The following is a 57,671-nucleotide window of genomic DNA, read 5'->3' as shown; positions in this document are numbered from 1 at the left end:
TAACTGAATTAATGATCCTTCCTGAATTATTTGACCTTTGGCAAGAAACCCTAGAATGGCAACCCGATGGGGCCCAACAAGCGCGATTTCAACAACTTTATGAGTTGATTTTAGAGGGTAATCAACGTTTTAATCTCACCCGAATTACCCAACCAGAGGAGTTTTGGGAAAAACATCTTTGGGATTCTTTATCGGGTTTAGCTTGGTTACAAAAATCCCAGCCAGATCTATTGACAAAATCCCTATCAGTTATTGATTTGGGGACTGGGGCCGGGTTTCCGGGGGTGCCAATTGCGATCGCCTATACCCATTGGTCGGTGACTCTCTTGGATTCCACCCAAAAAAAGATTAATTTTCTTGAAGAAGTTATTGACAAATTAGAGTTAAATAACACGAAAACTCGTTTAGGTCGGGCGGAAATCGTCGGGAAAAACCCTAAACATAACTGTGCTTACGATATCGTCTGTTTGCGTGCGGTAGCTAATGTGGATATCTGTGTTAACTATGCTTTGCCTTTCCTGAAAAAGACCGGAATCGCTATTCTCTATCGTGGTCAGTGGTCCGCGCAGGATAGTTTAAGTTTAGAGGAGAATCTAGGGAAAGCTGGCGGTAAAATCCTCGAAATTGCCAGTTTTACCACTCCCTTAAGCGAAAGCGTCCGTCATTGTCTATATATCTGCAAGGGATAACTCTAAGCGGTGAGAGGATGGAAAAAGAAAGCCAAGGCCAGGATAGTATATGTAGCTAATAGTAACATTCCTTCCAACCAATTCGATCGCCCATCACTACTAATCGAATTAGCTAACCACACCGCTACAGCCACTGCCACTAACTCAAAGGGATTAAAATTTAGATCCATGGGCTGACCGATAATATAACCCATGATAACCAAAACCGGAGCCACAAACAGGGCGATCTGCATACTGGAACCGACGGCCACAGATACCGATAGATCCATTTTATTCTTAAGGGCGACGGTGACGGCCGTAGCGTGTTCGGCTGCATTACCGATAATAGGCAAAAGAATCACCCCGGTAAACAGCGCCGTTAAACCTAGCTGTTCCGTAGCCTCCTCTAGGGATGCCACCAATAACTCCGATTCTACGGCCACGGCGATAGTAACGATCAATAAAATCAAAGACCAAAACCAGACTTTCGGCCTTGCGGGGTTTTCTCCGGTACTTTCCTCCTCGATACCGGCAACCCCGACATCGTAGAGATAGGTGTGGGTTTTCATGGAAAATAAGAGACTTAAACCATAGACGAAAATTAACACCGCTGCCACGGCCACGGATAGACGTTGCAGGACTGCTTCCCCGACTCCCGTGGAGGTAAATTCCACGGCAGTGGGTAAAAGAATCGCCACCACCGCCAAATTCATGGCTGAGGCATTTAAACGGGCAGTTATCGGTTGAAATTCCTGTTCTTTGAAGCGTAAACCGCCTAAAAACATCGATAATCCCATAACTAAGAGTAAATTACCGATAATTGAGCCAGTAATCGTCGCTTTTACCACATCGATGAACCCTTCCCGCAAAGCGACATAGGCAAGAATTAATTCTGTGGCATTGCCAAAAGTAGCATTCATCAAACCGCCAATATTTGGCCCAACCACCACCGCAATCGCTTCGGTGGCTTCCCCCATGTAGGCTGCTAGGGGGATAATAGCTAGACAAGCGGTGATAAAAACTACCGTTCCGCCCCAGTGTAACAGGGAACCGGCGATCGATAGCGGCACAAAAATCAATAAGATGGCGAAAATGGTATTTTTGCTTAACATAAAGTGGGTAATTTTGTCAAGATAATTTTATTTTGATCGGAGATGGGAACTAGAATCGGATTCTAGCCAAAATTCCCCAGTAGAACCGGTTATTATCCATAATATTGCCCTAAAACCGTCTCTGAGCGACTTTTCTAGGGGTTCGGGGTGTGATTGGGAGGGAACAGTCACCGGTTTAATCACGATTCCACGACTACCAAAAACAATTTCTCCCACTAATCGCGCCCTTCTCATGTGATTATCGGAAGTGACTAGATAGACACTATCAATACCTTGGGCTTTCAGTTGATCGGCTAGGCTAGTAAAGTTAGTGACAGTATCTCGCGCATTGTAATCGAGATGGAGACGTTCTGGGGGAATTCCCGCTTTTTTAAAAATCTTTCTCACATATCGTCGCGGACTACCGGAAGACACCCAAATCGGTAGATCGGGATATTCCTTAGCCAATTTTGCCGCAAAACGTTCTCGATCGGCATGACCTCCCAAAACAAAAATCGCTTCCGGTTTTACCCACCGGTAACGTAAATCGTGGTATAACCAGCCTAAAATCGCCAAAATTAGCGGAATAGCCAGCCATTTTAACCTAGATTTGCCTAACTTCGCTTTCAGAGAAACTCGCTTTTTTCCCCGAGAATTAGCCTTGAGAACCATATATCAGTGATCGGTGATCAGTTGTCAGCCTTCAGCTTTGTGGATTAAAGTGATCGAGGATGAGGGTCATCGAACTCACATTGACGTAGGAGATAGGGATTTTATTCCCCAACTGACCGATAATTTTCCTGGAACTCGGGTTGATTGATGCGGTCGCTTACATCCCCCACCAACGGGCCACCGCTTCGGGAAGGGGTAGCAAAATACTTAATAACAAAGCCAGGGAAAATAGGCCTAATAAATCTCGTTTATTATCCAATTCGGTGACATCATTTAAAGCAGGTTGATCGCTGACTGGCATTAATAAGAGGATAATCGCCCAGAGTAAAAAATCTGGTTGCACTAGGGCTAAAATAAACATGAATAATCGAGTTAATTGACCGATAATTATGGCGGTTTTCTGCCCATACATGGCGTGAACAATATGACCACCATCCAATTGACCCACGGGCATTAAATTTAGGGCTGTAACGATAATTCCCACATAACCAGCTACCGCTAAAGGATGTAAATGGATGGCTTTTCCCGCGATTAAATTACTGCCGAGAGCTAGTTTAGCTACGATAGACAAGAAAAAAGAAAACTGCGGATTTAAGGCCTGAAAATTTAATAAACTGCTTTGATCAGTTAAGGGAACTATTTCCGAGAGGGACAACCCCCAAAACAGTAGAGGAATAGCGATAATTATACCCCCCAACGGACCAGCCACTGCCACATCAAATAAAGCTTTGCGGGTGGGTACAGGCGATCGCATTTGAATGAAAGCCCCGAAGGTGCCGAGGAAGAAAGGAATGGGGATAAAATAGGGCAAAGTAGTTTTAATTTTATATTTAACTGCTGTCAAATAATGACTGAATTCGTGCAGTCCTAAAATAGCAATTAAGCCTAAACTGTACGGTAAACCTTGCAATAATAAACTAGAATTATTTTCTAATTGTTGGGTCGTAATGCCACTTAATCCCGCACCGATGACCGTGGTGGTTAAGATAGTTAATAACAATAAACCCAGGGCAAGAAAGGGGCGAGTAACTTTTTCAGTTTCTATGGTTTCTGTTTTTTGCTGCCAGGGATTAGCCACAAGAGCGAAAAAAGGTTGTCCCTGAAAACTTTCTTGGAAAAGCAATAAAAAGCGATCACCAAAAACCTTCTCCACATTGTTTTTAATCACTTGATAAGCTTCTTCGGGAACCGCTCGCAATTTGCCCCGACAGAGAATTGCTTGGGGACGATAATCGATATTTTGCAGATAATAAATCCCCCAAGGAAAACAATCTCGTAGGGATTTTTCCTCTTCGGCAGTGATCGGTTTTAAATCATTTTTAGGGGCGGGATTATCGATATTTTCTAGGACTAAATTCGCTGTTTCCGGTGATGATGGGGGGCTTTCTTGGGGAGTAACCCGACCCTTATGTACTAGCCACCAATACAAAAAAGGGCAGATCACAAAAGGGCCGATCAGCAAAAATGCCGGCATGGGGGTATCCTCTCCATAGATTAACGTCCAGCCGGTCCAAATAAGAGCCGGAGTCATCAGGACTAACCAAATTAACCATATTGGTGTTGTCGTGATTTTGGCCACGCTACGCTTGACGATAAAATAGGTGAAACCGCCCAGAATCCCTAATAACAACCACATTTCCATATCGGCTCTTTTCTCTTGAGTAAAAGGCGGCTAATTTCAGCCCGCCCGGTCATCGATCGTGCTAGATTGTAAACCGCATTGATTGTGATTTGGATAGGCAAACCATGCGATCGGAAACCGAATCGTCTCCTTTAGAGGTTAGCAAAACCACAAAACCCCCTCGATTAATTCTAGAAGGTTTATACGCTTTCTCGCCTAATCGGGAAACCCTAGGGGGAACCTCTTATCTTATTGTAGAAAATACCGGCAATATTCTGGTGGATTGTCCTAGCTGCGACGAGAGCGAGCGGGATTTTCTCCGAGAAAAGGGAGTCCGTTACTTATTTTTTACCCATCGCGGGGGTCAGGGTAAACAGAGCGATTCTTTGCAAAGTTTACTTGATTGTGAGATTATTCTACAGGAACAGGAAGCCTATCTGCTTCCTCACCGTCAAATTACCGTTTTTCAGCAGCAAATCCAGTTATCTCCCACTTGTAGCGGTTTTTGGACTCCTGGCCATTCTCCCGGCTCCTCCTGTCTCTACTGGCAGCGTCACGGGGGGGTTTTATTTACCGGTCGCCATCTTCTCCCCGACACCAAGGGTCAACCGCAACCCCTACAGACCGCGAAAACTTTCCACTGGCTGCGGCAATTGCGATCGCAAGAGGCCATTTTAGACCGTTTTAGCCCAGAAACCCTCTCTTATCTTTGTCCGGGAGCTAATATCGGCTTTCTGCGCGGTCGGGGAATTATCGATCGCGCCTACGAAAAAATCAGCGCCAATCCTCTTAACTAAAGACTTTTTAGAAGCTGCATCGTTCAATTCCCAGAAATTATGAATTTAACCGTTAAAGATTTGGGTGAACAGGGATTGCTACCGATTCTGCAAAAATATTGTCCTGCGGAGATTATCGGTGATGATGGGGCGATTTTATCGATCAAAGAGGGTTACTCTCTCGTCGTCACCACTGATGTTTTAGTTAATAACGTCCACTTTAGCGATCTTACCACCTCTCCCGAAGATGTGGGCTGGCGAGCGGCGGCGGCTAATTTATCCGATTTAGCGGCTATGGGGGCAGAACCCCTGGGAATTACGGTAGGATTGGCTTTAACTCCCGATCTAGCCATCGATTGGCTAGAAGGACTCTATCGGGGTCTTAGCTCTTGTCTGCAAGTATATCAGACGGCGATCGTTGGTGGCGATGTCTGTCGGGCCACGGAGATTAACATCAGCATCACCGCCCTGGGACAAGTGGCAAAAAATGAAGAAACTAGACGTTTTAACGCAAAAGTTGGCGATAGTATCGTTATTACCGGTTATCACGGTTTATCGCGGGCTGGATTAGAGTTACTCTTTCACCCTGAAACCGGCAGGAATTTAAATTCCGCCCAAAAAAAGCGATTAATCCAAGCCCATCAACGGCCGCGACCGAGACTTGATTGCATACCACATTTACAAAAAATTGTCAAGCAATTTCCCATCGCCGGCATGGATAGCAGTGACGGGTTAGCAGATGCCATCATGCAAATTTGTCGCTGTAGTGGGGTTGGTGCCGAAATCGAGAGGATTCCCCTGCATCCAACCCTGAAAGAATATGTAGGAGCCGAAAAAGCTCTAGAATGGGCTTTATACGGCGGTGAAGACTTTGAGTTAGTTTTGTGTTTGCCCCCGGACAGTGCCAGAGAATTGCTGGAGAAAGTGGGGGAAGAGGGGGCGATAATCGGTCAAATTGTCCCGGGGAAAGAGATAAAATTAGCCGACGGTAGAAACCTCAGTTTAAGCTCCGGATTTCAACATTTTTAGCCTCTATAAATCGCCAAAACCTTTCTTTTTCTTGATTTTCTTCGGTTTTTTCGGGCTGCCACCTTGACCGCGGAACCCCGGTTGATTGCCACCCCCAAACATTCCGCCACCCATCCCGGGCATCCCAGGCATAGCGGGCATTTGTCCCCGTCCCATCTGTTGCATCATCGATCGCATTCTGGTGAAATTAGTAATTAGTTTGTTAACTTCTGTTTCTGGATGTCCCGAACCTTTGGCAATGCGACGACGACGATTAGGAGACTTAGCCAATAAATCGGGGTTAGCGCGTTCCTCCGTGGTCATGGAATTAATCATCGCTTCCGTGCGTTTTAACTCTTTTTCGCCCTTTTCGATGTCTGTCCCGCTCAGTTTGCCCAGACCGGGGATTAACTTCAAGACTCCCCCCAGGGAACCCATATTTTTTAACAGCCGCATCTGTTTGAGGAAGTCATTAAAATCAAACTTAGCCTCTAAAATCTTGGCCTGCATTTTGGCCGCGTCTTCTAGGTCTAACTGTTCCTGAGCTTTTTCCACTAGCGTCAGGACATCACCCATATTGAGGATGCGACTGGCAAGGCGATCGGGATAAAATGGCTCTAAAGCCTCGACTTTTTCGCCAACCCCAACAAATTTAATCGGTTGTCCCGATATTTGCCGCACTGATAGGGCTGCCCCACCGCGAGTATCGCCATCAAGTTTAGTAAGAATTGCCCCCGTGATGCCGATTTGTTGGTGAAAAGTGTTGGTAAGACTGGCCGCTTCCTGACCGGTCATGGCATCCACCACTAATAAAGTGTCGTCGGGCTTGACAATTTTCTTGATTTGTGCTAGTTCGCCCATCATCTGGGTGTCTATCTGCAAACGACCGGCGGTGTCGATGATAACGGTATCTACGCCCAATTCTTTGGCTTTTTCCACACCTTGACGGGCGATATCGACGGGATTAGCCTGAGAACCCATCTCGAAGACGGGAACATTTATCTGTTTACCGAGGGTGATTAATTGGTCAATGGCCGCCGGACGGTAAACATCGGTAGCCACCATCAGGCAGCTTTTGGACTGTTTGCGGAGATATAGGGCTAATTTGGCGGTGGCGGTGGTTTTTCCTGTCCCTTGCAACCCAGCCATTAAAATTACGGTGGGGGGTTTATCGGCCTGAGCTAGGGGAACGTTGCTTTCCCCCATAATTTTGACTAATTCATCATAGACAATTTTGATAAATTGCTGGCCGGGATTGACTCCGGAAATCACTTCAGCGCCGAGGGCTTGTTTTTCGACCTCAGCAATAAATCCCTTGACTACCTGTAGGTTAACATCTGCTTCTAATAAAGCCCGCCGGACTTCTTTGAGGGTTTCTTGTATATTGGCCGAGGAGATTTTATCTTGACCTCGTAATTTTTTCCATGCGTCTTCTAAGCGGTCGGCCAGTGCGTCGAACATAGTTTCGGAATTAAATTTTTAACTAGATCGATTTTATCTCAAATGTCGGGGGAAGACCCCCGTTCTTACCCTGTCATTAGTCTCGGACTTGCATGGTGCGGCCACTCTCCCGGTGTGGGAGAGTGAGCAGCGGGGAGAAACAATCGATAATTGGGTTTTTAAAGTGCGATTTACCTACTAGCCACTCCTAAATCCCGCACTTCTAACTTTTGATTGCTCAAAAATAGTCGTAATTTTAATAAACTGAGAGTTTGACCGAGATTGAGGGGAAGGAGAGAAATGCCTTCTAAACGCGATTGTAACCAACCATCGCCCCAATACCATTCGTGATAGCCATCGATACCTTGACTCAAAAGCAAGCGTAAACACTGGTCATTGGCCAATAAAACCTGATGTTGTACGGGAATTAAACCTAACCAAGAGGTAAAAGTCAAGCCTTCCTCTAATTTATCGGGTAGATTGGGCGAGAGCATTTGCGGCCACAGCCATTGACGGAGATGAGCAGTTTTGAGCAAACTATCCCGGATAGCCTGTTCACTGGCCGAGATTTCGATACGCAGCTGACTTTGTTGAAAATTGCCGAACATATTGTTGTCTGATAATTTTTGTTAAGTTAGTTAAAGAATAACTAAAAATCGGGACAGCGTTTTCCAAGGATAACAGTAAGTAGTATGGCAGATAAATTAATCCGCGCCACGGCCGCCGATGGGGGAATTAGAGTAGTAGGAGTGATTACCACTCGTTTAACCGAAGAAGCCCGCCAAAGACATAAATTATCTAACGTAGCCACCGCCGCTCTCGGTCGCACGATGGCATCGGCTTTACTCTTGGCTTCCAGTTTAAAAAAACCCGGTTCTAGGGTCAATATTCGCATTAAAGGCGACGGCCCCCTGGGGGGTGTTTTAGTTGATGCCGGACTCGATGGCACGGTGCGGGGTTATGTGGACTATCCCCAGGTGGAATTACTCCCCAATGCTCAGGGTAAATTAGATGTGGGTCGCGCGGTGGGTAACAAGGGTTATGTGCGAGTCCTACGGGAAGAAAAAGGCGAGGAGAGAAATGAACTTCAAGAAAGCATCGTCGAGATAGTTTCTGGGGAAGTGGGGGAAGATATCGCCTACTACCTAGACCAATCGGAACAAATTCCCTCCGCTTTGCAAGTGGGGGTTTTTGTCGGTACGACCACAGGAGTAACGGCAGCCGGGGGAATTTTATTACAAGTTCTCTCTAAAGAAGCGTCCCGGGATGAGGTCTTGGTGGCTCGTTTAGAGTCGAGATTGCGAAAATTAACGGGATTTACGCCCCTTTTACGGGCAGGAAAAGGACTAGAAGATATTTTTCAGGAACTTCTCGGAGATATGGGTCTAGAAATTTTTCCGGCTGTGCAGATGCTGCGTTTTGATTGTGATTGTTCTTTTGAACGGGCCCTAGGGGCTTTAAAATTCCTCGGGGTCGATGAATTAAAAGACATTATCGAAAAAGATAAACAAGCGGAAGCCATCTGTGAGTTTTGTCGGGAAGTGTATAATGCCAACGAGACACAATTAATCGAATTAGTCGAGTCTCTACAAGCTGAATCTTGCTGAGAAGTCGGGCAATGAGCGCCATTAAGGTAAAATCTATCTAAAATATCTGTCAGGGAGTCGTGAATGTTTAAAGGAAAAGAATTAACCAAAAATCTAGTCAAACGAGAATCGATTGACTCCCTGACTCGTTGGCCAGAGAAAACTAAATCTTTTCTTTTTCTCTTTTGGTACCGATACCAGCATCGTTTCACTTGGAAAGTTTGGGCGGCTTTATTTGTCGTGGTCTTTGGCGGTGTTGGCTTTCTCGCCACTTGGCAGTTATTAAATATGCAGAAGTCGCCCAATTGCCCAAAAATCTTCTGGCCTATCGCTTCTGCCTCCCTGCGTCTCTACTGCGCTCAACTTTCCGCCGATAGTCGCACCGTGGCAGGTTTACTCGCAGCAATTGCCCTAGTGGAAGCTTTGCCCGATGACCATCCCTTGCGAGCGCAAGTTAATCAACAGGTGGAAGAATGGGCGCGAGATATCCTGAATTTGGCTGAAAAAGACTATCAAGCGGGAAATTTACAGCAAGCGATCGCTAAAGCTCGTCAAATCCCCAATAATATGGCAGTAGCGGCAATTATTGAAGAAAGAATCGCTAAGTGGCAAGGAACTTGGACGGAAGGCAACGAGATATTAAGCAAACTAGAGGAAAATCTCCGCGCTTCCAACTGGAATCAATCTTTCCGTCTAGCGGTGGATTTATTGAACTTAAATAACGAATATTGGGCAACGGTTAAATATAATGAAGCGCTCGCTAAAATTACCGTCGCCCGGGAAGATAGCAGTAAATTAGATAATGCCTTTAATCTCTTTGGCCGGGGCGGTCTCGACAATTGGTTCAAAGTCATCGAAGAAGCTAGAAAAATTCAAGCCAGCAGTTATGCCTATCAGGAGGCAGAAAAATTAATCGGGAAAACCGAGGATAAACTGCAAGAATACGCCGAAAGATTAATTGAGCGGAAGCAATGGCAAGCTCTCCGGGATTTGGCTAACCAAACCCCCAAAGACCTCAAAATTAAAGAAGATGTCACCGATTGGTCTCTCTTGTCCGCAGCGGCCTTAGATGCGGAAGCCGGCACGGTGGAGGGATTGGAAGCTGGCATACTGGGACTAGAACAAATCGACGCTTCTCGACCTCTCCATCAAACGGCCCTAGCTATGAGGGAGCGCTGGCAGTTACAGGTACAGGATCTAAGAATACTGTCCGAGGCTAGAGATTTAGCACAAGCAGGTACGATCGAGCAGTATAGCGCCGCTATCGGGAAAGCGGGCGAGGTTCCCCGTAATAATCCCCTCTGGTCGCAAGCACAGCAGGAAATTGGCTCTTGGAATCGTCAAATACAAGTCATAGAAGACCGGCCGATTTTAGAACGCGCGCGGGAAATTGCTCTCCCCGGCGATATTAATTCCCTCGGTAACGCTATTATTCAGGCGCGGGCAATCGCTAAGAATCGGGCCTTATACCGAGATGCCCAACGGGAAATTGGCGACTGGCAAGTGCGGATTGAACGCATGGAGGATCAACCCATTTTAGATCAGGCTCAAGCTTTGGCCAATCTCAAAGACTATAGCACAGCGATCGAAACTGCCAATCAAATTCCCCCCGGTCGCACTCTTTCCTCGGAAGCTTCCCAAAATATCCGTCGTTGGCGCCGAGAGTTGCGAGCCCGTCAAAATCTCCAGCAGGCTAATCAATTAGCGGCGACGGGAACCGCAGAAGGTTTAACCCGGGCGATTGCTTTAGTTACCAATATTTCCACTAAAACCGATGCGGGTGTGCAACGGACTGAATTGCTGGAACGTTGGAGTTATCAGCTTTTGTCTTTAGCCACGGACCAAGCTAATAATGGTCGTTATCTGGAAGCTATTCGCCTTGCTGAATCCGTATCCCGGGAAAGTACCGCTTACAGTTCGGCTCGCTCCCAAATGCAAGGCTGGCGCAATATTCTCCAACCTCCGGCCCCACCGCCAATAGTTGAATCGACTCCCCTTTCCCCAGAGTCCCCGATAGAAACACCAAGTCCGGGTCAATAATCAGTTTTAGGGGCTGTTTTTGCGGTGGATTGCCCCTAAAAAAGTCCCTCATCCCTATTGGTCTGTCCAGTTAAATCTGTATTATACTAAATCCTGTTTACAAGGTATAGGAGGGCGGGGGAGCGGGGAGAAACAATCCATAACTTGGGAGTTCATCCCACTATTAAAAACCGATTTAGTATAAATTGCCAAAAAATAACCAAAGCTAATTTTAAAAAGATAATAGGTAGGTAGGCGTTAAAAATTATCAGATACCCCCCTTATCAAGGGTGGATTAAGGGTAGGGTTGATTCATGAATCAACCCTACTATGAATTAACCCTAGGGATGAAGGGGGGATAAAGGGGGGATAAATCTTCAATTTAATTATAACCACTTACTTAGGTGTTATGAATTAAATCAATCAATCAAGCAAAAAACAGATGCCCGTAATTTCCATGAAAGCAAGTGAGGTACTGGATTTATATGCCAAAGGGAAACGCAATTTTACCGGAGTAAAATTAAAAGGACAGTGTTTTCACGGAAAGAATTTATCGGGGGCGAATTTTAGTAAAGCGGATCTCCGTGGTACTAATTTTCAAGGGGCTATTTTAGAGGGAACTAAATTTACAGAGGTCAGGGCAGGATTACTAAAGCGCGGTCGGCTACAATTAATCTTAATTTCTTGGTTAATAGCGGCTGTCTGCGGCTTTGTGTGGGGATTAGCTGGTTATTATCTAGCTTTAATGCTGGTGACAGATGTAACCAAATTTAAAATTATTGGTGCGGGTATAATCACGATTTTATCTCTAATTTACGGAATATTTTATCGTCAGCGAGTTGGGGGATTGCCCTTAGTTTTATCCTTGATTGCTGGTCAAGCAATAAGTTTTACCCTAGCAATTTTTATCGGCTTAACTTTAACTTTATTGACGGTAATTATATTGGCTTTTCAAGGAGCATTAGCCGGAATAGCTGCGGTGAATGTAACTTTTTCTATAGCTTTGATGGTTGGGGTTTGTGGTACTTTATTCACCGCTTATCTGGCTTGGTTATCCCTAGAAGAATCGAGAGAAACGATCACGAAATCGATGGCAATTGCTTTTTTAGCCAGTAAAGGTACAAATTTTTTTGGGGCAAATCTGCAAGAAGCTGATTTCACGGGAGCGCAGTTAAAAGCCACTGATTTAAGGGCAAAAGATTTAACTAGAACTCGATTTTATCTGGTATCGGGCATCGAGGGAGCGCGTTGGGAAAAGACAATTCTGGACGAAGTTGCGATGAGAAATCTTCTGGTTACTGGTCAAGGGGAAAATAAAGCTTATATTGGCTATAATTTTCGCGCACTAAATCTTTCCGGGGTTAACTTCAAAAATGCCAATCTGACTAGGGCAAATTTCAGCGAGGCAAATTTAGCCTACGCCAATCTAGAAGGGGCAAATTTAGCCCATAGTAACGTGATGAGAGCCAATTTACAGGGAGCCACCCTGACGGGTGCTTGTATCGAAGCTTGGAAAATCGCCGAAAATACCAATTTAGAAGGGGTTGATTGTGATTATATCTATTTAGTCGAGTGCGAGCGAGAGCGCCGTCCCAGGGAGGGAGAATTTGGGGAGGGGGAATTCCGGCAATTGGCCCTGGAGCAGCGAAAATTGTATATTGACGAATAAGATAACTGCTAGACAAAGCTAAAATTGCGGCGCCGAGGCGGGCAATTAGAGGGATAATAAGACCAACCCCGATCGAGCGGGTGTCAGAGGCGGCGGAGTTACATCCCTCCCGATGCCAAATAAGGTTATTTGCCCTTTTCCCTAACCCCTATCCCCCGACTGGTAACTGATCACTGATAAGCGATGGTGAATATTTCTAATCAAGTTATACCCAATCGGGGACTAGCGCCCCAGGCAAAAGCCTCCGATGTCCAAATCCTAGCGGCGATCGATATTGGTACGAATTCGGTTCACATGGTAGTAGTGGCAATTGAACCGTCTTTACCTGCTTTTACGATTATTGCCAGAGAAAAGGATACAGTCCGTCTGGGCGATCGAGATAGGAAAACCGGTAAATTAACCCTAGCGGCCATGGAAAGAGCGATCGCCGCTTTAAAACGCTGTCACGATCTGGCTATTAGTCTCCAGGCGGATCAGATTATTGCCGTTGCCACTAGCGCCACCCGGGAAGCGACCAACGGCGACGAATTTTTGGCTTTAATCGAGAAAGAAGTCGGTATTTCTGTAAATCTCATCTCCGGACAGGAGGAAGCGCGCCGGATTTATCTCGGTGTCGTCTCGGGAATGGATTTCCAAAATCAAGCCCATATTATTATCGATATCGGTGGTGGTTCCACAGAATTAATCTTAGCTGATAGTCAAGAAATTCGCTTTCTTAGTAGTACCAAAATCGGGGCTGTGCGTTTGACCCAAGATTTGATCACCACCGATCCCATTACTCCCACAGAATTAGCCTATTTAAGAGCATACACCCGCGGAATGTTAGAGCGAGCAGTAGAGGAAATTAAACATCATTTACAGGTGGGAGAAGTGCCGCGTTTAGTGGGAACTTCTGGGACGATCGAAACTTTGATGACTATCCATGCTTTGGAGAAATTGGGGGAAATTCCCAATCCTTTAAATGGCTATCAATTAACCCGCAAAGATGTCAAAGAATTAGTCAAACGTTTCGCCACTTTGGACTATCATCAAAGACTGGCAATTCTGGGGATGTCCGATAAACGGGCTGAGATAATTCTAGCCGGTTCGATCGTGCTTTTGGAAGCGATGACCATGTTAGATGTTGATAAGTTAGTTCTCTGTGAAAGGGCCTTGCGAGAAGGGGTAATCGTCGATTGGATGCTGACGCACGGTTTAATTGATAATCGGTTACTTTATCAGAGTGAAATCCGTCAGCGCAGTGTCTTGAAAATAGCGAAAAAGTATCAAGTTAATTTAGAATCTGCTGAGAGAATAGCGGCATTTTCCCTGTCTTTGTTCGAGCAAACTCAAGCACAATTACATTCTTGGAATCAGGAGGCTAAAGATTTATTATGGGCGGCGGCTATACTGCATAATAGTGGTTTATATGTTAGTCATGCTGCCCATCATAAACATTCCTATTATTTAATTCGTAATGGTGAACTGTTGGGCTATACGGAAATAGAGTTAGAAGTTATCGCTAATATCGCTCGTTATCATCGCAAAAGTAAGCCGAAGAAAAGGCACGATGATTTTATGAAATTAACTGAATACTATCAGTATATGGTCAGACATTTAAGTGCTATAATGCGCTTGGCTGTGGCTTTAGATCGGCGACAAATAGGAGCGATTAAAAAGATTGAATGTAAGTACGATCCTGAATATAGAACCCTACATCTGCATCTTTTTCCCAATAATGCTGAAGATGATTGTGCTTTAGAATTGTGGAGTTTAGACTATAAAAAACCTGTTTTTGAGGAAGAATTTGGGGTGAAAGTAGTGGCAACTTTGGCATTTTTACCCTGAAACAACAAGCGGTGAGCGGTTATCATTGAATACCACTGGTATTAGGTAGCTTGAAATCGGCAAGATTGGAATTTTCGAGACTTGTTACCCGTTATTCTAGGTCAAGATTATCGACCGTGGCAAATTGATAATTTTTGTTGATAGTCAAGTAAGAAAACGGTTAAAAACTGAAAGGTTACTGTTATAATCCAGAGGGAATAGGATCGCAGAAAGAAAAGGAGCCGAAAAACTTGTTGCAATTAGCTAAAATTGGTCGCTTGATCGCTCTTGGTTGCTTGGGAACGATACTGACTAGCTTTCCTGTCCTCTCGGCCGAGAGAATCACTTTTATCTTAGCGCCCTTTAGTCGTACCCTAGAAATTAGTTCCCTAGAAAAGTTTGCCAAAACTGGCAGAATTGACGCTAATCTAAGACAATATTTAGGTAATACCACCGCCGAACAACAAAAAGAATTTCGCCAAGCTTTAACCACAAGTAAAGAAGTTAATCCCGTCCTGATCTCGCGCTTTTTTAACTCCACAATGGGGAAAGATATCCTCAACCTTTTAGGGGAACTGATCACCATTCAAGGGGGTATTAATGGTAAATTTGCCCTGCGTTCTGCCCTAGTTAAATCAGCCTTTGAACCGGGAGGGGTAACTATTCTTAACCTGCTGCGTAATCTGCCCACTAATATGCAGATTGATGTGACAAAAGTGCAAAGATTAGCTCGGGCGATCGATATCGTCCTGAAAGCCACCACAGTATTCACGGAAAAGGTGGCGCAATTATCCTTAGAAGAAGCTAAAAAGGCCGGTGAAATTAATTTCACCGCCATGACCGACCCCCGACAACCGGGACCCCAACAAGTGGAACAAATGCGGCTGGATTTAACCGATAGCCGTCGTCAGAGGGAACTTTATCTAATTATTGTCAAACCCAAGGGGCAATTAACCCAGAAAACCCCTGTTATCGTCTTTTCCCACGGTTTAGCTTCCCGTCCTGAAGATTTTGTCCGACAAGCGGAACATTGGGCTAGTTACGGTTATCTCGTTGCCATACCCCAACACTCTGGCAGCGATACCCTACAGGTGCAGAATCTGCTGGCCGGGTTATCGCGGATGGTTTTTTATACCAACGAATTTGTCGATCGTCCATTGGACATATCTTTTGTGATCGATGAATTGCAAAGACGCAACGCGGGGGAATTTCAGGGGCAATTAGATTTAGATAATGTGGGAGTTGGTGGACATTCCTTCGGCGGTTATACAGCCTTAGCCGTGGGTGGAGCGACGATCGATTTCGAGAATTTACAACGGGACTGCCAAAGAAGATTAGCTTTTCTCAATGTCTCCCTCTTGCTGCAGTGTCGTGCTTTGGATTTACCCCGAGAAGAATACAACTTTCGCGATCCGAGAATAAAAGCGATTTTTGCGGTTAATCCGTTTAATTGGAGTATTTTTGGGGCTAAAGGACTGGCTAAGATCGAAATTCCCACTTTTGTAGCGGCAGGAACCTACGATCCCGCTACCCCCGCTATTTTTGAACAGGTGCGCTCTTTTCCCCTGCTCAATACCGAAAATAAATATTTAGCTCTGATTGAAGGTCAAGCTCACGTCGATTTTTCGGTACTAGACGCGGGAATTAACGAAGCGATCGAATCCATAGCCGATCTTACCCTGCCCGCACCATATCTGATCGATAGTTACGCCCATTCCCTATCTTTGGCCTTTTTTGAGGTGTATATTCGCAAAAACCCCGGCTATAAACCTTTTTTACAGGCGGCCTATTCCCAATATCTCAGTCAAGGCCAGGAGTTTAGATGTTTTCTGATTACCCGCGCCTCCTCGGCCGCTTTAGAGCAACTCATCGAAGATTTTATCGCTCAAAATGTCCGTTAATCAGTTATCAGTTATCAGTTATCAGTGATCAGTTATCAGTTATCAGTTCACTGTTTACTGTTTACTGATCACTGAAAAGCTCCCCACTTTCCCACTTCCCCACTTCCAATTCATAATTCATAATTTATCAAAAATGTCGGGGTAAAGACCATCGCTTTTAGCGACGGGATGAAACCCCGACCAAAATAGAACCGCAAAGCACGATTAAATCCTTGACAATTTAGCCTTGCATAGTTTACCATAGTAAATATAGTCTGGTAAACAAGATGTTAAAAGCGTTTAAGTACAGAATCTATCCGACCAGTGAGCAATCAGTTTTGCTCGCCAAGTCGTTTGGCTGTGCTAGATGGTTTTACAATTACGCTCTCAACTTAACATCCGAAACTTACAAGCAAACTGGAAAAGGATTAAGCAGAGACGAAATAATTAAGCTGCTGCCTTCCTTAAAAAAAGAGCATGAGTGGTTAAGCGAAGTACCATCGCAGGTATTACAACAAGCCGCTTTAAATCTTTCTAGTGCTTTCCTTAACTTTTTTGAAGGTCGAGCTAAATATCCTAACTTCAAGAAAAAGCAAAATAGGCAGTCAATTAGATTCCCTCAACACTGTAAGTTAAAAAATGATGTTTTGGTATTACCTAAAATTGGTGAAGTCTATTGCCAAGTTTCACGGCAACCAGAGGGAAATTTAAAGTCTGTTACGGTTTCAGTTAATCCATCAGGAGAATATTTCGCATCTTGTCTCTATGATGATGGTCAGGATTTACCCCAAAAATCATCAGAAGGAAAAGCTATCGGGATAGATGTTGGACTAACCCATTTTGCTATTACATCAGATGGGACTAAACACGGGAATCCTCAATACTATCGTAAGTACGAACAGAGATTAGCGAGGAGACAAAAGAAACTAAGCCGCAAGCAAAAAGGCTCTAACAACCGAAATAAAGCTAGAGTTAAAGTTGCTAAAGTTAACTCTAAAATTGTTCGTTGTCGTGAAGATTTTCTGCACAAACTAAGTCGTAAATTAGTTGACGAAAACCAAGTCATAGTGGTAGAAAATCTGGCAGTCAGAAACATGGTCAAAAACCCTAAACTAGCCAAATCAATTAGTGATGCTGGTTGGGGTCAATTCTGTACCATGTTAAAATACAAGGCTGAATGGGAAGGAAAAATCTATATAGAAGTAGATAGATTCTTTCCTAGCTCTAAGACTTGTAGTAACTGCTTAAATCCTGTTGATAGTTTGAGTTTAGATATTCGTAGTTGGCAATGTCCTAAGTGTGGAGAAACCCACGATAGAGACATCAATGCCGCTAAGAATATTCGGGATGAAGGTTTACGAATTTTGGCGGTAGGGCATACCGCTACTGCTTCTGGAGGGAGAGTAAGACCAAGTAAAGGCACTGCTTTTGCAAGGCATCTCCCTGTGAATGAAGAATCCCTCGCATGAGTGCGATGGGAGTGTCAAATTTGTTGAGGGCGTTTAAGTAGTAATTGGATAGCCAAAAGAATTAAACCAATGGTGACAAAAGCAAAAATAAAGGTTCCTAGAGAAGCTAAACCAAAAACTAAAGTGCGGACAGCACTGCCAATTCTCAAGGCGATCGGACTGTGAGCAACCATTGGTTTTGAGTAAAAAGAATGACCGATCGCTGCTGTGAGATAATAGAGAATTGTCCCCAATGCTGCCGAAATTGCCGCACCAACCAAACAGCGAGTAGGAGTAACTTTTTTGGTTTCTAATTCTGTGGTCATTCCTTTTTAGTCCTCAAATATTGCCCAGGTTAAATTTTAATTCTTTTCCCCAGCATTTTACCCGACTAGGACCAAGGATCGAGGACGGAAGGAAAAGAAGTATCGACTTGCGAGGAGGCGATCAGGTCTTGATTCTGGTCTAGTTGCCGTTTTAACTGTTCCCAATCGCCGGGGTCGGTTAACTCCTCATAAACAGGGGCAGCGGAAAAGATCGTTTCTTTGTCCGATGACCAGTTTCGGGAAGGAAGGACTGGATTAGTCAAATCAGGCAACTCCTGGTCGAGAATAGTCGGATTTGCGCTCTCAGGGGAAGCTGTGGGCGAATTTAGGCTAATTTCCCGCTTTAGTGACTGTAATTCACGGTTGAGAGCCTGTAATAACTGCTCGATCGCCTCGATTCTCCCGAAAACATCCGAGGGAATCTCAGGATTATTGGCAGCAGAGAGGGAGGGTAAAGTTAATTCATCAGCCATGACGCGCTCGATTTCCTCTAGGGTAGTATAACCCGATTGCACTAACTTTTGGGCAAAGGAAGGCAGCTTGGTCTGAAGTTTCTTGTTTGCTAATGACATGGAATAGAGCCAGTAAAGACTGTACAACCCACTACATCCCTTAGTATTCCCATTTTTTCACCGCAGCTAACAGGTAAAAGAAAATTTATCCCACTTTCCGCACTTCTTAACCTTCAATTGATAATTTTTACTAATATTTTGCTTAAAACCCATTGCTAAGTAGTCGTGCAAAATTAATTTCCTAGTCGAGACAGGAGACTCCGAGACAGGAGACTCCGAGACAGGAGACGGGATACAGCTATTAGGGATCGGATTTGAGTTTTCAGTTCACTGTTTCCTCACATCAGAAGTCTGACGGAGTAGTGGCTTAGATGTGTAATTAATTGTGCTTAGATACTTAGTAGGGACTATAGCTACAATGATTGATTTTGCTCAAGGTGAAGAATTGTAATTTTTTTTCTCAGAAAAAATCAATTATTGAAAATGTTCTCAATAGTAGTTTCTACAATGAGGCTTTTTCGTCAAAACATCTTGGGGAATGTAAAAATATATAAAAGTATATGAAGATGTGCGGAATGTCGGATTTATCGTCGGCTACTTATGGCGTTTCTCATCAAGACGAAGTGTAAACTGATTTGGTATCGACTGCTGACGACCGACTCCCCAAAAGGAAAACTTCCTACCTCATCATTTAGGATAACTGCTATAAAAAGAGCAGAAGAGGTCATGGTTTCTAGGTTATGCTTGTTAAAGGTATCTTTCTTATCCTACACTTGTAATACCAATCTGTTTAGTATTTGGGAGAAAAAAATTATGCGGACAGGGGAGATGGGGAGATAGGGGAGTGGGGAGACCACTTCGTGCGCGTTGCGGGGGGAAGTGGCGAGAAAGATTCGAGCATTTATACTAAAATCTAAGATAGCCGGTTTAATATCGTCTCAGGGATCAAAACAAAAGCTTAGAATAGATAAAATATGTGGACTTTTATTGATTTATTTGCCGGTATAGGAGGATTTAGAATCGCCCTAGAAAATCTCGGTTGTCAATGCGTTTTTTCCTCGGAAATCGATCCTCACTCCCAAAAGGTTTACTTGGCTAACTATGGTCATTTACCCGATAATCAAGACATCAGAAAATTAGAGGCAAAAACTGTACCCGATCATGATATAATGTGCGGCGGGTTTCCCTGTCAAGCGTTTAGTATCGCCGGCAGAAAACACGGTTTTGAAGATGCACGCGGAACCTTATTTTTTGAAGTTGCCCGGATCCTACACGAAAAGAAACCGAAAGCTTTTATCTTAGAAAATGTCCAGGGGTTAGTTCACCACGATCGAGGTAAAACTTTAAAAACTATTTTAGATATATTAGAAAAGGATTTGCATTATTTTGTCCCTAGTCCCCAGATTTTAAATGCCAGATATTTTGGGGCTCCTCAAAACCGTCCCCGAATTTTTATCGTCGGTTTTCGAGAAGATTTAAATATTTACCATTTTTCCTATCCTCAACCAACCCATCAAGAAACTTGTCTCAAAGATATTCTAGAAGAAAAGGAAGTCAGCGTTAAATATTATCTCTCTAATCAGTATTTAGAAACTTTGTTTAAACACAAGGCCAGACACCAAAATAAAGGTAATGGGTTCGGTTATGAGATTATTTCTCCCGATGGTATCGCTAATGCTATTGTGGTGGGAGGTATGGGAAAAGAAAGAAATTTAGTTATCGATCAAAGACTGACTAATTTTACTCCCGTTACTCGCATTAAGGGAGAGGTAAATAAATTATTCGTCCGCAGAATGACCCCCAGAGAATGGGCAAGATTACAGGGATTTCCCGATAGTTTTCAGATTGTTGTCAGCGATGTCCAAGCTTATAAACAGTTCGGTAATTCTGTGGCCATTCCCGTGGTAGAAGCAGTGGCAAAAGAGGTGATTAAAGCTTTAGATTTATCCAGAAATTCTCAAGAAAATATCAGGGTTAAAGACCTACAGGGGAGACAATTAGAACTATTGTCAATCTGAGGAACAATAACAATTTTTTCTAGGGTTTTGGGTATATTAAGAATAGTTATTATTTGATCAATATGATCGCTGTTTATGCTCGACTCTCACTGGATTAACAGTGGACTTGTTACATAATTAATTTTCGAGGGTTCAAAAATGGGAAAAATAGGCATGAGGTAAAAATAAAAAGAGCAGAAGAGGTGATGGTTTCTGGGTTGTGCTTGTTAAAGGTATCTCTCTTATACTACACTTGTAACACCAATAGGTTTTAGTATTCGGGAGAAAAAAAATTATGCGGACAATCACACGCACCACCACTACTGATATGGAAGTCACCAGCATTCGTCTGGAAAGAGTCCTCAAAGACAAGCTGAAAGAGATTTCCGGCAATCAAGGTTATCAAGCACTCATTCGCGATGTCTTATGGAATTTCGTTCAGCAGAAATCAGGAGATTATCGACCTCAGTTTTGTGCTGGTGATATAAGGGCAGTATTTAACGCTACAGCTAGAAAAAATGAGATTTGCGCTCTTACAGGCAAGTTAATCCCCGCTAATGAAACAATGTTGTTAGGTTTGACGATCTATGGCGATCTAGTTCCGTTGAGTATGGATAGTTATGCCAATTTAAAATAAGTTTGACTAGGGTGAGGCAGAATCCAGTATAGTTAGTCCTCACCCATAAAGATAAGGTAACAGGCAATGGGGAAGTGGGAATTATAAATTATAAATTATGAATTATGAATTGAGAGGTGGGGAGTTTTTTGCTGTAAACAGTGAACTGATAACTGATGACTGATAACTGATGACTGATAACTGATAACTGATGACTGAACCGATTTTACGAGTGGTTTTAATTAATCCGCAAATTCCGCCAAATACGGGGAATATTGCCCGTACTTGCGCCGCAACGAGGACAGAATTGCATTTAGTCGGTCCTTTGGGTTTTGAAATTAGCGATCGCTATCTGAAGCGCGCCGGCTTAGATTATTGGCCCTATGTAAAACTTATGTACCACTTGACAATTGATGAATTCTGTGATTATCAACAAAAGAGCGGGGGACGGGCGATCGGGTTTACTGTGCGCGGCAGCAGCAGCTATGTGGAATACAGCTATCAAAGCGGAGATTGGCTACTTTTTGGCAGTGAAACCGACGGTATTCCGGCAGATTTATTAAATCAATGTGATCATACAGTGTATATTCCCATGGCTGAACCGGGGGTGAGAAGTTTAAATCTTTCCGTTAGTGTGGCAATCGGATTATTTGAGGCCAGACGACAACTGGGATTTATTCGTTAGCGTGACATTTGGCTATATAAACAGGGCAAATAAACTGAATTGACCAAAAAATTAGAAAATTGCTTTTATTTAGCTGATTTTTGCCCATATCAGAAAAAATAGCGATCGCAGTCAATCTTGTCCGTAATAACAGCAAGAAATTATGTGGATTATCCTAGCGCAAGTTAATTGTTGCTCCTTTGTAATTACATAATTTATTGAAAATAAAAAGGCAAGATGAGGCTCATGAATATCTTAGACCTTTCTCCCAATACTTTTCGCAATTTACAGCTTTTTAATCGGCAAAAATGCACCTCTGGCTTAACTCAAGTCGAGATGTTAGTTACCCTAATTTTATTAGCAATTCTCTTAACCATTGCCCTTTCTGTTTATCATCGTTTAATGGCTTGGATTCGCTTAAATATCGCCACCTTTGAAATATCACAACAGTGGAAAAATACCCGTTATCAAGCCACAGGAGAAGGTTCTCACCCCCTATCTTTGTGCATGGCAGAAAATGAAACCCAACAGATTAAAGTGGCAAAAGTGCAGGGGGACGAATGTGAAAATGTCACCGATTGGACTCCCATAACTCGCGGTGTTAGCATCGATACTGATAATTCTACCCTACGCCGAGTTAGTGGGCCGGCGGGTAATCAAGGTACAATTTACCGCGCTAGTTGGGCCGATACAAGGGGGGGGTTAGGGGGTTCTTGGGGACAGTTAGGCAGAATTACTTTAGTTGCTTCCGGTACACCCGATAAACGCTGTTTATTTTTATTCCGTGTTGATGGTAGTTGGGATATTCGTCAAGATGATAGATGTGTGGGTTAAAGCTGATTTAAAACTAGGGAATCAGGCGCTCGATTTGTTGAGCTAAATCAAAATCTAAGTTACTTAAACCTCCCACGTCATGGGTAGTGAGGGAAAGAGTAACGCGATTGTAATTGATGGTAATATCAGGATGATGACCTAGGAATTCAGCTGGAGTAACTAAGCGATTAACAAAAGCGATCGATTCGATAAAATTGTTAAATTTAAAAGTTTTTTCAATCCGTTGATCTCGTAACTGCCAGCCCGGGATAGTCTGTAATTGTTGAGAGATTTCTCGAGCGGATAAACGAGTAGCGGGTAAAGAGAGGACTAATTGACCAGTTAACCCAATCATGAAAGCGATCGCTATTGCTAAGAATTGGTTCAACATTGAAGACGCTGCCGTACTTTTGGTGAGCGGAAAAAGTTAATAAGCCCAAAATCTAACATTAAGAAACACTTTACACCATAATGTCGAGAGAGCCACGCTCAAAAATCTACAATCCTGACTGATAGCTTTTCTGGGGGGAAACTTAGACGGTTTTCAGTCCGTCTGGGAGTACACTAGAAAATACCCATTTATTCCATCGAGCCGTTCATGATTATTTCCGTCGTAGCACTGAAGGGAGGGGTCGGGAAAACCACCACATCGATTCATCTGGCCGCCTATTTTCAGGAAAAAGCGCCCACCTTATTGATCGATGCGGATAAAAATCGTTCGGCTCTCCATTGGTCCCGGGAAGACACCCTTCCTTTTATGGTAGCGTCCCAAGCTGGAGCGACGGGACTGGTGAAACAATACACTCATATTATCGTCGATACCCAGGCCCGGCCGGAGCCAGACGAGTTAAAAGATTTAGCTCAGGGCAGCGATTTATTAATCCTACCCACCACTCCCAATCATCTCGATATCGATGTCACCATTAAAGCGGTAGAATTGCTGTCCAAGATGACCGATAATTATCGAGTTCTTTTAACCCAAGTAGATTCACGGACAAAAACAGGACGAGAAGCTCGGAAAGCTCTAGAAGAAGCAAAATTACCCGTATTTAAGCGAGAAATTCCCCGTTTAGTTGCTTTTGAACGAGCGGCCGAAAAGGGAGTCGTCGTCAAAGATTATCCCGACCCCCGGTCGAATTTCGGTTGGCTTTGTTACCAAGCGGTCGGTAAAGAAATTTTGGCCCTAATGACATAAATTGTTAAAAAAGTTAATATTAATATTTGTGTCATTTTTCCCCGAAAAGATACTTAATCTGCATGGGGACTTTTTGTAATCTTCCGTTAAGCGTTCACTCCTAAATCCGTAAAGTCTGAGACAATCAAAAAAGTCTGACTGTAGGAGAACCCTCTATGAAATTGGCCTATTGGATGTATGCGGGTCCCGCTCATATTGGCACTTTAAGGATCGCCAGTTCCTTTAAAAATGTTCATGCTATCATGCACGCTCCTCTGGGAGACGATTATTTTAACGTCATGCGCTCGATGTTGGAAAGGGAGCGTAATTTTACCCCCGTCACTGCTAGTATTGTCGATCGTAATGTTTTAGCCCGGGGTTCCCAAGAAAAAGTCGTCGATAATATTGTTCGCAAAGATCGCGAAGAAAGTCCCGATTTAATCGTTTTAACCCCCACCTGTACCTCCAGCATTCTCCAAGAGGATTTACAAAACTTTGTCGAAAGAGCGCGACAGGATGCCGAGGGGGATGTGCTGCTGGCCGATGTCAACCACTATCGCTATAATGAACTACAAGCGGCCGATAAAACCCTCTATCAAATTATCAAATATTATCTCGATAAGGCCCAGAGAAAAGGGGAAATTATCTCGCAGAAAACCCCTAAACCTTCGGTTAATATTATCGGTATTACCACCCTCGGTTTCCATAACCAACATGATCGCACGGAATTAAAGCGGTTAATGGCAGATTTGGACATTGAAGTTAACGAAATTATTCCCGAAGCTGCCTCGGTGGACAACTTAAAAAATCTGCCCCGCGCTTGGTTTAATCTGGTTCCCTATCGAGAAGTGGGATTAATGACAGCCAAATATCTCGAAAGTGAATTCGCTATGCCCTACGTTGATATTACCCCCATGGGAGTAGTGGAAACAGCCCGCTGTATTCGCCAAATCCAAGAGGTAATTAATGGCCAAGGTGCGGCAGTAGATTACGAAGATTTTATCAATGAACAAACTCTGCATATCTCCCAAGCTGCTTGGTTTTCTCGTTCCATTGACTGTCAGAATTTAACGGGCAAAAAAGCGGTGGTTTTTGGTGATAATACCCACGCAGCCGCTATGACAAAAATTCTCGCCAGAGAGATGGGAATCCATGTGGTTTTAGCGGGTACTTATTGCAAGTATGACGCGGATTGGTTCCGGGAACAAGTGAGTGAATATTGCGATGAAGTGTTAATTAGCGATGATAATGGGGCGATAGGAGATGCTATTGCTCGGTTGGAACCTGCGGCGATATTTGGTACTCAAATGGAACGTCATGTGGGCAAACGTTTAGATATTCCCTGTGGAGTAATTGCCGCACCTATTCATATCCAAAATTTCCCCCTCGGTTATAAACCTTTCTTAGGTTACGAAGGCACTAATCAGATCGCCGATTTGGTCTATAATTCCTTTACTTTGGGTATGGAAGATCACCTATTAGAGATATTCGGTGGTCATGATACAAAAGAGGTAATTACTAAAGGTATCTCGGCAGATTCTGACCTAAATTGGAATAAGGAAGCGACGGCAGAATTACAGAAAATACCCGGTTTTGTGCGGGGGAAAGTCAAACGAAATACCGAAAAATTTGCCCGGGAGCGAGGTATTGGTGAAATAACTTTAGAGGTAATGTATGCTGCTAAAGAATCCGTAGGAGCTTAATTATTTCTTGGGGCTGAAAGTTAACAGCATTCAGCCCTTTTTTTTAGTTATTTACTTAATCCCTGAAGTATTCTTTCTTCTACTCCTTTCCCCTGAATTAACACTCCAAATCCTCCTAAACCAGTGGGATTGATTAATTGATGTAAGGCATCTCGACGCTGAAATATAGTTAATATATCGATTTTTCCTTGAGAAAGTTGATTTAATCTATCTCCCAATCCCAAAGCCATTAAAAATAATCCTTGCTGAGTAAAACCGAGATTTTTTAAGCCTAATTTCTCCCCTTGACGTTGTAAAGCGGTAAAATCCACATGAGTGGTAATATCTTGTTCTCCCACCCACAAATAAGGATGATCATGACGCTGATGTTGTCGATAACATTGTAGGGTTCCTTGACTTCTTTGGGGATGATAATATTTTTCGGCAGTGTAACCGTAATCTATGGTTAAGATATAACCTCGATCGAGTTTCCGATTAACGGTTTCTAACCAGTCTAAAGCTAATAAGTTTACCTCAGTTTGATAGCCCTCCGGATAAAGTGGTGAAGGAATATTTATCCCCACTAAATCAAAATAGTCTTTGATTCTGTCGGTGGATAAATCTGCGATAATCTCCTGAAAAGATTCCCCCAATCCCAGATAAATTTCTCGCAATTCCCCCGACTCGATCACAACTCGATGGACAGGAAAAGCATCGATTAACTCATTACTAAACACACAACCCACAAGGGAATTATCGGCTAAATCCGGCCAACTTTGCCAAGATACCGGGGAATATCCCGCTAAAGTTGCCCGTTGTCTTTCCCTGAGTTTCTGAGATTGTTCGATAATTATATAACTGAGATTTTGATAAAAATCAGCATAGCTATCACTTAAATAATCAAGGATATCTTTCGCTAAAATTCCCGAACCTGCTCCCACTTCCACTAAAGTAAATCCAGGCGAATTGCCTAAAAATTCCGCCATCTCGACAAATTGCTCTGCCAACAATTGGCCAAAATCTGCCCCTAGAGACGAGGAAGTAAAAAAATCTCCTTTTGAGCCAATTTCTACTTTTCCAGCGGTGTAATAGCCATAATCGGGGTGATAAAGAGCTAAATCCATCCAGCGCTCGAAGCTAATTCGACCCGCCGCTGATTGTTTAATTTCCTCGCCGATGATTGCTTCTAAATTCATTTTGATCAGGGAATTATGAATTATGAATTATGAATTATGAAATGGGAATTATACTAAATCCAGTTACTAAAGACTGATTATCTATTCCTTCTTTTGCCTGAGTGCCTCTTGCCTTTTGCCCATCCTTATAAGTAGGTAGGCACAATTATTTGTAGGATGGGTTAGCGGTAGCGTAACATGAGCGGGCGTTGGGTTTCATGCTTCAACCCAACCTACGTTCATTTTATATTTAATTCCACCCACCTACTTAAGTAGCCTATACTCAACGGATTTAGTATTAGTAAACAGTAATCATTGATCAGTAAACAGGTATAAAGATAAAGATAAAGATAACTAACTAATTAACTTAAAACTTACATCTGATAACTGATAACTGATAACTGATAACTGATAACTGATTTAATCTCCCGCATGATAGGAACTGCGGACTAGGGGGCCGGATCTAACCTGGGAAAAACCCATTTTTTGGGCAATTTCTCCCAACTCGCTAAATTCTGCGGGAGTCCAATATTTCTGTACGAGCAAATGTTCCAGAGAAGGACGCATATATTGACCAATAGTAACTCGATCGCAGTTGATCGCCCGTAAATCTGCCAAAGTCTCGATAATTTCCTCTTTTGTCTCACCGTGACCGACCATTAAGCCGGATTTCGTCGGAATTGACCGATCGATTTCCTTAACATAACGCAAAACCGCCAAAGAGCGATCGTATTTAGCCCCGCGTCTAACTGGCCCTTGCAAACGGCGCACCGTCTCGATATTGTGATTGTAACAGGCAGGTTTTGCCCCCACCACCGTCGCCACCCGTTCCTGTTGACTTCCCTTACCTCCAGCAAAATCCGGGGTTAACACTTCAATTAAAGTATGGGGATTGCGTTCGCGAATGGCTGTCATCGTCCGCACAAACCAACTGGCTCCGCCGTCTTCCAGATCATCTCTGGCTACAGAAGTCAAGACAACGTAACTTAAATTTAACAATTGCACCGCTTCCGCCACTTTTTGCGGTTCCTCGACATCGAGAGGCATGGGTGCATGACCCTTATCCACTTGACAAAAAGCACAGGACCGGGTACAGGTGGGACCCATCAACAAAAAAGTCGCCGTACCTTCGGCATAACATTCGCCGCGATTGGGACAGCGACCCTCCTCGCAGATAGTATGAATGTTCCTTTGTTTGATAATGCGCTGAACCGTGGAGATTTCGCTAGATTTGCCGAGCGAACGCCGTAACCAAGGAGGTAAAGAGGTTATTTCCTCGCGCCACTGTGGGGAAATATTGGACATGAGAAGTTAAGTAAGGTGTTGGGGATTTCAGTTATCAGTAATCAGTTATCAGTGAGGGGTTGGGGTTGGGGAGAGGGTAGAAGGGAGAAGGGAGAAGAGAGAAGGGAGAATAAATAAAAGCTGACGGCTGATAGCTAAAAAGCTGATAACCGACTCCCCAAAACGAAAACTTCCTATCTCACCATTAAGATAACTGCTATAAGCTGAGAAAGCGGGTAAAGATCATTGTTAATCAAAAAGGAAACTTAGGCAATGGGACGACGGCAACGGAGAAAAATTTTCAATCTGGTCATTCAAGGATTGGCGGGTTGCCTCTTGGTTAGTATATTTGTTCTTAATTCCCTGCCATCCCTAGCCCAAAATTTTCTAGTTCCATTTGCATCTCCCACGGGAACAAGGATTTTTGTAGCTGGGGATATAGAATATGCTTCCGTGCATCTAGATGGATTGGCCTTATTTCAGATTGCCTCCCAAGATTTTACCGCTTCTGAGGCCCGGGAACTCTCCCCGGTAGAAAGACGGGCTAGCCGCATTGAAAGAGGTTTAAATAATATTATCAATCGGGGTTTCGATCCGACAACCCTGCAAGTAAGTACGGCGACTCTCAATAATTTAACCGTGATTGTGGCCAAGGATAACCAGAATTTACCGCAACAGGTAATTCTGACAGTGACAGAAGTTGATGCCCTGATCGATTCTTCTTCTGTTGCCGATTTAGCGGACAGATGGGTTAAAATCATCCAAACAGCTTTGATCCAAGCTTGGCAAGAACGTCAGCCCGCCCCTCGTCGGCAACAGGTAATGACTGCCACTATAATTATTTTGGGGCTAACTTTCTTAAGCTGGGTATCAATTTGGTGGCAGAAACACCTAAGAAATCGCTTCAATCTCCTCAAAAAACAGGCTAAAAGTCAATCCGATCGAAATTTACCTATAAATTCCCCTCCCAGAAAAGATCGCTCCCAAGAACCGATTTTAGCCTCTCTAGAAGATTCCTCTAATTTCCGTCAACAGGCTGATATTCAGCGACAACTGACGTTAAATATTCTCTGGAAAAGACTGGCTCTTATTGGACTGATACTGCTTTGGTTTGGCGGAATAGCGGCGATTTTGTATGTATTTCCTGAAACTAGGCTAGAAGGACGCGGAATAATTCGTATTCCTTTACGGATTTTTATTATCTGGTTGCTGCTGACATCAGTGAGCAATATGATTAATCTCTACGTTAATTCTCGGCTACGGGAGTGGGTAGAGGAAGGAGCGGTTTTTTCCGAAAATTTGGAAAGGAGGATTCTGCGCGCTCCAACTTTATTAGAAGTTTGGCGAGAAATTATCACATTTATCGCTATTTTTCTGGGAATTTTGATTTTTTTGAGTTGGATGGGCCTTTCTTTCGCCTTTTTACTCACGGGAGCCGGTTTAGTGGGAGCATTGCTCACCTTTGCCTTTCAGGATCTTTTAAAAGATTGGATGAACGGTTTTCTGATTGTCTTTGAAGATCAGTACACTGTCGGTGATATAATCCAGTTTCAGGAGTTTATTGGTTTGGTGGAAAATATGAGTTTGCGAGCGACTCAATTGCGGGCCGACGATGGACGTTTAATCACTATTGCCCATAACCAAATTATTATCGCACACAACCTCAGTAAAGATTGGGGGCGGGTCGATTTTACCATCGAAGTCGCCTATCAGACCGAGCCAGATGTGGCGATCTCTTTAATGGCAGCCATCGCTGAAAATATGGCTGTAGATCCACAATGGCAAGAAGATATCATCAATCCCGTGCAGGTTGCTGGTGTTAGTCGGGTTTCTCACACGGGGATGGAAATTATGCTCAGAATTGTCGTCAAAAGATTACGACAATGGGACATAGAAAGAGAGTATCGTCGTCGTCTAAAAATTGCTTTTGAGGAGAAGGGAATTCACATCGGTATCCCCCAACAAAGTGTCCTCGTAGCAAAAGATAGAGAGGAATTCAAGGGACAGTTTTAAAGGGGAGTGATACTAAATCCTGTTTAAAAGGTATAGGAGAGTGGGGTGTAGGGTGTAGGGAGAAGGGAGAAACAATTCATAACTTGAGAGTTAATCACACTATTAAAAACGGATTTGTTATCAGTGCAGTTATCACTCCGCGTCCTGTAGGGGCGAAGCATTCGGATAGAAAATCTACGGTTTCACCGATAGGTTATTGCCCGAATGCTTCGCCCCTACTTTTTGCCGCAAACCCTAAGTAAAAAATTGCCGTCTTTTCACTGATTACTGATCACTGATCACTGTTTGGTAGATTTAAACTAGGTTAGGTTAGATATCCTAACCTAGAAAATTTTTAGGAAGCTAAGGCTACCTCGACTATTTGTTGTAGTTCCCCATTTTGATAGAGTTCGATCATAATGTCGGAACCACCAATAAACTGACCGTTGATATAGACTTGGGGAATAGTCGGCCAATTGGAATACTCCTTAACTCCTTGTCTTAACTCCTGATCTTGGAGAATATCGACAGTTTCGTAGGAAACCCCCAGAATATTGAGAATTTGTATGACGTTATTCGAGAAACCACACTGAGGCATTAATTTATTGCCCTTCATGAACACAAGAACTTTATTATTCTGGACTAATTGATCGATTCTGGCCTTAGTTTCGGGTGTCATAGGTCTAGTAGCTAGAATTTGAGCAAGAATAGCCAATCCTGAGACGTGGCATATCCTATTAGTTTAGCACAAGCCGTTGGGATAGCTTTAAAAAGGAAGGTCTTCGTCCTCCTCCAAACTCTCTAAAATTTCGTTAACATCAGGTCTCCCGCGCACGATAGTCATATTTTCCAGAGACTTATTAACTTTAGTTTCTGCGTCCGAATTTTCTGGCAGTGAATAACCCATATTGACCACTTCACCATCAAAAGATTTCGCTAACTTTTGAGCGGCCGCCAAAATTTCACTAACATCGACATCTTGATCTAATGTCTCTAAAGATGAATCAAAACTTAAGATTTTTTGGGGCAGTTCTGTGCTAGGAGTTTTTGGGGTTCCCGATGCAGTGATCTTTGCTTCTTTTTTCTCGATAATTGCTTCTTTGACCGGGGGAATATCCACCACGGTCATAACTTTATTTTCGGGAGTTATTGGTGGGGTTGGTGCGGTTTCTGGTGGTGGTTGTATCCTGGCCGCTGGGGATTGGGAAACTTCCGCAGCCATGGCAGCAGTGGCGGAACCTACCTGTAAATGAACTTTAATCCGGCGCTGAAAAACTGCCTCGAAAGCTGACTCAATATTAGTCAAGCGTAGCCGGGCCATTTTTAATAATTGTTCCGAAGATATGCTTAAATAAGCGCTCGATTCTTCCATACTAAAAAGACTGCCGTGCTGACGTAGGAGAGTGCGAGTAGTGGGAGGTTCCATTACTTCTAAAACCTGCTGCCAAATTTGTTCATGATTGTCATCACTGGCAACAGTTTTAACCTCAGTTTTCGGCACTGCGACGCTAGTTATCGGGGTGATAACCGCCGGTTTGATCGGTTGATTAACCGGCGCTGGTGCTGTGATCACTTCCGGGGGCCTCTCGGCGCTGGTTTGGGGACGGGAAGGCGCTACCGTGGCAACTAGAGGAATCACCTGTGCTTGCGGTAACAGTCCTAAGAGAGTGACTTCTAACCAGAGACGGGGTTGAGTGGTGTTTTTTAGTTGCGTTTCGCTGTCTTTAAGAAGTTGTTGACCGCGGAGAATTTCCTCTAAAGACCAAGTACGCGCTTCCGTACACAAATCCTGCCAAGTGGGAGCAGTGACAGCCACCATTTCTGGACGATTAGGGGCGGTTTTGGCTAAAAGTAGGTTTAAATAGAACCCTGCTAGATTTTGCAAGACGATTAAAGGTTCCTTACCGCGATTCATCAGATGGCGACATTGTTCGATAACTTGATCGGGAATATTGCTATGAATGACTTTAAGTAGGGTTAAAAGGTCTCTTTCGGGGACTGCACCGACCAAATCCCAGACTCGCTCGGCCGTAATCGTTCCTGCGAGTAAACTTAATTGATCGAGGAGACTTTCCGCATCCCGTAAACCACCGTTAGCGATCTGAGCCACAAGGGTTAATGCTTCTAGGTTAATATCGATCGCTTCTATTTGGGCGATTTTTTGCAGGTGTGCCACCATCGCATCGAGAGCAATACGGCGATAATCAAAGCGTTGACAACGGGAGATGATGGTAGGCAAGACACGCTGAGGATCGGTGGTAGCAAGCACAAAAATCACTCGATCCGGCGGTTCTTCCAGAGTTTTCAGCAAAGCATTAAAGGCCGCCGTACTGAGCATATGGCAGTTATGAACTAATAACCCATTGGCAACAAAATTATGATTGTCCTCCACTTCTAGGTCATAGACGCTTTCTGTGTCACCTTCTTGAATCCCTATCACTTCCTCGAAATTTGTCAGCCATTGAGGGGATTTTATGATACTAGGCCTGTATTGCACCGCAGCCACATTCACAGGGGATAAGATCTGATCGCCGATTTTGAGATTTTTTGCTTGTATCCATGCTTTTTCTGTTCTAATCAAATGATTACCAGTGCAATTAATCGTCCGATTTCTGGTTTGAATGGTTAAAGTTGCTTTTACGCCTCGGTTTAGCCATCGCAGGACTTTTTTATATTCCCACTCTCCGCTGCTCTCGTTGTAACTGAGAACTCGTTTTCCGAGAATCTCAGGATGATTAATGGGGATTAATCCCGTTTCGGTGAAAACAAGGCTATCCCCAGTCAGGCACTCATCGATGACATAGACTTTATAACGACATTGGACGGGGGCAAATTGCGATCGCTCGATAATTTCCCGAATGTTATCCACACCGGTATTACTAGCGGCATCAATTTCGATCACGTCTAAAGCGGAACCATTGGCGATCGCTTGACAGACGGAACACTTACCGCAGGGAATCGGCGTCGGATGGTCACTAGACAGACAGTTGAGGGATTTGGCTAAAATTCGCGCCGAGGAGGTTTTCCCCGTGCCTCTGGGTCCAGTAAATAGGTATGCAGGGGCGATTCGCTCACTGATTAAGGCATTACTCAAGGTAGTGGCGATCGCTGATTGTCCCACCAAATCGGCAAAGGTTTGGGGACGATACTTATGATGTAGAGGTTCGTAGGTCATGACTGGCTGAAAACTTTTTCCCCACCCTAGAGACTACTATTATCCTATCCCGATTCTTTTTCAACACGAGAACAAGTGTATGCTTTTTAAGCTGTTAAGTATTGAAATTGCTTGTTGAGATCAGGCAACAGGCAACAGGTAACATAAAACCCCACACCCCACACCCCACACCCCACACCCCACACCCTACACCCCACACCCCACACCCATCAGCAAATTTTATCTAGCCAGGTTTAATGCGCGATTTGCATCACGAAAATGGCAATTTAGCTAAGGCTTGTAATAAATTGTATTAATAACTACAATTTGGCCGAGAAAATCTGCCGACTATCTTAAGTATGCCTAAAGACAGCGCCACTAATCAGACCAACTGCTTATGACTGAATCTACAAAAACCCAATGTCCTTACTGTGGAGTAGGTTGTGGTTTGACAGTCACCTCCCCCGCGTCGGCCGGACAAGCATGGAAAGTCTTCGGGGACAAGTCCCACCCCTCCAGTCAAGGTATGGTCTGTGTTAAAGGGGCCACCGTAGCGGAATCGATCGATAAAAATCGCCTCAAAACCCCGATGATCCGCGATTCTCTCCAAGAGCAATTTCGTCTTTGTACTTGGGAAGAGGCCCTCGATCGCATCGTTAACCAGATGCAAACTCTAATCGCTCAGGGGGAAAAGGAAAGTATCTGTCTATACGGTTCGGGACAATTTCACACCGAAGATTACTACATCGCCCAAAAACTGGTCAAGGGCTGTCTGGGAGTCAATAACTTTGATGCTAATTCCCGTCTCTGTATGTCTTCGGCCGTGGCCGCTTATCTGGACAGTTTCGGGTCCGACGGTCCCCCCTGCTGTTACGATGACTTGGAATTAACCGATTGTGCCTTTTTGGTGGGGACAAATACGGCCGAATGTCACCCCATCATCTTTAACCGTCTGCACAAGTATCTCAAAGGCAACCAACAAGCGAAATTAATCGTCGTTGATCCCCGCAGCACCAAGACTGCCGAGGCCGCTAATCTCCACCTCGCCATTAACCCCGGGACTGATATTGACCTATTTAACGGTATTGCTCACCTGTTACTGAATTGGGGGGCGATCGATACCTATTTTATCGATAAATGCACCAGGGATTTCCCCAAATACGCCGAAATTATCCGCCATTATCCCCCCGAAATAGTCGCCCCTAAATGCGGTATCCCCATCGACGATTTAGAACAGGCTGCCCGCTACTGGGCCGAATCAAAAAGAGTGCTTTCTCTCTGGTCGATGGGTATCAATCAATCTAGCGAAGGCACGGCCAAAGCCCGCACTTTAATCAATTTACACCTAATGACGGCTAATATCGGTAAACCGGGGGCTGGTCCTTTTTCCCTAACCGGACAACCCAACGCCATGGGAGGACGGGAAGCCGGCGGCCTCTGCCATCTTCTGCCCGGTTATCGTTCCGTCAAAAATCCCCAACACCGGGCCGAAGTGGAACAAGCTTGGGGTTTACCCGCCGGTCGGATTTCTCCCGTCCCCGGTCGCGATGCTTGGAGTATGATTACCGGTTTGGAGACGGGAGATGTCAAACTTCTCTGGATTGCCGCCACTAATCCGGCTGTTAGTATGCCTGATCTAGAACGCACCAAGGCCGCCCTGTTAAAATCACCTTTTACTATCTATCAGGATGCCTACTATCCCACGGAAACCAGCGCCTACGCCCATTTATTACTGCCAGCGGCCCAATGGGGCGAAAAAACGGGAACAATGACCAATTCTGAGCGCGTGGTGACGTTAAATAAAGCTTTTCGCTCTCCCGTCGGTCAAGCTCAGGCCGATTGGCAAATTTTTGCCGAAGTTGGTCGCCGTTTGGGGTTTCAGGCACAATTTAATTTTAAGGATTCCGCCGAGGTACATTCCGAGTTTATTCGCTTGACATATAAACGTCCTTGTGATATGACGGCGATTAATTATGATCGCCTGGCCGAGACTCCCCGACCGTGGCCCGATTCCATCGATGAAATTTCCGCTCCTAAAACCGCTAATTCCGGGGAATTACTGGGTAATTTAGTTAAAGATGACGATAAAAGCGAAAAAACAGCCGCAAAACGCCTTTATACCGATGGTAAATTTAATACTGCCGATGGTCGTGCTGTTTTCGCCGCCTACCACAGTAAAGGTTTAGCGGAACCCCCGGACGAGGAATATCCCCTAGTGTTGACCGTAGGGCGTTTGTACGGTCACTGGCACACCCAAACTCGCACCGGCCGCATCGAGAAAATTGTCAAAATGCACCCCGCACCTTTTCTGGAAATTCATCCCCAAGATGCGGCAAAATTGGGCATAGAAGCTGGAGAATGGGTGGAGGTGCGTTCTCGTCGAGGTTTTGCCCGTTTTCCCGCTTTAATTACCAAAGCAATTGCTCCTAATTGTGTCTTTGTGCCGATGCACTGGGGGGCTTTATGGGCAGAAAATGCTGAGGCTAATAGTCTCACCCATCCGGCCGCTTGTCCGATTTCCCTGCAACCGGAATTAAAAGCTTGTGCCGTCAAATTAATCCCGATCAAGTCTTTAGTTAGGGTTAGCTGAAAAAATTTTTCCTGGGGACAGGGTGTGGGGTGTAGGGTGTAGGGTGTAGGGTTTTACCCATTTTCAGGGGGTCAATTACCTAATTTTCAGGGAAAAAGTGCCTAAATTTTCCCCCCCCGATCACCCCAATGTCTGGCACTTTTTGATGGCAAAAAAGTCTAAAAGTCTTACCCAACAAGGTTTTTAGATTTATTGAGCAAACCCTAACTAGGTCATTGGGGACAATCGGCAATTTTATCCTTAGTTTCTTTGAGTTCCTCTCGAACAGCTTTACATAATTCAGGACTAAATTGAGCGTCTTTGAGACTTTTAACAGTTTCAAGTTGTGTGACTGTTAATCCGAGCACTTCTTTTAGCTTTGCACCAGTAAAATCTGCACCGGTTAAATCGGCACCTTTAAAGTCTGCACCGGTTAAATCGGCATCTTTTAAAATAGCATCTTGTAATTGTGTGCCTATTAAATGCGCTCTTGGCAATTCTGCCTTTTCTAAAACAGCATCTCGTAAATCTAAGCCATCTAAAACCTGATCGGATAAGTCAGCTTCAGACAAATTTGACTTGGGTGCAATTTTATAAGCTCGCTTAAATAAGCTTTGATATTTTAGATCTACCGTGCTAATTGTTCTCTGATCGTAAATAGCTTTATCTAATTTCGCTCCCTCCAAACTAACACCTCTTAAATTAACTCCAATTAAATTAGCTTTTTCTAGAATAGTATTTTTCAATCCTTTCTTACTAATCTTGGTTAAATCTACACAGGATAAGTTGATTTTATTTAAATATCGATCGGATAAGTCGATGCCGATCAAGTTGATTTTTGCTTGACAATTCTCAAGATTCTTTGGTAAATCAATTAATCCTTTATAATTGTTCGATGTCGGAAACCAACTTAGGTTTTCTATTTCTGCATCCCATGGAACTCTAACAATTGAAGAAGATACAAAAGGTAAAGAAGACTGGCGATGTCGAGTAATAAAATAAACTACTTTTAAAAATTCTTCATATTTTTTGGCAACTTCATTAAAGTTACTGTTGGTTATCTCAAAATCTAACTTGGTTTCTTCATTAATTAATGCTCCCTTAAAATTAGTTCTGCTATCAACTTTAACCTTAATTAAATTTGCTCCTCTTAAGTCAGCATTTTCTAAGTTAGCACCGCTTAAATCGGCTTCCGTAAGATCGGCAGCTCTCAAGTCAGCGTGTTCTAGGTTAGCCTGTCTTAAATCCGCTTGTTTTAGGTTAGCTCCTGGGAGATTTGCCATCATTAAGTTAGCATTAATTAACACTGCGTCTTTTAAATCTGCTGATTCTAAAATTGCCTTAATTAAAACTGCATCCTGTAGATTTGTTTTAGCATCCAGATAGCTTTTTAAACGAGCATTTTTAAGATTAGCTCCGATCAGGTCAGCTTTTTTTAGATCAGCACCACTTAAGTTAGCACCTTCAAGGTTGGCAAAGTTCAGGTAAGACTGACTAAGATTACTACGGGATAAATCGGCCTTTACCAGTGTAGCAGAACTTAAATTAGCCCCCTGCAAATCAGCACTAATCAGGTTGACTTTCTCCAATTTAGCCCCAGTAAGGTTGACTTCTCGTAAAGCAGTTTTTTCCAAATCTCGATTAGATAAATCTATTCCCGCTAAATCTCCAGGATTGTAGGGATTTTTATTTTCAATATAATAAGCTTTAGCAGCCATTAATTTTTGACGATCATCATCATCTAGTTTCGTTTCTATATCATAAAGAACACCCTTTAATTTAGCATTATCTAATTTAGCCCCCTCTAAATTCGCCCCTCTTAAATCAGCACCCTCCAGATTTGCACCTGTTAAATCCACTCCTCTTAAATCAGCTTTTCGGAGATCTGCGCGTGTTAGATCGGCATCTTTTAAGTCCTTCTGTGGTGGCTGCAAGTCTCTTTTTAGGGGATTAAAAGAGCTAATTTTGTAAAACTTTGCCTGATTTAAAAAGATGCTTTTATCGAGTTTAGTACGATCATCATAGATCGCATGATCGATCTTAACACCTTTCAAGACAGCACTGGTAAAATCAGCCCCTCGGATATCTGCGTAGGTTAAATCAGCGTCCCTCAAATCAGCATTAATTAACTTGGTATTTCTGAGATTAGCGTGACCTAGATTCGCTTTTTGTAAATAGGTGTTGCTCAGATCTACTTCCTGTAAATCTGCTTGGTTTAATTGGAGAGACTTACATTCATCTTTAATATCTTTTTCACTATCACAGATTAGATGAGTGTTTTCTTTTGATTTAAACCAACTAAAAGGTTGAGTCTTAAAGTTATATATTGCGTCTTTAACACATATATCGCCTAAAGAAGTAGAAGTATTCAGCAGAGTAGCATTTCTCAAATCTGCATTACATAAATTAGCTCCATCCAGATTAGCATTGGTGATATTTGCTCCATTTAAAATGGCATTGGACAGGTTAACATCCTGTAAATTTGCCCCTCTTAAATCGGCTCCCGTTAAGTCAGCTTTTCTGAGACTCGCTCCAGTTAAATCGGCCACCTCTAGATCGGCATCCTTTAGGTTTGCTCCGTCAAGATTGGCATTCTGTAATTGTGCCTTGGACAGATCATTATTTGCCATATCAACTCCGGGTAAATTAGCTGATTTGAGATTTACCCCCACCAATTTGACACAATCCTCTTGCAGCCCAACTTTTGTTAATAGCCAAGTAAATATATTTTCTGGCATTTTACAACCACTACTGAGAGACTCCAAGGCATCAATTCTTCCGTTACTAGCAGGATCTTCTTTCGCTGAACGGAGAACAGTCCAAGCATCATTATTCTCTTGCGCTCGTCGTTTATCCGTTTCCCACCAATAGGTGATTACACCGGCAAAAATCCCTAAAGCAGTAACAATTGAGGCTATTTTGAGGATAAGCTCAAAATCAGTCCAATCAAATCGGGATTGATTTAATAAATTTTTGCATTCTTCTGGGGATAAGCCACTATCTTCTGATAGCTTTTGTAAGTAGATGGCTTCTTGAATAGACCCTTTCGCTTTTTGCTTAATTTCTTTTATTCTATTGTTAATTTCTTCTTCCAATAAAATCTTGTTTTGTTTTAGTAAGTCCTTATATTCATCTAAAGAAAAACCCAAAAAATTAGACTCTGACAGTTCTTTTAAAATCCTTAACTTTTTAATATTATCTTTTTCATCTTTAATGCTGTCTAATTTTTCATTAATCTTCTCCTCGATACGCCAATTAAAATATTTTTGGATATCGTCAAAACTTTCTTTCTGCTCCGTTGCTATACGATGTAGAGCCAGAGTTCGCTGCGGTTCTCGCAAGGGGATAATCCTTTCCAGTTTACCTTTGATTTCTTCATATTTTGGGTTGTTCTTATTACTCATTTTCCTGTCCTCCAGCTAATACTAGATCACGAAAAACACAATAGAAATATACTAGATCGGCAAACTTATCGTTAAGAAGGGTTGCTCTTGATCGCCTTAAGGCTGAATTTGTTTAATCAAAAAATCTATCTGGTCGGGGAACCTTTTTTGTGCAGATAACGTCTTGTTTACACCCATGCTATCTAACTAGCCCAAAAAAAACAAGCCGATCAGCAGGATGCTTAATTTTTCTTAAACAAAAGCCCGAATTATCAGGCATTTAACCACACTATTCTCATTCCGAGATTTCGATCGAACTAAACGATCTTTGCCAACGTTTTTTCCAGTGGCTAGTCGGTTCTAAGTCACAGAGAGCCTGTTCGCTGCGACGACGTTGTATAATCACTTCGGCCGGGTCGGTTAAAGTCGCGTCTCGATAGGGAATAGCGGCCTTAGTTTGCAGATGTTCCCGTTCCTGTGCCGATAAAGATGGGGGTAAGGACAAAAAACTGGCTATTGTCCCCGGCGATCGCCGCCCGACGCTATCGGTGGCCCCAATCTGCAATCCTGCTAATTGTAAAGCCCTTCGCACCGAGGCAGCACAGGAATAGGTGACTAAATAACCCGTCGGACTCAGGCATTTCGCCACTAAAGCTAAAAACTCCACCGTCCACAGTTGCGGACATTTACCCGGGGAAAAGGGATCGAGAAAAATTGCCTCCGCTTGAAAACCCGCGTCAATCACCTTGGTTATCGTCTGTCGCGCATCCCCGATTAACAGTTTAGCCGTGAGATTAGGCAGGTCTAGCCAGTGATTATGGGCAAAATCATTTAAATATTCGGGAATTGGTTGACTCCAACTATTTAAGAGATTTTCTCTAATAGCCGCTAGGGGAACCACTCGATCGCTTTCCAAAGCTAATAATTCTACCCGACAATCCCCCCTAACTTGCCAAATGGCCGCTAAGGCGGCGGCGGCATTATACCCTAAGCCGTAACAAATGTCAAGAACTTTCAGATTATTGCTCTGGTCTGCTTTGGCTGTCAGACGACTAGAGAGGATAAATTTTTTCTCGGCTTCTTCCCTTGCCCCAGAGGTAGAATGATAACATTCGCCGAATTCGGTCGAAAAAAAGGTATAAGAACCATCCTCAGTGACTTTTTGCGGGTAGGCTTCGGGGGAGACAAGCATGGTGATGGAGAATGTCTTTGAGATGAATATCGGTTTCCAGCAGGCAAGCGTGACCACTATGGGGCAGAATCGTTAATTTTGCCGCGGGTAACTGCTGAATTAGGCGTTTAGCCTCCGCTACCGATGGTAACAGTCGGTCGCCTTGACTGGCTATCACTAACACCCCCAATTGCAGACGTTTTAACTCGCTGGCACTAACCTGAAACCGTTGTAACTGGGATAAACGCCAGCTAATCGTCTTCGGTGGGACGTATTGCATGGCTTTGAGGAGAGAGCGGCGATCTTCCCGGGATATTCGACCCAGAGCGGCCAGAAAGGGTAAAATAGTTAGTGCCGAGCTGCCTTGGATGAAATCGGGCATCATCTGGGTGATACCGATTCCCAAGCTTAAAAGAGGTCTTTGATTAAAAGAAGAAGCAGGGTTAATTAAAATCAGTTTTTTAATTAATTTTGGTGATTTTGTTGCTATTTTCAAGGCTAAACAGCCGCCAAAAGACTCACCGCAGAGATAGACTTTTCTCGATTGTCGCTTTAATTCCTGTTCCAATAAAGCGATCACGAGGGTGCTTAATTCCTCCCAATCACCGAGATATTGCGGGGAAATCACCAAACAACGCAGATCGAAGTAAGGGGCAAGGTTTTTAATCTGACGATGGTATAGTTGGCCGCTGCCATCCATTCCGGGTAAAAATACAAACAGGGGATAATCGGGACGGGGATGACGGGGAATAATCCAACTGACAGGTTGTTCCATGGTGCGAGAAGCGCGATCGATGTTAAAAAAGTTTTTTCTGGTTATCTCTTTTAAGGATAATTAATATTAGAGAGATTGGCCAATTTTAATAGTACGATTAACTCCCAACTTATGGATTGTTTCTCCCTGCTCCCCAACCCCTGATAACTGATAACTGATAACTGATTAACTGAGCCAAATTTTTAGGCCGCCGCTAAATTAGCAGCCACGAAATCCCAATTAACCAACTTAGTTAAAAAGTCGCTGATGTAATCGGGACGACGATTTTGGTAGTCGAGATAATAAGCGTGTTCCCACACATCCATAGTTAAGAGGGGAACCTGTCCGGCGGTTAAAGGATTGTCAGCGTTGCCGGTTTTGGTAACTTTGAGAGTACCGTTATCGAGAACCAACCAAGCCCAACCACTACCGAATTGAGTAGCGCCCGCAGTTTTGAAAGCTTCGACAAATTTCTCGAAACTGCCGAAATCTGCCTGAATTTTATCGGCTAAAGCACCGGTAGGCGCACCGCCACCGCCCGGTTTCATGCAGTCCCAATAAAAACTATGATTCCATGCTTGGGCGGCATTGTTGAAAACCCCAGCTTTAGAGGCATCACCGGCAACCTTAACGATAACTTCTTCTAAAGAGAGAGCATCGAGTTCCGTATCTTTGACCAAACCGTTATAGTTATTGACATAAGCGGCGTGGTGCTTGTCGTGGTGGAATTCTAGGGTACTTTTGGTGATACAAGGCTCTAAGGCAGTGTAATCGTAGGGTAAAGGGGGAAGTGTGTAAGCCATGTGTTCTCTGTATCCTCTCTTGAGAGCTTGTTTAAGGTAGTGTTGTTAACCTTTTGTCAGTATTCAGCTTAACCAAGACGAATACCTTTGCAATAAAACTTTACACCCTCGATCATAGCACCGAAGGAGACTTGATCAGTGATCACTGATCGATCAGCTTTTTTCTCCCTTCTCCCTTCTCCCTTCTCCCCCATCACCCCAACTCCCATCGACCATCTCCTAAATCCTGAGAAGATCACCAAACAATGTTAGAATAATTCCCGTACTGTAGGCGCTTGCAGATTCTTGTGGGCGTGGCAGGGCAGGCGAAAAACGATTCCGTTAGGAATTAGACCAAAAAAGCTCCACTGGAAACAGCAGTAGATTTTATCTCACTGGGTTGACCGGTTGGCACTTCGTCAAATTACGGATCAATACAAAATTATCATTTACAGATCTTTCTTGGTAACTTATGGCACAGCGTACACGCTTAGGTGAAATCCTTCGTCCCCTCAACTCGGAATATGGTAAAGTTTCTCCCGGTTGGGGAACTACCTTGCTGATGGGAGTTTTTATGGCTCTGTTTTTAGTCTTTTTGCTGATTATTTTACAGATCTACAACTCCTCCCTAATTTTAGAAGGATTTAATGTAGATTGGGGTCAGTAAGCAGATTCCAACAATCTCGTCGGCATTTTTGGCGGCAGAATTATCCCTCGGACTTTGGCAGGTGGGTTATTGCCCACCGCGAGTTTTTTATTAGGAGCAAAAAAATGAATATTTTTGGAATTGGATTACCGGAAATGGGGTTAATTCTCTTGATTGCCCTGCTAGTTTTCGGACCGAAAAAATTACCAGAAATCGGTCGCAGTTTAGGCAAAACGATTCGAGGATTTCAAGAAGCATCCAAGGAATTTGAAAGTGAATTTAAGCGAGAGGCCGAGCAGATTGAAGACTCGGTAAAAATCAAAGCTCAATTAGAGGAAAGTCAATCTCCTAGCGATCAAACTCGTTCCAGTTAAGAACTGTGTAGAGATGTAGTGTAGGTCAAATTCGAGACTATCCGCTAGATTAACATCGAGAATGACCAGAGCCGGATTAAATTGGCAGTTTTACCATAGACCTCTTGTAAAAATCAAAAATTGTTGTTAGGGTCAGGAGTCAGGAGCCGGTCGTCAGGAGACAGGAGATTATTTTATTTATTCTTCCCACTTCCCCACACCCCACACCCCACACCCTACACCCTACACCCCACACCCCACACCCCACACCCCACACCCCACACCCTACCCCCACGAAAAACTTTTTCAGCAGACCCTAAGTAGGCAGAATATATCATTAGTTTGAGAATTCCCAGAAGGCAACAAAAAAATGACTATTTCCTTGCTATAAGTATTGTAGATGTCAAGAGTGGTAAATGAATGTCTATAGTGGTATCCCCCGAACAAGTCCATCAAATCGTCAACAACCTCCATCACGATCCCTTTGAGGTTTTGGGGGCCCATCCCCTAGAAGAAGAAGGAAAAGTAAATAAATGGGTTGTTAGAGCCTATTTACCGAAAACCACGGCCGCTTGGGTTATTTTACCGTCCCAAAGACAAGAATATCCCATGACGACCGCTTATCACCCCCATTTTTTCGAGTGCGTTATCGATATCAGTGAACTGAACAATTATCAATTACGCATCCACGAGGGGGAACAGGAACGGGTAATCTATGATTCCTATGCCTTCCGTTCTGCCAAACTCAGCGATTTTGATTTACATCTGTTTGGGGAGGGCAACCATCATCGCATTTATGAAAAATTAGGGGCGCATTTAGCTGAAATCGAGGGTATTAAAGGGGTTTATTTTGCCGTTTGGGCTCCTAATGCCCGCAACGTCTCAATTATTGGTGATTTTAACAGCTGGGATGGTCGGGATCACCAAATGCGGAAACGTAATAATATGGTCTGGGAATTGTTTATCCCAGAAATCGGTGTTGGCACTAAATATAAATACGAGATCAAAAATTGGGAAGGTCATATTTACGAAAAATCTGATCCCTACGGTTTTGCCCAAGAAGTACGCCCGAAAACCGCCTCGATCGTGGCCAATTTAGATAGCTATACTTGGGATGATAGCGATTGGATGGAAAAACGCCGCCATAGCGATCCTTTAACTCAACCGGTTTCCGTTTACGAATTACACCTCGGTTCTTGGCTGCACGCTTCTAGTGCCGAACCACCCCGTTTACTTTCTGGGGAAGGGGAACCGGTTCCCGTGTCGGAATGGAACACTGGGGCGCGCTTTTTGAGTTACTACGAGTTAGCCCAAAAACTAATTCCCTACGTTAAAGAATTAGGTTACACCCATATCGAATTATTACCGATCGCCGAGCATCCTTTTGATGGTTCTTGGGGTTATCAAGTGACGGGTTATTTTGCCCCCACCAGTCGCTACGGCAATCCTGAAGATTTCATGTATTTTGTCGATCAATGTCACCAAAATGGCCTTGGTGTGCTAGTGGATTGGGTCCCCGGTCACTTCCCCAAAGATGGCCACGGGTTAGCTTTCTTTGACGGGACTCATCTTTATGAACACGGCGACCCGCGCAAAGGGGAACACAAGGAATGGGGAACCTTAATTTTTAACTACGGTCGCAACGAAGTCAGAAATTTCCTCGTCGCTAATGCTCTTTTTTGGTTCGATAAGTACCATATTGACGGCATTCGCGTGGATGCGGTGGCTTCTATGCTCTATCTCGATTATTGTCGTAAAGATGGGGAATGGGTGGCTAACGAGTACGGTGGCCGGGAAAATTTAGAGGCAGCGGAATTCCTGCGTCAAGTCAATCATGTAATTTTTAGCTATTTCCCCGGAATTCTCTCTATTGCCGAAGAATCCACCGCTTGGCCGATGGTGTCCTGGCCCACCTATATGGGCGGTTTAGGCTTTAATTTAAAGTGGAATATGGGCTGGATGCACGATATGCTCGATTATTTCGGCATGGATCCCTGGTTCCGTCAATTCCATCAAAATAATGTCACTTTTAGTATGTGGTATAACCACAGCGAGAATTATATGCTGGCTTTGTCCCACGATGAAGTGGTTCACGGCAAAAGTAATATGATTGGCAAAATGCCGGGGGATGAGTGGCAAAAATTCGCCAATGTCCGGGCATTATTTAGTTATATGTTTACCCACCCCGGCAAGAAAACCATGTTTATGAGCATGGAATTTGGCCAGTGGAGTGAGTGGAATGTTTGGGGTGATTTGGAGTGGGGTCTTTTGCAGTACGAACCCCATCAACAGCTAAAACGCTTTTTCTCAGATTTGAACGCCACCTATAAGAGTGAACCTGCTTTATATACCCAGGATTTTGGTCAGGATGGCTTTGAGTGGATCGACTGTAGTGATAATAGTCATAGCGTCGTTTCTTTCCTGCGCTGGAGCAAAAATTGGCAGGAGTTTGTGGTGGTGGTCTGTAATTTTACTCCCCAACCCCACAGCCATTATCGCGTTGGTGTACCCCATCCCGGTTTTTATCAGGAAATTTTTAACAGCGATGCGGGTAAATATGGCGGTAGTAATATGGGCAACCTCGGCGGTAAATGGTCAGAGGAATTGTCCTATCATAGCCGTCCCTACTCGATTGATCTCTGTTTACCACCTTTAGGGGTTTTAGTTCTCAAAATCAGTCCTAATGCTTCTGGGGAATAGGGAAGCTTTTTTCAGTGATCAGTAAACAGTTATCAGTTATCAGTGAACATGGTAACTGTTTACTGGTAAGCAGCTAGACACAATTAATTATACAGACCTAACTACCTGGCTCTCCCAGGTTTGGTGGGTAAAATGTATTCTAAGATACAGTCTTGCGGGCGAGGGAGTGGAACGAACCACTCCAGACACAAAGGACACAGAGATCGATCACTACTATATAAGTTAAACTTATCACACAGAGAATAAGAGAGCCACTACCCCTTGCATGAGTGCCTATCCTAACCAAGAAGTTAATTTTGTCTTATTACGGCTCTTCTGGTTTCTGTGTGGAAACGAGGTCTATACTGATAGTTTCTTCCACAAAATAGTCCTAAAAGTCTTGCCCAGTAAACATTTCACGATTCTATAAGCAAAAATTATCACACAAAGTCGAGAAGAGCCTTATTACTTAACTGGTAACTGGTAACTGATAACTGATAACTGATAACTGAATTGACCGACGTGGTTGGCTTCGATCTGCTGGCGATCAATCCAGAATCCCCATCCTTGCGGTGCGGTATTCAGTTCCGAGAGAAATTCTAAGGTCTTCATTGGCGTACTCCTTAGCGGGAATTATCTTGTTTATCCCCTTATAACCGCAGAAAGTGGGCATTTTCCTCCGTCGATCATCGAAAACATAAACAAGCAAAAATGTCTGTATATTTGGTTACTAAAATAAGACAGAGCCGCCCTGGATGCGGCCCGGGGAAAAGCCGGTCAAAAACTAACCCATCAGGATCACCCTATCGATGACGTGGATCACACCATTATCCGCCTCGATATTACCCGCCACCACCGTGGCATTTTTCACCTCAAAACCTTCGCTACAATCGACGGGAATCAGTGAACCCTCTAGAGAAGTCACTACAGCCAATTTCGCCAAATCTTCCTGCATATATTTGCCCGCAACGACGTGATAGGTGAGAATTCGGGTTAATTGGGGGATATTCTGCACTAGGGTTGTAATCGTCCCGGGGGGCAATTTGGCAAAAGCTTCATCGGTGGGGGCAAAAACCGTGAAGGGGCCGGGACTTTTTAGGGCATCCACAAGATTAGCGGCTTGTACCGCCGTTACTAGAGTTTTAAAATTATCGGCACTGACCGCAATATCGACAATATCTGCCATAAACTTGACTCGATCCTGAAAAAAATCATCTATTTCAGATTTTAAACTTAATCTTGTCCCAAAGATCGTTCTAGGGAAGTAATGTGGGGTGTAGGGTGTGGGGTGTGGGGTGTAGGGTGTGGGGTGTGGGGTGTGGGAAGAACAAATAAAAATAATCTCCTGTCTCCTGACTCCTGAATACTGACTCCTGAATACTGACTCCTGAATACTGACTCCTGACTTCTAACCCAATTTTGGACAAAGATAAGTAACAATTATCGATTGACTCCAAAAGCTTGAGAATATTTAAATTAACATTTCGCAATATTTACAAATTCTTAAGAATTAATTGAGAAAGATTTTTATTTAACAACGATGTTATCATGGTTACAGCGATTTTACTGAATTTCATAATGGGTTATTCTGTGCTTTTTTGGGTAGCAATGGTTGAAACCCTTGCCACACCTACAGGGTGATCCTAATTAAGACGGGTAAATCAGTCAATTTCACGGGCAACGATGATCTTTTTTTTGTGTAGTTTTATTGCAAAAAAAAAGTTTTTTTGACAAAAAGCACAAAGTATGATATGTCTGCCAACGTATTTCTGGCTGCGAGTAATTATTGCAGAGTTAGGTCAAAATCAGGGGATTTCCTGTTTCCAAGTCAAGAAATACAGAAAAGCAGCAATTCGATCGAGAAACCGATAAAAACAGCCTAGACTAGAAAAAGAATCCTCTATCCTGACAGCTATCCTGTGGAGATTACTTTTTTAGGAACCAGTTCTGGGGTTCCCACTCGTTCCCGTAATGTCTCTAGTATCGCCCTTCGTTTGCCGCAACGGGCGGAAATATGGCTGTTTGACTGTGGAGAAGGAACTCAACACCAGTTACTGCGTAGCGACCTGAAAAGTTCCCAAATCCGACGCATTTTTATCACCCATATGCACGGGGATCATATCTTTGGTTTAATGGGACTGTTAGCCAGTATCGGATTAGCCGGTTCTGCTCAGGATATTGATATCTATGGACCCCCCGGACTAGCGGACTATCTGCGCGCTTGTGCTAAGTATTCCTATACTAATTTGGGCAATCGGGTGCGTGTCTATCCCATTTCCCCCGGCATACTCTACGAAGATGAAGAATTTACCGTCTCCTGTCAGCTATTAAAACATCGTATTCCCGCCCACGGTTATCGCATCGCCGAAAAAGACCGTCCAGGACGTTTTGATGTGGAAAAAGCCAACGCTTTGGGTATTCCCCCTGGACCAATTTACGGCAAGCTGAAAAAAGGGGAAACTGTCACCCTTCCCGATGGCAGCAAAATTCGCGGTCAGTCCCTCTGCGGAGAAACGGAAATCGGCCGTAAAATTGCCTATTGTACCGATACTATTTTCTGTGAAGGTTCGATCGAATTGGCACGGGATGCAGATGTGCTAATTCATGAGGCGACTTTTGCTCACCAAGATGCCGGGTTAGCCTTTGAAAGTGTTCACTCCACTTCAACGATGGCAGCCCAAGTGGCCTTGGCAGCCCGGGTAAAATTGTTATTAATGACCCATTTTAGCCCCCGTTATCTACCGGGGAATTCTCTGGATATTTCCAATCTGTTAGAGGAAGCGCGGGCGATTTTTCCTAACACTAAATTAGCCTACGATTTCCTCACCTACGAAGTCCCCCGCAACCGTCAAGAAATGGCCTTAGGAGTTAAATAATTATGCCGGCAGCAGTAGAAGAAAAAAGCATGGTTCCCACGGTTTTAGTGGGTATTGGTGGTACGGGTAACGAGATTTTATCGCGATTGCGTCGCTTAATCGAGGAAAGTTATGGCAGTTTGAGCAATTTTCCGATTGTCAGTTTTTTGGTGGTTGACACGGATAAGGATTACAAAATCAGTAATCCTGAAGCTGCCGGCAGTGCTTTTAAAGATAACGAAAAACACTGGTCCCGGGTGAGTGGAAAACAGGTACAGGAGATGGTATCTGACATGGATAGATATCCCTGGATTAATAGTTGGTTTCCCCCGGAATTAGAGAGAAATATTACTTCCCTAGAAGCGGGAGCGGGACAAATTCGCGCCTGTGGACGTTTTGCTTTATTTTGTAATTATCATGAGATCCAAAGGAAATTTATAGATGCGGTGAGACGGGTAAAGGGACAAGAAAACTTTATGCTCGATCGCTATGGAATTAAAGTTAGTAATAGTGCTATTAATGTCTTTACTACGGGGTCTTTAAACGGTGGTACGGGTAGCGGAATGTTAATTGATATAGGCTACTGTATCCGTAATTGGTTACGAGGAGAAAGTAGTCCTTTGAGTACGGCAATTGTTCCCACTCCTGAAGCATTTGCGGGGATTAGTGTCGGCGATCGAGTTTTGGCTAATGGTTACGCTGCCCTGATGGAATTAAATTACTTTTCTGACTACAGAACCGAATATCATCAACAGTTTAGCAGCGGTTTAGTCGATGAAGTTGTTAGTAAATTACCCCCCTTTGATTTTACCTATTTAGTGGGGACAAAAAACGGAGAAGGTGATTTTAAACTCGGTCAAATTCGGGAAATGATCGCCCAAAATATCTTCCTAGATATGACCTCTGATTTTGCCCCCCATAAGCGTTCCATTAGAGATAATATTAAGGGTTCTTGGGCGCAAGCTGACCCAGGGGGGCGCGGTTATCCTAAGCAATTTATGAGTTTTGGGCTATCAACTATTGAAATTCCTATTGCCCAAATTCGGGCCTCTTTATCGGAACGTTTAGCCAAAGATTTAATTAATTGGTGGCTGAATGATTCCGTGATTTTACCCGCTCAAATGTTGGAGTTAGTCAGAGGTGATATCCTCAAAAGAATGCGCTTGAGCGAAGGGGAATTAATTATGGATTTATGTGCCGACAAGGATCGCTCTTTAATTGCCATAATCTCTCAATGGATTAACGAAACTCGTCAGGAAATCAATCAAGATAATTGGCTATCTTGTACCAAACAGGGTGTTAATATTTTAGGCAATGAACAGGGAAAAATTCTCCAATTTATTAATGATTATTTAACGCCAAGAGTCGAGGAATTTAAACGCAATCATTTACTAGAATTGAGTCCCGATGAACGGCTGCACGGCGATTACCTGAAAAAGATTTATAATAACCGGGATGAAATTATTCAACGGGGGAAAAAGTCTCTAGAAATGGAGTTTTATAATATCCTTGAGGATCGGAACCGTGGAGTAAAATTTGCCGAGAGTTTTATTGTTTCAGTACGACAAATCTTCACCGACATAGCGGAAAAATTCCGTCGCGATCAAGAACAGGTTTGGAGTCAAAACGAAAGTAAACGTCAACGAGAATATGATACAGCCTTAGCAGAAATTAATGATCTGAAAGATAAAATTCACATCTCGAAAAAAGATAAGATGGAACAATATTGTGAACAAGCTTTAACGGGATTGGAAGGCTATTTAATGGCCAATATTCAACGAAAAACCCGAGGTGCAGGAGTAGAGGTTATTAATCGTTTATTGGAACATCTTAATCAATTAGAAAGCCGTTTTAATCGCTTTCGTCAGAAATTAATTCAAAGTCGCGATCTATTTAATCTCCAAGCTAACCAACAGATTGATAGTGCCGATGCTTTGTTAATTAATGGGATTAAATTATTTGACAGACAAGAATTAAATGGTCTTTATCAAGACTTTATCGAACAATTTGCCTCCGGGATTGTCGGTAACAAAAACGCCTACGATACGGGTATGGATAACCTTTGTTTACCCCTCTCAGAAGAGATTTTAAAGCAATCTAGCCTCCTCTGGAAAGAAACGCGCCGCGCTGATGAAAATATGCGTTTATTTGACATAACCGAGATTGCCGATATTCGTCAAGGTGATTTTCAAAAAGTTATCCTAAACCAAGCTAATCAACTCCTACAAAATGCTCCTGCTAGTAGTCGCATTCAGCAGGAATTAGCCGCTTGCGATCGCTCGTTAAAAATCTATAACAACGATACCGATATTATCAATAATCTTCGCATTGCCTACCAAAAATCGCGACCCCTAATTATGCTCAATCCTGCGGTTTTGCGGGGAAAAGATGCGGGTTTTACACCCCAATTAAATCAAAATATTGCCCTGATTGGAGGAAGAAATACCAGTAACCCGGCAGCCCAAAAAATTATTCCGAAACTGCGGGAATTTATCCCCAACGAAGACGATATTAAACCCTTGGGAGAAGTGGAAAAACATCGTCTTGTCTTCGTGCAGGAAATTGGCGGTTTTTCCCTGCGCTGTCTCGATGGAATGCGAGAACTGCGGCAATCCTATCAAGACTGGAAAGGAGAATTTATTCTCGCTAAACGCGCCCAACAAATGGGGGAAAATCGCGATTTACCTATCCCCGTGCATATCCAAAAGGAACCTCCTTTCTGGGATGTTTTTCCCGAAGATCCGAGTATTTATCAATTGGTGGTGACGTCCCGGGCTTTAAAAGTGCTTTTTCCAGAAGTCAATCGAGTCACTAATGAGAAAACAATTCGCTATGAAATTAAAACCGCAACGGGATTAAAAAAAGTCGATATCGCCACCAGTTGGGAAGATGCGGTACAGGTGTTAGAAGTAAAAGCTTGTCGCGAAGATAAGGAAAAAATTCAAAGTCAGGTGACAGCTAAGTTACAGGATTCGGCCACTCCGGAGAAAAAACAAGCTTTGTATCGGAATTTTATCGAATATTTACAACAACGTTCCGAGGAGTTGACAGGAGGAAAAGATAATACAGAATATAAACGGGAAGATGCAATTATTTTGCAGTTAATCCATAACTATAAGTTGGATAGCGGTGGAGAAATTCCTCTTTCTCCGGTGACGGAAGTGGCTAACCCAGCTTTAATTATCTGCGGTAATTGTGGACACAAAAACCCGCCTTCGTCTAATTTTTGTTCTAAGTGTGGGGCAAAATTAGTTAAGTAGAAATTAGATTTTGGGTTTGATCCCCCCTGCCCCCCTTGATAAGGGGGGTGCCGATAGGCGGGGGGAGCCGCCTTGATAAGGGGGGTGCCGATAGGCGGGGGGAGCCGCCTTGATAAGGGGGGAATCTGACAATTTTTAACACCTACCTAATTTAACAAAAAAAAGTGGGGGTGTTAGCTGGACTAACATCCCCCAAAATGAAAATTTTCGGGAAAAATTGCCTAATAGCGAAAAAACTGGATTATAATAGGGTCTTTACTCAAGATTTTTGCTAACCGCTAACTGCCATAAAACCCAATCAAGACCCCTGTTTATCGAGAGAAAAACCAATGGTAGCCACTTTAAAAGGACGAGATGTTTTAAGAATAACCGACATGAGTAGCGAAGAAATCAGCGCCCTACTCAATCTATCGGCACAGCTTAAAGCTGGCACTCTTAACCCTAGCTGCAAAAAAGTCTTGGGATTGCTATTTTATAAAGCTTCCACCCGGACGCGGGTTTCCTTTACCGTCGCCATGTACCAGTTAGGGGGACAGGTGATCGATCTTAATCCCAGTGTAACCCAAGTGGGGCGAGGGGAACCCTTAGCAGATACGGCCCGGGTACTCGATCGCTATCTCGATATTCTCGCGGTTCGCACCTTTAAACAAGAGGATTTAGAAGCTTTTGCCAATTACTCACGCATCCCGATTATCAACGCTTTAACGGATTTAGAACATCCCTGCCAGATATTAGCCGATTTACAGACTATCCAAGAGACTTTTGAGACTTTACGGGGAATTAACCTCACCTATGTGGGGGATGGCAATAATGTCGCTAATTCTCTCCTCTTGGGTGGTGCTTTGATGGGGTTAAATGTGCGGGTTGCCTCCCCCGCAAACTATCAACCCGATGGGGAAATTGTCGCCAGCGCCCAGGCTATTGGCGAGAAAACCGGTAGTAAAATCTTAATTACCGACGATCCCGTTACGGCCGTAAAAGAATCTCAGGTGGTCTATACTGATGTCTGGGCGAGTATGGGACAGGAAAGCCTCGCTGATGCCCGAATTCCCGTTTTTCAGCCCTACCAAGTCAATGAACAGCTAATGAGTCACGCTGACAAAGACGCGATTATTCTCCATTGTTTACCTGCTCACCGGGGCGAAGAAATTACCGACGGGGCGATCGAGGGTGTACAATCAAAAGTCTGGGAGCAAGCGGAAAATCGGATGCACGCCCAAAAAGCTTTAATGGTGAGTTTATTGGGATTAATCTAGCTGCAGATGCTCAGTTACCTAAAATAATTATTAAACTCGATCATCAATCATCCTAAGACCTGTCCGACACCGGAAGTTAACGCTAGGATTGATGGTAAGAGCAATAATCAGGGCAGCCTCCACACAAACTATATGTCAGACACCTCCGCAGTTAAAAAATATCTCGCCCATTGGTTTCAATTGGGAAAAAAAGTTATTTGTCCCAAAAACCAAGCTATGCTATTTCCGCTGCCAATTTTCAATGCTGATCGCTATTCGTCGGAGTTTGAAGATTGTTGGCAAAAAATTCTTGATCCTGAAAGTGGCGATTGTTACCTAGAAGGTACTCAACAAACTATCCGAGACTTACTTTCCCCTCAATGGGAATTTCATCCCTGCGCTCGTTGTACTATACCTGTACCAATTGAAGTACTGGGCCAATCGGGTTTATCTTGTCCCTGCCATGATTTGAGTAATTGGCCCAATTTAGAATTACCCTTACCCCATTTACCCGTCAATAGTCAAGAAAATCTCGATCGCATCCGGCAAAGATTGCTAAAAAATTCTCACCCACATTAACCGGACAAAAAGAGACGTTAGGGGTAACGTCTCGACAAAAGGGTTGAGATTTAACGATTTCTGCCAAAAAGATTGACTAAATCTCGCAATCTCTCGCTATATTCTCCGGTTAAAGCTTCCTGACGATAGCGCCATGACCAATTCCCTTCTGCGACACTGGGGGTATTCATACGCGCATCCGATCCTAAACCTAACACATCCTGTAACGGTACGATCGCCTGATTAGCCACGGAACTATAGGCCAGTCGAATCAGATCCCAAGCCACTCCCTGACCACTGGGAGCGCCAAGATATTGATAAAGTCGCGCTTTTTCGTAGTCATTGGCGTTATCTTGAAACCAGCCCACAGTGGTATTATTATCGTGAGTGCCGGTATAAATCACACAGTTGCGTTCGACGTTGAAAGGAAGATAGGGATTACCCGCATCACCCCCAAAAGCAAAGTGGAGAATCTTCATCCCGGGGAAGGCAAAGTGATCGCGAAAATCTAGAACTGCTTGGTCAATATCGCCCAAATCTTCGGCAATAATCGGCAATTTACCTAAACGAGCGCCAATAGTATTAAAGAGATCATAACCCGGGGCCTTCAGCCAACGACCATTAATGGCGTTTTCCTGGCCAAAAGCCACCGCCCAATAGGCTTCTAATCCGCGAAAATGATCGATACGGATGATATCGACTAGGGAAAGAACCGCTTTTAAACGGCGTACCCACCAGTCAAAGCCCGTATTTTTGAGATAATCCCAGTTATAAAGAGGATTTCCCCATAATTGCCCCGTTTCTGAGAAATAATCCGGGGGAACCCCCGCCACTTCCAAGGGATTACCGGTTTGGGGATCTAGTCTGAAAACCTGCGGATTTGCCCAAACATCGGCACTATTATGGGAGACATAAATGGGGATATCACCGATAATCTCGATACCGAGGGAGTTAGCATAGCGTTTTAGGGCTAACCACTGCTCAAAAAACTCAAATTGTAGGAATTTGTGCAGAAAAATCTCCTCTTGTAACTCCTGTTTCGGTGTTTCCAATGCCCCCCAATGACGTTCGCGAATTTCTGTCGGCCATTCCATCCATGCTTTACCCGGGTAAGCGTGGGATAGGGCCATAAATAGGGCGTAATCCTCTAACCAATCGGCATTGCCAGCACAAAAGCCAGCAAACTGTTTGTAAAGAATTGTGTCAGAACCCTTGACAAAATTGCTCGCCGCCTTTCTAAGTAGGGGAATTTTCCAAGCGATCAATTTATCAAAATCCACTTGATCGAGGGGAAAATCGGGAATATCCTCTAAATCTGCGTCACTAAGCAGGTTTTTCTCCCGAAGAAGATCGAGACTAATCAGGAGATGATTGCCAGCAATGGCACTAAAACTCATGTAGGGAGAGTTACCGTACCCTGTGGGGCCTAAAGGGAGAATTTGCCAGAGTTTTTGACCACTTTGAGCCAAAAAATCGATAAATTGATAGGCTTCCCTACCTAGTTCTCCAATCCCGTAACGGCCAGGATGACTGGTGGGATGAAGCAAAATACCGCTAGAACGGCTAAAAGCCATGAAAAAACCCCCTTATCAGTGATTAGGTTAGCAGTTATTAAGTGTTTAAAGCTGAATGCTCACTGCTATCTCCAAGCTAACCCGATCTCGATCGATAAGGGCAATACTTAACAACTTTATTAGACCTATGGGACAAAATGAGGCATTACAGCCGTACCGTAACAGATCGTCTTTCCAGTTAAAAGGATTCCTTCGGATCACGTTCCACGTTACCCCGGAGGAAAAACCGATCGCTTGTCAGTTATTGTGCCAATGATAGGGGCGCATCGTGGTCAGTGAGTTGATCGAACTGCGTGCGCCCAAAATGTAATATAGATATTTCTGCAAAATTGAGATGCAGCCGCCGAAAATTCAAGAGCGATTCACTTACTTTCAGTAAGTCCTACTTCTTGTAACCTCCTCTTCAACCCAGACCGGTTACTGTACTGTTCGTAAATCTGGTTCAGGCGCTCTTGGAAAACGGGCAACCCGTTTTGATATTCGGCTAAATCTCTTAATTTGACCAACAATTTAACAGCCTCATCGTAGGATTTAGACTGGGCTTTCTGAATTAGGGACTCGACTTGCTGCCAAACTTGCGCTTCCCGTTTAGCTAAAGTTTGTAGTTCCTCAATTCGCTTGGCTTCCGCTTCTTGTTGTCGCCGTTTTTCTGCCTTTTTTCCTTCCTCAGCAGCAGCCTCAAGAAGTTCTTGAACCGTGCGTCGAGGCTGGTTAGAAGCAGGAGAAGTAGGGATTAATTGAGACAGCTTTTGTTGGAATTTAGCAGATAAATTATGTTCTCCTTTAGCCAGTCTTAATAGGAAATCTTGGCGTTCAGAAGCCGATAATTGGCTAATAGCTTGTTGCCAAGTTTGCTTAGAGATAGTTGTTAGTTTACCACTGGATGCACAAGCAACATTTAATAAGTGTTCGTCCAATTCAAAGATTTCTGTAAAAGCCTTTTGAGATGCAGAAAGTTGATTTAGTCCGGGGGGTAGAGGAGGTTCTAGTTGGGTCTTATCGATGTCTATATATCCCTCCGATAAGTCAATAGCTTTCAGCCAGGCTAAATATAATCCTCGATAGTCTTGCTGGAGAATTTCTTGGCGTAATCCTATCAATTCCGATAGAATCCCTTCTCCTTCTATCCAGTCATTAAAACCTTCTTCTTGACTAAATTCCCAATCTAAAATTGCCCAATCTCCCGCAAAAGATAAGCTGATATAATTATCGATACAGTAAAGTTCAATTGCTTCTCGGTTGATCAGGGATGTGGGAAAACGAAACATTAATTGCTGTGTTCCCCAGTTGGCGATGTAGTACATGATATCGAAATACCGAGCCAGCACCTGTTTGGGATCCCCGCGAAAATTGCCGTAACTATAGGTGAAACTGGCACTCGTTGCCGTCGGTTTGACGCGGCTCGATAGCTCACCTATGGCAGCCCTTTCCTCTTGGGTGAGGGGGCGATCGATAGCTTGGAATTCGTAATATTGGTATTCGCTCATGGCGTGCAACCTATCTCAAGGTTTATGATCGATATGCTGATAATTGTACGGGGATAGTTAGGGTTTGCTGAATAAATCTAAAAACCTTGTTGACCCACTTTCCGCACTTCTTAACATTCAATTGATGATTTTTACTAATATATTGCTTAAAACCCATTGCTAGTAGGGACTATAGCTACAATGATAAGTAGGTAAGGTAGGCGTTAAAAATTATCAGACACCCCCCTTATCAAGGGGGGATTAAGGGGGGATCGGCACCCCCCTTATCAAGGGGGGCAGGGGGGATCGAACCTAAAATCCATTTTTAATTTAATTATAACCAGCTACTTAGATTTTTATCAAGGTGAAGAATTGTAATTTTTTTCTCAGAAAAAATCAATTATTGAAAATGTTCTCAATAGTAGTTTCTACAATGAAGGTTTTTCGTCAAAACATCTTGGGGAATGTAAAAATATATAAAAGTATATGAAGATGTGCGGAATGTCGGCCTATAACTAAAGATAGATAGGACGGGACGGGCGCTCTCGGATGTATTAGGAATGGCAAGAATATGCACATCTCCCGATCTTTACCGATAAGGAAAAAGTTCGGGTGATCGATCGGTAATTTCCCCGCATCGGTCTTTTCAAGAAATCTAATCTATTCCTTTGGATAGTGGCACGGTTAAAATCGATAAGATTATAATTTCTTTTGTTAAGCACTTTAGCGATCGCTAGATATTTCTGCGATTCGTTGTCGGCTAATCGTTAAATTTTGTGAAAAAAACCTCATTGGTTGAGATTATCGGAGATAGAATCAGAATAGTTGAATAAGGTGGAAATAATTAGAGCCTTTTGGCATGGTTTCTCGATGGAGAATTCTATAGATAAAAAAGCACTGGGTCTGCTTTTCCCGACTATTACCGGAAGATCGGTTTGGCGGGTAGGGCGGTGGTGTGTTTTTGAATTTAAATTGCGATCGCTGTTCTTAGGGAGCAGTTTGCGGTGGGGACAGTGACGGCGAAGAGCGAAGATTGTTCAGCTGAATCTGGAGGCATTTTAAGCAATGACAGACAATAATAAAAGAGATTGGTTCAAAATATTCGATGTTTCCGCAAATGTTTTGGGTACTATTGGTACTATAGCAATTGCAGCAATTGGTTTTTGGTTTACGGCTCTTCGTTATTTGTTATGGTTCGATAGGGGGGCATAAATCGACTAAATCCTTATCTGGCAAGAGACTTAATTGATTAGTTCGCTCTAGAGCAAAAACAATTGACAAAAATCGCTAAATGCCTTTCTATATAAGGGTTA

Annotated in this window: 44 protein-coding genes; 24 read left to right on the top strand and 20 right to left on the bottom strand. The window is 43.6% G+C overall.

All coding sequences use genetic code 11. The features are described 5' to 3' along the window. Positions 1-11: 11 nt before the first annotated feature. Positions 12-689 (top strand): 16S rRNA (guanine(527)-N(7))-methyltransferase RsmG, encoded by a 678-nt coding sequence (rsmG, locus tag IM456_RS04120; RefSeq protein WP_149987725.1) that lies wholly within the window; start codon positions 12-14, stop codon positions 687-689. A gap of 2 nt (positions 690-691) precedes the next feature. Here rsmG and cax read toward each other — a convergent pair whose 3' ends face one another. The 3 genes from cax to IM456_RS04105 form a co-directional block, all read right to left on the bottom strand. Then, the gene (cax, locus tag IM456_RS04115; protein ID WP_149987724.1) at positions 692-1,780 is read right to left on the bottom strand and encodes a calcium/proton exchanger; all 1,089 of its coding nucleotides are present in this window, start codon (positions 1,778-1,780) and stop codon (positions 692-694) included. A gap of 27 nt (positions 1,781-1,807) precedes the next feature. After that, positions 1,808-2,431 carry a YdcF family protein gene (locus tag IM456_RS04110; RefSeq protein WP_149987723.1) on the bottom strand — a complete coding sequence of 208 codons (624 nt, stop codon included), beginning with the start codon at positions 2,429-2,431 and terminating at the stop codon, positions 1,808-1,810. 157 nt (positions 2,432-2,588) lie between these two features. Beyond that, positions 2,589-4,073 (bottom strand): site-2 protease family protein, encoded by a 1,485-nt coding sequence (locus tag IM456_RS04105; protein WP_149987722.1) that lies wholly within the window; start codon positions 4,071-4,073, stop codon positions 2,589-2,591. A gap of 104 nt (positions 4,074-4,177) precedes the next feature. Here IM456_RS04105 and IM456_RS04100 point away from each other — a divergent pair, with 104 nt between their 5' ends. Continuing rightward, a complete protein-coding gene (locus tag IM456_RS04100; RefSeq protein ID WP_287693156.1) occupies positions 4,178-4,849 on the top strand; it encodes an MBL fold metallo-hydrolase in 672 nt (223 codons plus the stop codon). Between the two features lie 39 nt (positions 4,850-4,888). Continuing rightward, positions 4,889-5,857 (top strand): thiamine-phosphate kinase, encoded by a 969-nt coding sequence (gene thiL, locus IM456_RS04095; protein WP_287693157.1) that lies wholly within the window; start codon positions 4,889-4,891, stop codon positions 5,855-5,857. 3 nt (positions 5,858-5,860) lie between these two features. On the opposite strand, the gene ffh is transcribed toward thiL, so the two are convergent. Continuing rightward, positions 5,861-7,297: a signal recognition particle protein gene (ffh, locus tag IM456_RS04090; RefSeq protein WP_004268212.1), complete on the bottom strand. Its 1,437-nt coding sequence runs from the start codon at positions 7,295-7,297 to the stop codon at positions 5,861-5,863. Positions 7,298-7,467: 170 nt separating this feature from the next. Then, positions 7,468-7,884, bottom strand: coding sequence for a hypothetical protein (locus IM456_RS04085; RefSeq protein ID WP_149987718.1), 417 nt, complete (start codon positions 7,882-7,884; stop codon positions 7,468-7,470). Between the two features lie 84 nt (positions 7,885-7,968). On the opposite strand from IM456_RS04085, the gene hslO reads away from it, so the two are divergent. The 6 genes from hslO to tnpB all read left to right on the top strand — a co-directional run bounded on the left by hslO (position 7,969) and on the right by tnpB (position 17,705). Then, the gene (gene hslO, locus IM456_RS04080; protein WP_149987717.1) at positions 7,969-8,883 is read left to right on the top strand and encodes an Hsp33 family molecular chaperone HslO; all 915 of its coding nucleotides are present in this window, start codon (positions 7,969-7,971) and stop codon (positions 8,881-8,883) included. Between the two features lie 63 nt (positions 8,884-8,946). Further along, the gene (locus IM456_RS04075; protein ID WP_287693158.1) at positions 8,947-10,902 is read left to right on the top strand and encodes a chromosome segregation ATPase; all 1,956 of its coding nucleotides are present in this window, start codon (positions 8,947-8,949) and stop codon (positions 10,900-10,902) included. A gap of 436 nt (positions 10,903-11,338) precedes the next feature. Further along, the gene (locus IM456_RS04070) at positions 11,339-12,550 is read left to right on the top strand and encodes a pentapeptide repeat-containing protein (RefSeq protein WP_502845908.1); all 1,212 of its coding nucleotides are present in this window, start codon (positions 11,339-11,341) and stop codon (positions 12,548-12,550) included. A gap of 183 nt (positions 12,551-12,733) precedes the next feature. Then, the gene (locus IM456_RS04065; RefSeq protein WP_149987715.1) at positions 12,734-14,377 is read left to right on the top strand and encodes a Ppx/GppA phosphatase family protein; all 1,644 of its coding nucleotides are present in this window, start codon (positions 12,734-12,736) and stop codon (positions 14,375-14,377) included. Positions 14,378-14,607: 230 nt separating this feature from the next. Continuing rightward, positions 14,608-16,257 (top strand): alpha/beta hydrolase, encoded by a 1,650-nt coding sequence (locus IM456_RS04060; protein ID WP_287693160.1) that lies wholly within the window; start codon positions 14,608-14,610, stop codon positions 16,255-16,257. A 266-nt stretch (positions 16,258-16,523) separates the two neighbouring features. Next, the gene (gene tnpB / locus IM456_RS04055; RefSeq protein WP_287693161.1) at positions 16,524-17,705 is read left to right on the top strand and encodes an IS200/IS605 family element RNA-guided endonuclease TnpB; all 1,182 of its coding nucleotides are present in this window, start codon (positions 16,524-16,526) and stop codon (positions 17,703-17,705) included. A 14-nt stretch (positions 17,706-17,719) separates the two neighbouring features. Here the strand turns inward: tnpB and IM456_RS04050 are convergent, their stop codons facing one another. Further along, positions 17,720-18,010 carry a DUF3082 domain-containing protein gene (locus IM456_RS04050; RefSeq protein WP_079209266.1) on the bottom strand — a complete coding sequence of 97 codons (291 nt, stop codon included), beginning with the start codon at positions 18,008-18,010 and terminating at the stop codon, positions 17,720-17,722. 65 nt (positions 18,011-18,075) lie between these two features. Next, on the bottom strand, positions 18,076-18,582 hold the full coding sequence (locus IM456_RS04045; protein WP_287693162.1) for a general secretion pathway protein GspE: 507 nt from the start codon (positions 18,580-18,582) through the stop codon (positions 18,076-18,078). Between the two features lie 914 nt (positions 18,583-19,496). Here IM456_RS04045 and IM456_RS04040 point away from each other — a divergent pair. The 4 genes from IM456_RS04040 (at position 19,497) to IM456_RS04025 (ending at position 22,633) form a co-directional block, all read left to right on the top strand. Further along, positions 19,497-20,540: a DNA cytosine methyltransferase gene (locus IM456_RS04040; protein WP_149986054.1), complete on the top strand. Its 1,044-nt coding sequence runs from the start codon at positions 19,497-19,499 to the stop codon at positions 20,538-20,540. A 274-nt stretch (positions 20,541-20,814) separates the two neighbouring features. Next, entirely contained in the window at positions 20,815-21,156 is a 342-nt protein-coding gene (locus IM456_RS04035) for a hypothetical protein (RefSeq protein WP_104397735.1), read from the top strand. 190 nt (positions 21,157-21,346) lie between these two features. Then, positions 21,347-21,820, top strand: a complete 474-nt coding sequence (locus IM456_RS04030) for a tRNA (cytidine(34)-2'-O)-methyltransferase (RefSeq protein ID WP_149986053.1) — start codon at positions 21,347-21,349, stop codon at positions 21,818-21,820. A gap of 225 nt (positions 21,821-22,045) precedes the next feature. Next, on the top strand, positions 22,046-22,633 hold the full coding sequence (locus tag IM456_RS04025) for a prepilin-type cleavage/methylation domain-containing protein (RefSeq protein ID WP_149986052.1): 588 nt from the start codon (positions 22,046-22,048) through the stop codon (positions 22,631-22,633). A gap of 13 nt (positions 22,634-22,646) precedes the next feature. On the opposite strand, the gene IM456_RS04020 is transcribed toward IM456_RS04025, so the two are convergent. After that, on the bottom strand, positions 22,647-23,003 hold the full coding sequence (locus IM456_RS04020; protein WP_149986051.1) for a 4a-hydroxytetrahydrobiopterin dehydratase: 357 nt from the start codon (positions 23,001-23,003) through the stop codon (positions 22,647-22,649). 207 nt (positions 23,004-23,210) lie between these two features. Here IM456_RS04020 and IM456_RS04015 point away from each other — a divergent pair, with 207 nt between their 5' ends. Then, the gene (locus tag IM456_RS04015; protein ID WP_061430878.1) at positions 23,211-23,807 is read left to right on the top strand and encodes a nucleotide-binding protein; all 597 of its coding nucleotides are present in this window, start codon (positions 23,211-23,213) and stop codon (positions 23,805-23,807) included. Positions 23,808-23,962: 155 nt separating this feature from the next. Then, the gene (gene bchB / locus IM456_RS04010; protein WP_149986050.1) at positions 23,963-25,489 is read left to right on the top strand and encodes a ferredoxin:protochlorophyllide reductase (ATP-dependent) subunit B; all 1,527 of its coding nucleotides are present in this window, start codon (positions 23,963-23,965) and stop codon (positions 25,487-25,489) included. A 47-nt stretch (positions 25,490-25,536) separates the two neighbouring features. Here the strand turns inward: bchB and IM456_RS04005 are convergent, their stop codons facing one another. Together IM456_RS04005 and lipA are read right to left on the bottom strand one after the other, a co-directional pair. Further along, positions 25,537-26,664, bottom strand: coding sequence for a class I SAM-dependent methyltransferase (locus tag IM456_RS04005; RefSeq protein ID WP_149986049.1), 1,128 nt, complete (start codon positions 26,662-26,664; stop codon positions 25,537-25,539). A 399-nt stretch (positions 26,665-27,063) separates the two neighbouring features. Next, positions 27,064-27,948, bottom strand: coding sequence for a lipoyl synthase (gene lipA, locus IM456_RS04000; RefSeq protein ID WP_149986048.1), 885 nt, complete (start codon positions 27,946-27,948; stop codon positions 27,064-27,066). Positions 27,949-28,200: 252 nt separating this feature from the next. Here lipA and IM456_RS03995 point away from each other — a divergent pair, with 252 nt between their 5' ends. Beyond that, on the top strand, positions 28,201-29,940 hold the full coding sequence (locus tag IM456_RS03995; RefSeq protein WP_287693476.1) for a mechanosensitive ion channel family protein: 1,740 nt from the start codon (positions 28,201-28,203) through the stop codon (positions 29,938-29,940). 334 nt (positions 29,941-30,274) lie between these two features. On the opposite strand, the gene grxD is transcribed toward IM456_RS03995, so the two are convergent. Both grxD and dnaX read right to left on the bottom strand, forming a co-directional pair. Continuing rightward, on the bottom strand, positions 30,275-30,598 hold the full coding sequence (gene grxD / locus IM456_RS03990; RefSeq protein ID WP_002761995.1) for a Grx4 family monothiol glutaredoxin: 324 nt from the start codon (positions 30,596-30,598) through the stop codon (positions 30,275-30,277). 87 nt (positions 30,599-30,685) lie between these two features. After that, positions 30,686-33,094 (bottom strand): DNA polymerase III subunit gamma/tau, encoded by a 2,409-nt coding sequence (gene dnaX, locus IM456_RS03985; RefSeq protein WP_287693473.1) that lies wholly within the window; start codon positions 33,092-33,094, stop codon positions 30,686-30,688. Positions 33,095-33,470: 376 nt separating this feature from the next. On the opposite strand from dnaX, the gene IM456_RS03980 reads away from it, so the two are divergent. Next, positions 33,471-35,663: a molybdopterin oxidoreductase family protein gene (locus IM456_RS03980; protein WP_287693471.1), complete on the top strand. Its 2,193-nt coding sequence runs from the start codon at positions 33,471-33,473 to the stop codon at positions 35,661-35,663. A 212-nt stretch (positions 35,664-35,875) separates the two neighbouring features. On the opposite strand, the gene IM456_RS03975 is transcribed toward IM456_RS03980, so the two are convergent. The 4 genes from IM456_RS03975 to IM456_RS03960 form a co-directional block, all read right to left on the bottom strand. Further along, positions 35,876-39,046, bottom strand: coding sequence for a pentapeptide repeat-containing protein (locus IM456_RS03975; protein WP_287693469.1), 3,171 nt, complete (start codon positions 39,044-39,046; stop codon positions 35,876-35,878). Positions 39,047-39,320: 274 nt separating this feature from the next. Next, positions 39,321-40,217, bottom strand: coding sequence for a tRNA (5-methylaminomethyl-2-thiouridine)(34)-methyltransferase MnmD (locus IM456_RS03970; protein ID WP_287693467.1), 897 nt, complete (start codon positions 40,215-40,217; stop codon positions 39,321-39,323). Then, on the bottom strand, positions 40,177-40,971 hold the full coding sequence (locus tag IM456_RS03965; protein WP_149986042.1) for an alpha/beta fold hydrolase: 795 nt from the start codon (positions 40,969-40,971) through the stop codon (positions 40,177-40,179). Before IM456_RS03965 ends, IM456_RS03970 begins: the two co-directional genes overlap by 41 nt. A 182-nt stretch (positions 40,972-41,153) precedes the next feature. Continuing rightward, on the bottom strand, positions 41,154-41,753 hold the full coding sequence (locus IM456_RS03960; protein ID WP_012267735.1) for a superoxide dismutase: 600 nt from the start codon (positions 41,751-41,753) through the stop codon (positions 41,154-41,156). 451 nt (positions 41,754-42,204) lie between these two features. On the opposite strand from IM456_RS03960, the gene psbH reads away from it, so the two are divergent. The 3 genes from psbH to glgB all read left to right on the top strand — a co-directional run bounded on the left by psbH (position 42,205) and on the right by glgB (position 45,431). Continuing rightward, the gene (gene psbH / locus IM456_RS03955; protein ID WP_002736544.1) at positions 42,205-42,399 is read left to right on the top strand and encodes a photosystem II reaction center phosphoprotein PsbH; all 195 of its coding nucleotides are present in this window, start codon (positions 42,205-42,207) and stop codon (positions 42,397-42,399) included. 104 nt (positions 42,400-42,503) lie between these two features. Further along, positions 42,504-42,752 (top strand): TatA/E family twin arginine-targeting protein translocase, encoded by a 249-nt coding sequence (locus IM456_RS03950; RefSeq protein ID WP_061430888.1) that lies wholly within the window; start codon positions 42,504-42,506, stop codon positions 42,750-42,752. Positions 42,753-43,151: 399 nt separating this feature from the next. Next, positions 43,152-45,431, top strand: coding sequence for a 1,4-alpha-glucan branching enzyme (glgB, locus tag IM456_RS03945; RefSeq protein WP_287693463.1), 2,280 nt, complete (start codon positions 43,152-43,154; stop codon positions 45,429-45,431). Between the two features lie 444 nt (positions 45,432-45,875). On the opposite strand, the gene IM456_RS03940 is transcribed toward glgB, so the two are convergent. Beyond that, complete coding sequence (locus IM456_RS03940; RefSeq protein ID WP_172970488.1) at positions 45,876-46,022, bottom strand: hypothetical protein; 147 nt, start codon at positions 46,020-46,022, stop codon at positions 45,876-45,878. 172 nt (positions 46,023-46,194) lie between these two features. Next, positions 46,195-46,596: a fasciclin domain-containing protein gene (locus IM456_RS03935; protein ID WP_287693461.1), complete on the bottom strand. Its 402-nt coding sequence runs from the start codon at positions 46,594-46,596 to the stop codon at positions 46,195-46,197. Positions 46,597-47,329: 733 nt separating this feature from the next. On the opposite strand from IM456_RS03935, the gene IM456_RS03930 reads away from it, so the two are divergent. The 4 genes from IM456_RS03930 to IM456_RS03915 all read left to right on the top strand — a co-directional run bounded on the left by IM456_RS03930 (position 47,330) and on the right by IM456_RS03915 (position 53,339). Continuing rightward, complete coding sequence (locus IM456_RS03930) at positions 47,330-48,286, top strand: ribonuclease Z (RefSeq protein ID WP_287693353.1); 957 nt, start codon at positions 47,330-47,332, stop codon at positions 48,284-48,286. 2 nt (positions 48,287-48,288) lie between these two features. Further along, positions 48,289-51,525, top strand: a complete 3,237-nt coding sequence (locus IM456_RS03925; protein ID WP_287693354.1) for a tubulin-like doman-containing protein — start codon at positions 48,289-48,291, stop codon at positions 51,523-51,525. A gap of 329 nt (positions 51,526-51,854) precedes the next feature. Next, positions 51,855-52,781, top strand: coding sequence for an ornithine carbamoyltransferase (gene argF / locus IM456_RS03920; RefSeq protein ID WP_149986036.1), 927 nt, complete (start codon positions 51,855-51,857; stop codon positions 52,779-52,781). A gap of 132 nt (positions 52,782-52,913) precedes the next feature. Continuing rightward, positions 52,914-53,339: a hypothetical protein gene (locus IM456_RS03915; RefSeq protein WP_149986035.1), complete on the top strand. Its 426-nt coding sequence runs from the start codon at positions 52,914-52,916 to the stop codon at positions 53,337-53,339. A gap of 50 nt (positions 53,340-53,389) precedes the next feature. Here IM456_RS03915 and malQ read toward each other — a convergent pair whose 3' ends face one another. Both malQ and IM456_RS03905 read right to left on the bottom strand, forming a co-directional pair. Then, positions 53,390-54,892 carry a 4-alpha-glucanotransferase gene (malQ, locus tag IM456_RS03910; protein ID WP_287693355.1) on the bottom strand — a complete coding sequence of 501 codons (1,503 nt, stop codon included), beginning with the start codon at positions 54,890-54,892 and terminating at the stop codon, positions 53,390-53,392. Positions 54,893-55,254: 362 nt separating this feature from the next. Further along, positions 55,255-56,379 (bottom strand): hypothetical protein, encoded by a 1,125-nt coding sequence (locus IM456_RS03905; protein WP_287693356.1) that lies wholly within the window; start codon positions 56,377-56,379, stop codon positions 55,255-55,257. Between the last annotated feature and the right edge of the window lie 1,292 nt (positions 56,380-57,671).

Origin of the sequence: Microcystis sp. M079S1 (assembly GCF_020246425.1) — a bacterium.
GTDB classification, from domain to species: Bacteria; Cyanobacteriota; Cyanobacteriia; order Cyanobacteriales; family Microcystaceae; genus Microcystis; species Microcystis aeruginosa.
Note: the sequence above shows the minus strand (reverse complement) of the source record. Positions and strands in the feature narration are given on the sequence as shown.

Bases quoted from the DNA above. Each gene is read 5' to 3' on its own strand.
- IM456_RS04100 (WP_287693156.1), top strand. From the start codon at position 4,178: ATGCGATCGGAAACCGAATCGTCTCCTTTAGAGGTTAGCAAAACCACA.
- hslO (WP_149987717.1), top strand. From the start codon at position 7,969: ATGGCAGATAAATTAATCCGCGCCACGGCCGCCGATGGGGGAATTAGA.
- IM456_RS03925 (WP_287693354.1), top strand. From the start codon at position 48,289: ATGCCGGCAGCAGTAGAAGAAAAAAGCATGGTTCCCACGGTTTTAGTG.
- IM456_RS04070 (WP_502845908.1), top strand. From the start codon at position 11,339: ATGAAAGCAAGTGAGGTACTGGATTTATATGCCAAAGGGAAACGCAAT.
- thiL (WP_287693157.1), top strand. From the start codon at position 4,889: ATGAATTTAACCGTTAAAGATTTGGGTGAACAGGGATTGCTACCGATT.
- tnpB (WP_287693161.1), top strand. From the start codon at position 16,524: ATGTTAAAAGCGTTTAAGTACAGAATCTATCCGACCAGTGAGCAATCA.
- IM456_RS04030 (WP_149986053.1), top strand. From the start codon at position 21,347: ATGACTGAACCGATTTTACGAGTGGTTTTAATTAATCCGCAAATTCCG.
- IM456_RS03970 (WP_287693467.1), bottom strand. From the start codon at position 40,217: ATGCTTGTCTCCCCCGAAGCCTACCCGCAAAAAGTCACTGAGGATGGT.
- grxD (WP_002761995.1), bottom strand. From the start codon at position 30,598: ATGACACCCGAAACTAAGGCCAGAATCGATCAATTAGTCCAGAATAAT.
- cax (WP_149987724.1), bottom strand. From the start codon at position 1,780: ATGTTAAGCAAAAATACCATTTTCGCCATCTTATTGATTTTTGTGCCG.
- IM456_RS04040 (WP_149986054.1), top strand. From the start codon at position 19,497: ATGTGGACTTTTATTGATTTATTTGCCGGTATAGGAGGATTTAGAATC.
- ffh (WP_004268212.1), bottom strand. From the start codon at position 7,297: ATGTTCGACGCACTGGCCGACCGCTTAGAAGACGCATGGAAAAAATTA.
- psbH (WP_002736544.1), top strand. From the start codon at position 42,205: ATGGCACAGCGTACACGCTTAGGTGAAATCCTTCGTCCCCTCAACTCG.
- IM456_RS03995 (WP_287693476.1), top strand. From the start codon at position 28,201: ATGGGACGACGGCAACGGAGAAAAATTTTCAATCTGGTCATTCAAGGA.
- IM456_RS04035 (WP_104397735.1), top strand. From the start codon at position 20,815: ATGCGGACAATCACACGCACCACCACTACTGATATGGAAGTCACCAGC.
- IM456_RS03980 (WP_287693471.1), top strand. From the start codon at position 33,471: ATGACTGAATCTACAAAAACCCAATGTCCTTACTGTGGAGTAGGTTGT.
- IM456_RS03950 (WP_061430888.1), top strand. From the start codon at position 42,504: ATGAATATTTTTGGAATTGGATTACCGGAAATGGGGTTAATTCTCTTG.
- IM456_RS04045 (WP_287693162.1), bottom strand. From the start codon at position 18,582: ATGTCATTAGCAAACAAGAAACTTCAGACCAAGCTGCCTTCCTTTGCC.
- IM456_RS04075 (WP_287693158.1), top strand. From the start codon at position 8,947: ATGTTTAAAGGAAAAGAATTAACCAAAAATCTAGTCAAACGAGAATCG.
- IM456_RS04050 (WP_079209266.1), bottom strand. From the start codon at position 18,010: ATGACCACAGAATTAGAAACCAAAAAAGTTACTCCTACTCGCTGTTTG.
- IM456_RS04020 (WP_149986051.1), bottom strand. From the start codon at position 23,003: ATGTTGAACCAATTCTTAGCAATAGCGATCGCTTTCATGATTGGGTTA.
- bchB (WP_149986050.1), top strand. From the start codon at position 23,963: ATGAAATTGGCCTATTGGATGTATGCGGGTCCCGCTCATATTGGCACT.
- dnaX (WP_287693473.1), bottom strand. From the start codon at position 33,094: ATGACCTACGAACCTCTACATCATAAGTATCGTCCCCAAACCTTTGCC.
- argF (WP_149986036.1), top strand. From the start codon at position 51,855: ATGGTAGCCACTTTAAAAGGACGAGATGTTTTAAGAATAACCGACATG.
- IM456_RS04085 (WP_149987718.1), bottom strand. From the start codon at position 7,884: ATGTTCGGCAATTTTCAACAAAGTCAGCTGCGTATCGAAATCTCGGCC.
- malQ (WP_287693355.1), bottom strand. From the start codon at position 54,892: ATGGCTTTTAGCCGTTCTAGCGGTATTTTGCTTCATCCCACCAGTCAT.
- IM456_RS04005 (WP_149986049.1), bottom strand. From the start codon at position 26,664: ATGAATTTAGAAGCAATCATCGGCGAGGAAATTAAACAATCAGCGGCG.
- IM456_RS03965 (WP_149986042.1), bottom strand. From the start codon at position 40,971: ATGGAACAACCTGTCAGTTGGATTATTCCCCGTCATCCCCGTCCCGAT.
- lipA (WP_149986048.1), bottom strand. From the start codon at position 27,948: ATGTCCAATATTTCCCCACAGTGGCGCGAGGAAATAACCTCTTTACCT.
- IM456_RS04025 (WP_149986052.1), top strand. From the start codon at position 22,046: ATGAATATCTTAGACCTTTCTCCCAATACTTTTCGCAATTTACAGCTT.
- IM456_RS03905 (WP_287693356.1), bottom strand. From the start codon at position 56,379: ATGAGCGAATACCAATATTACGAATTCCAAGCTATCGATCGCCCCCTC.
- IM456_RS03940 (WP_172970488.1), bottom strand. From the start codon at position 46,022: ATGAAGACCTTAGAATTTCTCTCGGAACTGAATACCGCACCGCAAGGA.
- rsmG (WP_149987725.1), top strand. From the start codon at position 12: ATGATCCTTCCTGAATTATTTGACCTTTGGCAAGAAACCCTAGAATGG.
- IM456_RS03915 (WP_149986035.1), top strand. From the start codon at position 52,914: ATGTCAGACACCTCCGCAGTTAAAAAATATCTCGCCCATTGGTTTCAA.
- IM456_RS04065 (WP_149987715.1), top strand. From the start codon at position 12,734: ATGGTGAATATTTCTAATCAAGTTATACCCAATCGGGGACTAGCGCCC.
- IM456_RS03960 (WP_012267735.1), bottom strand. From the start codon at position 41,753: ATGGCTTACACACTTCCCCCTTTACCCTACGATTACACTGCCTTAGAG.
- IM456_RS03975 (WP_287693469.1), bottom strand. From the start codon at position 39,046: ATGAGTAATAAGAACAACCCAAAATATGAAGAAATCAAAGGTAAACTG.
- IM456_RS03935 (WP_287693461.1), bottom strand. From the start codon at position 46,596: ATGGCAGATATTGTCGATATTGCGGTCAGTGCCGATAATTTTAAAACT.
- IM456_RS04015 (WP_061430878.1), top strand. From the start codon at position 23,211: ATGATTATTTCCGTCGTAGCACTGAAGGGAGGGGTCGGGAAAACCACC.
- glgB (WP_287693463.1), top strand. From the start codon at position 43,152: ATGTCTATAGTGGTATCCCCCGAACAAGTCCATCAAATCGTCAACAAC.
- IM456_RS04105 (WP_149987722.1), bottom strand. From the start codon at position 4,073: ATGGAAATGTGGTTGTTATTAGGGATTCTGGGCGGTTTCACCTATTTT.
- IM456_RS04110 (WP_149987723.1), bottom strand. From the start codon at position 2,431: ATGGTTCTCAAGGCTAATTCTCGGGGAAAAAAGCGAGTTTCTCTGAAA.